This window comes from Enterobacter cloacae complex sp. P18RS (genome assembly GCF_014982105.1).
GTDB classification, from domain to species: Bacteria; Pseudomonadota; Gammaproteobacteria; order Enterobacterales; family Enterobacteriaceae; genus Enterobacter; species Enterobacter hormaechei_C.
On sequence record NZ_JADCKV010000008.1, the window covers coordinates 1 to 56,746 of the forward strand.

The 56,746-nt window shown below is 56.2% G+C and carries 58 protein-coding genes and 1 pseudogene; 18 read left to right on the top strand and 41 right to left on the bottom strand.

Annotated elements, in window-relative coordinates:
* From tuf to fkpA, 9 genes are all read right to left on the bottom strand, one after another.
* On the bottom strand, positions 1-1,178 hold a 1,178-nt coding region (gene tuf / locus INF61_RS05580; RefSeq protein ID WP_063928321.1), incomplete at its 3' end, for an elongation factor Tu.
* A 69-nt stretch (positions 1,179-1,247) separates the two neighbouring features.
* Positions 1,248-3,362 (bottom strand): elongation factor G, encoded by a 2,115-nt coding sequence (fusA, locus tag INF61_RS05585; protein WP_006812195.1) that lies wholly within the window; start codon positions 3,360-3,362, stop codon positions 1,248-1,250.
* A gap of 96 nt (positions 3,363-3,458) precedes the next feature.
* A complete protein-coding gene (gene rpsG, locus INF61_RS05590) occupies positions 3,459-3,929 on the bottom strand; it encodes a 30S ribosomal protein S7 (protein WP_003861706.1) in 471 nt (156 codons plus the stop codon).
* 96 nt (positions 3,930-4,025) lie between these two features.
* Positions 4,026-4,400 (bottom strand): 30S ribosomal protein S12, encoded by a 375-nt coding sequence (gene rpsL, locus INF61_RS05595; protein ID WP_000246815.1) that lies wholly within the window; start codon positions 4,398-4,400, stop codon positions 4,026-4,028.
* Positions 4,401-4,524: 124 nt separating this feature from the next.
* Complete coding sequence (gene tusB, locus INF61_RS05600) at positions 4,525-4,812, bottom strand: sulfurtransferase complex subunit TusB (protein WP_015571409.1); 288 nt, start codon at positions 4,810-4,812, stop codon at positions 4,525-4,527.
* A gap of 7 nt (positions 4,813-4,819) precedes the next feature.
* A complete protein-coding gene (gene tusC / locus INF61_RS05605; protein ID WP_032649699.1) occupies positions 4,820-5,179 on the bottom strand; it encodes a sulfurtransferase complex subunit TusC in 360 nt (119 codons plus the stop codon).
* Positions 5,179-5,565 (bottom strand): sulfurtransferase complex subunit TusD, encoded by a 387-nt coding sequence (gene tusD / locus INF61_RS05610; protein WP_193547606.1) that lies wholly within the window; start codon positions 5,563-5,565, stop codon positions 5,179-5,181. The genes tusC and tusD overlap by 1 nt, the downstream gene beginning before the upstream one ends.
* A complete protein-coding gene (locus INF61_RS05615; protein ID WP_003861697.1) occupies positions 5,565-6,287 on the bottom strand; it encodes a transcriptional regulator in 723 nt (240 codons plus the stop codon). Before INF61_RS05615 ends, tusD begins: the two co-directional genes overlap by 1 nt.
* Positions 6,288-6,454: 167 nt before the next feature.
* Positions 6,455-7,273, bottom strand: coding sequence for an FKBP-type peptidyl-prolyl cis-trans isomerase (fkpA, locus tag INF61_RS05620; RefSeq protein WP_193547607.1), 819 nt, complete (start codon positions 7,271-7,273; stop codon positions 6,455-6,457).
* Positions 7,274-7,511: 238 nt separating this feature from the next.
* On the opposite strand from fkpA, the gene INF61_RS05625 reads away from it, so the two are divergent.
* Positions 7,512-7,730 (top strand): protein SlyX, encoded by a 219-nt coding sequence (locus tag INF61_RS05625; protein ID WP_003861693.1) that lies wholly within the window; start codon positions 7,512-7,514, stop codon positions 7,728-7,730.
* 51 nt (positions 7,731-7,781) lie between these two features.
* Here INF61_RS05625 and slyD read toward each other — a convergent pair whose 3' ends face one another.
* The 4 genes from slyD to kefG all read right to left on the bottom strand — a co-directional run bounded on the left by slyD (position 7,782) and on the right by kefG (position 11,037).
* Positions 7,782-8,372 carry a peptidylprolyl isomerase gene (slyD, locus tag INF61_RS05630; RefSeq protein WP_003861691.1) on the bottom strand — a complete coding sequence of 197 codons (591 nt, stop codon included), beginning with the start codon at positions 8,370-8,372 and terminating at the stop codon, positions 7,782-7,784.
* Positions 8,373-8,466: 94 nt separating this feature from the next.
* Complete coding sequence (locus INF61_RS05635; RefSeq protein ID WP_003861689.1) at positions 8,467-8,667, bottom strand: YheV family putative zinc ribbon protein; 201 nt, start codon at positions 8,665-8,667, stop codon at positions 8,467-8,469.
* A 13-nt stretch (positions 8,668-8,680) separates the two neighbouring features.
* The gene (gene kefB / locus INF61_RS05640) at positions 8,681-10,486 is read right to left on the bottom strand and encodes a glutathione-regulated potassium-efflux system protein KefB (RefSeq protein WP_032103994.1); all 1,806 of its coding nucleotides are present in this window, start codon (positions 10,484-10,486) and stop codon (positions 8,681-8,683) included.
* Positions 10,486-11,037 (bottom strand): glutathione-regulated potassium-efflux system ancillary protein KefG, encoded by a 552-nt coding sequence (gene kefG / locus INF61_RS05645; protein WP_003861686.1) that lies wholly within the window; start codon positions 11,035-11,037, stop codon positions 10,486-10,488. The genes kefB and kefG overlap by 1 nt, the downstream gene beginning before the upstream one ends.
* 132 nt (positions 11,038-11,169) lie before the next feature.
* Here kefG and INF61_RS05650 point away from each other — a divergent pair, with 132 nt between their 5' ends.
* Both INF61_RS05650 and INF61_RS05655 read left to right on the top strand, forming a co-directional pair.
* Positions 11,170-13,074 (top strand): ABC transporter ATP-binding protein, encoded by a 1,905-nt coding sequence (locus INF61_RS05650; protein ID WP_017693878.1) that lies wholly within the window; start codon positions 11,170-11,172, stop codon positions 13,072-13,074.
* A gap of 15 nt (positions 13,075-13,089) precedes the next feature.
* Positions 13,090-14,022, top strand: a complete 933-nt coding sequence (locus INF61_RS05655; protein WP_033488045.1) for a LysR substrate-binding domain-containing protein — start codon at positions 13,090-13,092, stop codon at positions 14,020-14,022.
* An 85-nt stretch (positions 14,023-14,107) separates the two neighbouring features.
* Here INF61_RS05655 and mdcH read toward each other — a convergent pair whose 3' ends face one another.
* The 8 genes from mdcH to mdcA all read right to left on the bottom strand — a co-directional run bounded on the left by mdcH (position 14,108) and on the right by mdcA (position 21,154).
* Positions 14,108-15,004 carry a malonate decarboxylase subunit epsilon gene (gene mdcH / locus INF61_RS05660; protein WP_023295524.1) on the bottom strand — a complete coding sequence of 299 codons (897 nt, stop codon included), beginning with the start codon at positions 15,002-15,004 and terminating at the stop codon, positions 14,108-14,110.
* A complete protein-coding gene (locus INF61_RS05665) occupies positions 15,004-15,621 on the bottom strand; it encodes a malonate decarboxylase holo-ACP synthase (protein WP_193547608.1) in 618 nt (205 codons plus the stop codon). The genes mdcH and INF61_RS05665 overlap by 1 nt, the downstream gene beginning before the upstream one ends.
* A gap of 2 nt (positions 15,622-15,623) precedes the next feature.
* Positions 15,624-16,583, bottom strand: a complete 960-nt coding sequence (locus tag INF61_RS05670) for an AEC family transporter (RefSeq protein WP_047726234.1) — start codon at positions 16,581-16,583, stop codon at positions 15,624-15,626.
* A gap of 123 nt (positions 16,584-16,706) precedes the next feature.
* Positions 16,707-17,507 (bottom strand): biotin-independent malonate decarboxylase subunit gamma, encoded by an 801-nt coding sequence (gene mdcE, locus INF61_RS05675; RefSeq protein WP_003861675.1) that lies wholly within the window; start codon positions 17,505-17,507, stop codon positions 16,707-16,709.
* A complete protein-coding gene (locus INF61_RS05680; protein WP_017384167.1) occupies positions 17,507-18,340 on the bottom strand; it encodes a biotin-independent malonate decarboxylase subunit beta in 834 nt (277 codons plus the stop codon). Before INF61_RS05680 ends, mdcE begins: the two co-directional genes overlap by 1 nt.
* Positions 18,333-18,632, bottom strand: coding sequence for a malonate decarboxylase acyl carrier protein (mdcC, locus tag INF61_RS05685; protein ID WP_000411786.1), 300 nt, complete (start codon positions 18,630-18,632; stop codon positions 18,333-18,335). Before mdcC ends, INF61_RS05680 begins: the two co-directional genes overlap by 8 nt.
* A 9-nt stretch (positions 18,633-18,641) precedes the next feature.
* On the bottom strand, positions 18,642-19,499 hold the full coding sequence (locus tag INF61_RS05690) for a triphosphoribosyl-dephospho-CoA synthase (RefSeq protein WP_017384166.1): 858 nt from the start codon (positions 19,497-19,499) through the stop codon (positions 18,642-18,644).
* Positions 19,499-21,154: a malonate decarboxylase subunit alpha gene (gene mdcA, locus INF61_RS05695; protein ID WP_193547609.1), complete on the bottom strand. Its 1,656-nt coding sequence runs from the start codon at positions 21,152-21,154 to the stop codon at positions 19,499-19,501. The genes INF61_RS05690 and mdcA overlap by 1 nt, the downstream gene beginning before the upstream one ends.
* Positions 21,155-21,382: 228 nt before the next feature.
* On the opposite strand from mdcA, the gene INF61_RS05700 reads away from it, so the two are divergent.
* The 3 genes from INF61_RS05700 to INF61_RS05710 are packed head-to-tail and all read left to right on the top strand — an operon-like array spanning position 21,383 to position 23,520.
* Positions 21,383-22,402, top strand: a complete 1,020-nt coding sequence (locus INF61_RS05700; protein ID WP_017693875.1) for a hydrolase — start codon at positions 21,383-21,385, stop codon at positions 22,400-22,402.
* Positions 22,402-22,620 (top strand): YheU family protein, encoded by a 219-nt coding sequence (locus INF61_RS05705; RefSeq protein ID WP_014171926.1) that lies wholly within the window; start codon positions 22,402-22,404, stop codon positions 22,618-22,620. The genes INF61_RS05700 and INF61_RS05705 overlap by 1 nt, the downstream gene beginning before the upstream one ends.
* A gap of 30 nt (positions 22,621-22,650) precedes the next feature.
* Entirely contained in the window at positions 22,651-23,520 is an 870-nt protein-coding gene (locus INF61_RS05710; RefSeq protein WP_003861663.1) for a phosphoribulokinase, read from the top strand.
* A gap of 94 nt (positions 23,521-23,614) precedes the next feature.
* On the opposite strand, the gene INF61_RS05715 is transcribed toward INF61_RS05710, so the two are convergent.
* Complete coding sequence (locus INF61_RS05715; RefSeq protein WP_015571423.1) at positions 23,615-24,019, bottom strand: OsmC family protein; 405 nt, start codon at positions 24,017-24,019, stop codon at positions 23,615-23,617.
* 310 nt (positions 24,020-24,329) lie between these two features.
* Here INF61_RS05715 and crp point away from each other — a divergent pair, with 310 nt between their 5' ends.
* Both crp and INF61_RS05725 read left to right on the top strand, forming a co-directional pair.
* A complete protein-coding gene (crp, locus tag INF61_RS05720; RefSeq protein WP_000242758.1) occupies positions 24,330-24,962 on the top strand; it encodes a cAMP-activated global transcriptional regulator CRP in 633 nt (210 codons plus the stop codon).
* 57 nt (positions 24,963-25,019) lie between these two features.
* Positions 25,020-27,107, top strand: a complete 2,088-nt coding sequence (locus tag INF61_RS05725) for a YccS/YhfK family putative transporter (RefSeq protein WP_033488049.1) — start codon at positions 25,020-25,022, stop codon at positions 27,105-27,107.
* Here the strand turns inward: INF61_RS05725 and INF61_RS05730 are convergent.
* From INF61_RS05730 to ppiA, 4 genes are all read right to left on the bottom strand, one after another.
* Positions 27,104-28,324 (bottom strand): aspartate aminotransferase family protein, encoded by a 1,221-nt coding sequence (locus INF61_RS05730; protein ID WP_023295528.1) that lies wholly within the window; start codon positions 28,322-28,324, stop codon positions 27,104-27,106. The two genes, INF61_RS05725 and INF61_RS05730, sit on opposite strands and share 4 nt — an antisense overlap.
* Positions 28,325-28,411: 87 nt before the next feature.
* On the bottom strand, positions 28,412-28,975 hold the full coding sequence (gene pabA, locus INF61_RS05735; RefSeq protein WP_017384162.1) for an aminodeoxychorismate synthase component 2: 564 nt from the start codon (positions 28,973-28,975) through the stop codon (positions 28,412-28,414).
* A 30-nt stretch (positions 28,976-29,005) separates the two neighbouring features.
* Positions 29,006-29,590 (bottom strand): putative adenosine monophosphate-protein transferase Fic, encoded by a 585-nt coding sequence (locus tag INF61_RS05740; RefSeq protein WP_026080671.1) that lies wholly within the window; start codon positions 29,588-29,590, stop codon positions 29,006-29,008.
* Between the two features lie 105 nt (positions 29,591-29,695).
* Positions 29,696-30,268: a peptidylprolyl isomerase A gene (gene ppiA / locus INF61_RS05745; protein ID WP_193547610.1), complete on the bottom strand. Its 573-nt coding sequence runs from the start codon at positions 30,266-30,268 to the stop codon at positions 29,696-29,698.
* Between the two features lie 278 nt (positions 30,269-30,546).
* On the opposite strand from ppiA, the gene tsgA reads away from it, so the two are divergent.
* From tsgA to INF61_RS05770, 5 genes are all read left to right on the top strand, one after another.
* Positions 30,547-31,731 (top strand): MFS transporter TsgA, encoded by a 1,185-nt coding sequence (gene tsgA, locus INF61_RS05750; protein ID WP_049017651.1) that lies wholly within the window; start codon positions 30,547-30,549, stop codon positions 31,729-31,731.
* Positions 31,732-31,991: 260 nt separating this feature from the next.
* Complete coding sequence (nirB, locus tag INF61_RS05755) at positions 31,992-34,535, top strand: nitrite reductase large subunit NirB (RefSeq protein ID WP_017384160.1); 2,544 nt, start codon at positions 31,992-31,994, stop codon at positions 34,533-34,535.
* Positions 34,532-34,858, top strand: coding sequence for a nitrite reductase small subunit NirD (gene nirD, locus INF61_RS05760; protein ID WP_015571429.1), 327 nt, complete (start codon positions 34,532-34,534; stop codon positions 34,856-34,858). The genes nirB and nirD overlap by 4 nt, the downstream gene beginning before the upstream one ends.
* A 134-nt stretch (positions 34,859-34,992) precedes the next feature.
* Positions 34,993-36,366: a siroheme synthase CysG gene (gene cysG, locus INF61_RS05765; RefSeq protein WP_023298772.1), complete on the top strand. Its 1,374-nt coding sequence runs from the start codon at positions 34,993-34,995 to the stop codon at positions 36,364-36,366.
* Between the two features lie 142 nt (positions 36,367-36,508).
* Positions 36,509-36,679: a YhfL family protein gene (locus tag INF61_RS05770; protein WP_008503029.1), complete on the top strand. Its 171-nt coding sequence runs from the start codon at positions 36,509-36,511 to the stop codon at positions 36,677-36,679.
* A gap of 137 nt (positions 36,680-36,816) precedes the next feature.
* Here INF61_RS05770 and trpS read toward each other — a convergent pair whose 3' ends face one another.
* The 12 genes from trpS to pilM all read right to left on the bottom strand — a co-directional run bounded on the left by trpS (position 36,817) and on the right by pilM (position 46,780).
* Positions 36,817-37,821 (bottom strand): tryptophan--tRNA ligase, encoded by a 1,005-nt coding sequence (gene trpS, locus INF61_RS05775; protein ID WP_015571430.1) that lies wholly within the window; start codon positions 37,819-37,821, stop codon positions 36,817-36,819.
* Positions 37,814-38,575, bottom strand: a complete 762-nt coding sequence (gph, locus tag INF61_RS05780) for a phosphoglycolate phosphatase (protein WP_015571431.1) — start codon at positions 38,573-38,575, stop codon at positions 37,814-37,816. Before gph ends, trpS begins: the two co-directional genes overlap by 8 nt.
* Positions 38,568-39,245, bottom strand: coding sequence for a ribulose-phosphate 3-epimerase (gene rpe, locus INF61_RS05785; protein ID WP_003861634.1), 678 nt, complete (start codon positions 39,243-39,245; stop codon positions 38,568-38,570). Before rpe ends, gph begins: the two co-directional genes overlap by 8 nt.
* Positions 39,246-39,284: 39 nt before the next feature.
* Positions 39,285-40,097: an adenine-specific DNA-methyltransferase gene (dam, locus tag INF61_RS05790; RefSeq protein WP_033488054.1), complete on the bottom strand. Its 813-nt coding sequence runs from the start codon at positions 40,095-40,097 to the stop codon at positions 39,285-39,287.
* Between the two features lie 67 nt (positions 40,098-40,164).
* Positions 40,165-41,469 (bottom strand): cell division protein DamX, encoded by a 1,305-nt coding sequence (gene damX / locus INF61_RS05795; protein WP_017693869.1) that lies wholly within the window; start codon positions 41,467-41,469, stop codon positions 40,165-40,167.
* Between the two features lie 92 nt (positions 41,470-41,561).
* Positions 41,562-42,650 (bottom strand): 3-dehydroquinate synthase, encoded by a 1,089-nt coding sequence (gene aroB, locus INF61_RS05800; protein ID WP_017693868.1) that lies wholly within the window; start codon positions 42,648-42,650, stop codon positions 41,562-41,564.
* A 57-nt stretch (positions 42,651-42,707) separates the two neighbouring features.
* On the bottom strand, positions 42,708-43,229 hold the full coding sequence (aroK, locus tag INF61_RS05805; RefSeq protein ID WP_003861630.1) for a shikimate kinase AroK: 522 nt from the start codon (positions 43,227-43,229) through the stop codon (positions 42,708-42,710).
* Between the two features lie 286 nt (positions 43,230-43,515).
* On the bottom strand, positions 43,516-44,754 hold the full coding sequence (gene hofQ / locus INF61_RS05810) for a DNA uptake porin HofQ (RefSeq protein WP_032104286.1): 1,239 nt from the start codon (positions 44,752-44,754) through the stop codon (positions 43,516-43,518).
* Positions 44,666-45,070, bottom strand: a complete 405-nt coding sequence (locus INF61_RS05815; RefSeq protein WP_193547611.1) for a HofP DNA utilization family protein — start codon at positions 45,068-45,070, stop codon at positions 44,666-44,668. The genes hofQ and INF61_RS05815 overlap by 89 nt, the downstream gene beginning before the upstream one ends.
* On the bottom strand, positions 45,060-45,428 hold the full coding sequence (locus INF61_RS05820; RefSeq protein WP_227413453.1) for a DNA utilization protein HofO: 369 nt from the start codon (positions 45,426-45,428) through the stop codon (positions 45,060-45,062). Before INF61_RS05820 ends, INF61_RS05815 begins: the two co-directional genes overlap by 11 nt.
* A gap of 87 nt (positions 45,429-45,515) precedes the next feature.
* Positions 45,516-46,007, bottom strand: a complete 492-nt coding sequence (locus INF61_RS05825; RefSeq protein ID WP_193547613.1) for a PilN domain-containing protein — start codon at positions 46,005-46,007, stop codon at positions 45,516-45,518.
* Positions 46,007-46,780 (bottom strand): pilus assembly protein PilM, encoded by a 774-nt coding sequence (gene pilM, locus INF61_RS05830; protein ID WP_017384153.1) that lies wholly within the window; start codon positions 46,778-46,780, stop codon positions 46,007-46,009. The genes INF61_RS05825 and pilM overlap by 1 nt, the downstream gene beginning before the upstream one ends.
* A 120-nt stretch (positions 46,781-46,900) precedes the next feature.
* Here pilM and mrcA point away from each other — a divergent pair, with 120 nt between their 5' ends.
* Complete coding sequence (mrcA, locus tag INF61_RS05835) at positions 46,901-49,453, top strand: peptidoglycan glycosyltransferase/peptidoglycan DD-transpeptidase MrcA (RefSeq protein WP_017693864.1); 2,553 nt, start codon at positions 46,901-46,903, stop codon at positions 49,451-49,453.
* A gap of 94 nt (positions 49,454-49,547) precedes the next feature.
* Here mrcA and nudE read toward each other — a convergent pair whose 3' ends face one another.
* Positions 49,548-50,108 carry an ADP compounds hydrolase NudE gene (gene nudE / locus INF61_RS05840; protein WP_003861622.1) on the bottom strand — a complete coding sequence of 187 codons (561 nt, stop codon included), beginning with the start codon at positions 50,106-50,108 and terminating at the stop codon, positions 49,548-49,550.
* Between the two features lie 327 nt (positions 50,109-50,435).
* Here nudE and INF61_RS05845 point away from each other — a divergent pair, with 327 nt between their 5' ends.
* The 4 genes from INF61_RS05845 (at position 50,436) to hslO (ending at position 54,623) form a co-directional block, all read left to right on the top strand.
* The gene (locus tag INF61_RS05845) at positions 50,436-52,574 is read left to right on the top strand and encodes an intracellular growth attenuator family protein (protein ID WP_017384151.1); all 2,139 of its coding nucleotides are present in this window, start codon (positions 50,436-50,438) and stop codon (positions 52,572-52,574) included.
* A gap of 64 nt (positions 52,575-52,638) precedes the next feature.
* Positions 52,639-53,322 (top strand): GMP/IMP nucleotidase, encoded by a 684-nt coding sequence (gene yrfG / locus INF61_RS05850; protein ID WP_000550486.1) that lies wholly within the window; start codon positions 52,639-52,641, stop codon positions 53,320-53,322.
* A complete protein-coding gene (gene hslR / locus INF61_RS05855) occupies positions 53,319-53,720 on the top strand; it encodes a ribosome-associated heat shock protein Hsp15 (RefSeq protein WP_003861618.1) in 402 nt (133 codons plus the stop codon). Before yrfG ends, hslR begins: the two co-directional genes overlap by 4 nt.
* Positions 53,721-53,744: 24 nt before the next feature.
* Positions 53,745-54,623, top strand: a complete 879-nt coding sequence (gene hslO / locus INF61_RS05860; RefSeq protein WP_023304550.1) for an Hsp33 family molecular chaperone HslO — start codon at positions 53,745-53,747, stop codon at positions 54,621-54,623.
* 122 nt (positions 54,624-54,745) lie between these two features.
* Here hslO and INF61_RS05865 read toward each other — a convergent pair.
* Positions 54,746-56,065 (bottom strand): annotated as a pseudogene (locus tag INF61_RS05865) (DUF4153 domain-containing protein); the annotation flags it as partial.
* Between the two features lie 66 nt (positions 56,066-56,131).
* The gene (locus INF61_RS22850) at positions 56,132-56,503 is read right to left on the bottom strand and encodes a hypothetical protein (protein ID WP_227413454.1); all 372 of its coding nucleotides are present in this window, start codon (positions 56,501-56,503) and stop codon (positions 56,132-56,134) included.
* Positions 56,504-56,746: the final 243 nt, after the last annotated feature.

Genomic DNA, 56,746 nt, shown 5'->3' on the forward strand with positions numbered 1-56,746 from the left:
AGAACTTTAGCAACAACGCCCGCGCCAACGGTACGGCCGCCTTCACGGATTGCGAAACGCAGACCGTCGTCCATCGCGATTGGGTGGATCAGCGTCACAACCATCTTGATGTTGTCGCCTGGCATTACCATCTCTACGCCTTCTGGCAGTTCGATGGTACCGGTCACGTCAGTTGTACGGAAGTAGAACTGTGGACGGTAGCCTTTGAAGAACGGAGTATGACGGCCGCCTTCGTCTTTGGACAGAATGTACACTTCAGATTCGAACTTGGTGTGTGGCTTGATTGAGCCTGGCTTCGCCAGAACCTGACCACGTTCGATTTCTTCACGTTTGATACCACGCAGCAGAACACCAACGTTCTCACCAGCACGGCCTTCGTCCAGCAGTTTGCGGAACATTTCAACGCCAGTACAGGTAGACTTCGCAGTCTCTTTGATACCAACGATTTCAACTTCTTCACCAACTTTGATGATACCGCGCTCTACACGACCGGTAACAACGGTACCACGACCGGAGATGGAGAATACGTCTTCGATTGGCAGCAGGAATGGCTTGTCAATCGCACGCTCTGGTTCTGGGATGTAAGAATCCAGGTAGCCAGCCAGTTCGATGATTTTCGCTTCCCACTCTGCGTCACCTTCCAGCGCTTTCAGCGCGGAACCACGAACGATTGGAGTGTCGTCGCCTGGGAAATCGTACTGAGACAGCAGTTCACGAACTTCCATCTCTACCAGTTCCAGCAGCTCTTCGTCATCAACCATGTCACATTTGTTCAGGAACACGATGATGAAAGGAACGCCTACCTGACGACCCAGCAGGATGTGCTCACGAGTCTGAGGCATAGGGCCGTCAGTCGCAGCAACAACCAGGATCGCGCCGTCCATCTGCGCAGCACCGGTGATCATGTTTTTAACATAGTCGGCGTGGCCTGGGCAGTCTACGTGTGCGTAGTGGCGAGTCGGGGTGTCATACTCAACGTGAGAGGTGTTGATGGTGATACCACGAGCTTTTTCTTCTGGTGCGTTATCGATCTGGTCGAAAGCACGAGCAGCACCGCCGTAGGTTTTAGCCAGTACGGTGGTGATTGCAGCAGTCAGGGTAGTTTTACCATGGTCAACGTGGCCGATAGTACCAACGTTGACGTGCGGTTTTGTACGTTCAAATTTTTCTTTAGACACGGCTATATTCCTTACTATAGTGCTCTCCCCTTCGGAGAGAGCACGGGACTTAGGTTTTAATCCTGTGGATTACTTACCACGGGCTTCGATAACGGCCTGAGCAACGTTGTTCGGCGCATCATCATACTTCAGGAATTCCATAGTGTATGATGCACGACCTTTGGTCAGAGAACGCAGCTGAGTCGCATATCCGAACATTTCAGACAGCGGAACTTCAGCGTGGATCTTAACGCCAGTTACTTCGGATTCCTGACCACGCAGCATACCGCGACGACGGCTCAAGTCACCGATAACGTCACCGGTGTTCTCTTCAGGAGTTTCTACTTCAACCTTCATGATCGGCTCAAGCAGAACTGGTTTTGCTTTCTTAAAGCCTTCTTTAAAGGCAATAGACGCAGCCAGTTTAAACGCCAGTTCAGAGGAGTCAACGTCGTGGTAAGAACCGAAGTGCAGACGAACACCCATGTCTACAACCGGGTAACCAGCCAGAGGACCAGCTTTCAGCTGCTCCTGGATGCCTTTATCAACGGCAGGGATGTATTCGCCAGGAATTACACCACCTTTGATGTCGTTGATGAACTCGTAACCTTTAGGGTTAGAGCCCGGCTCCAGTGGGTACATGTCGATCACAACGTGACCGTACTGACCGCGACCACCAGACTGCTTAGCGTGTTTACCTTCAACGTCGGTAACTTTCGCGCGAATCGCTTCGCGGTAAGCAACCTGAGGTTTACCCACGTTCGCTTCAACGTTGAATTCACGCTTCATACGGTCAACGATGATGTCCAGGTGCAGTTCACCCATACCAGCGATGATGGTCTGGTTAGATTCTTCATCAGTCCATACGCGGAATGATGGGTCTTCTTTCGCCAGACGGCCCAGAGCCAGACCCATTTTTTCCTGGTCAGCTTTGGTTTTTGGTTCAACTGCGATGGAGATTACCGGCTCAGGGAATTCCATACGCTCCAGAATGATCGGGTGATCCGGGTCACACAGGGTGTCACCAGTGGTCACGTCTTTCAGACCGATAGCAGCAGCGATGTCGCCCGCACGAACTTCTTTGATCTCTTCACGTTTGTTAGCGTGCATCTGTACGATACGGCCAAAACGTTCACGCGCCGCTTTCACGGAGTTCAGGATGGTGTCACCGGAGTTAACCACACCAGAGTAAACGCGGAAGAAGGTCAGGTTACCCACGAATGGGTCGGTAGCAATTTTGAACGCCAGTGCAGAGAACGGCTCGTCATCACTTGCGTGACGCTCAGCCGGAGTATCTTTACCGTCGTCCAGGATGCCGTTGATCGCAGGAACGTCAACCGGGGATGGCAGGTAGTCAACTACCGCATCCAGCATCGCCTGAACACCTTTGTTCTTGAACGCAGAACCACAGGTTACCAGGATGATTTCGTTGTTCAGAACGCGCTGACGCAGAGCAGATTTGATCTCTTGCTCAGACAGTTCTTCACCACCCAGGTATTTCTCCATCAGCTCTTCAGAAGCTTCTGCTGCGGATTCGATCAGGTTCTGGTGCCATTCGTCAGCCAGGTCCTGCATCTCTGCCGGGATATCTTCGTATTCGAAGGTAACGCCCGCATCTGCTTCGTTCCAGTTGATGGCTTTCATTTTCACCAGGTCGATAACGCCGGTGAAACCTTCTTCAGCACCAATTGCCAGCTGAAGCGGAACAGGGTTCGCGCCCAGACGGGTTTTGATCTGGCCAACAACTTTCAGGAAGTTAGCACCCATACGGTCCATTTTGTTAACGAACGCGATGCGTGGAACTTTATATTTGTTTGCCTGACGCCATACGGTTTCAGACTGTGGCTGAACACCACCAACTGCGCAATAAACCATTACCGCGCCGTCAAGAACACGCATGGAACGTTCTACTTCGATGGTGAAGTCAACGTGCCCTGGGGTGTCGATGATGTTTACGCGATGCGGTTCGTACTGCTTAGCCATACCTGACCAGAATGCAGTAGTCGCTGCGGAGGTGATAGTAATACCACGCTCCTGCTCCTGTTCCATCCAGTCCATGGTGGCTGCGCCGTCATGAACTTCACCGATTTTATGGTTTACACCGGTGTAGAACAGAATACGTTCGGTAGTAGTGGTTTTACCGGCGTCGATGTGCGCACTGATACCGATGTTACGGTAGCGTGCGATGGGTGTTGTACGAGCCATTTGATTCCTCGTTTATATCTTTAGGCGTTCAGTTAAGTTACCCAGAGCGGGCGGCTTCTCTGAAGCGCCCGCCTGGTGACTACGACTCCGAAGGGATTACCAACGGTAGTGTGCGAACGCCTTGTTGGCTTCTGCCATACGGTGAACGTCTTCACGTTTCTTAACTGCGGTACCTTTGTTTTCCGCAGCATCAGAAAGTTCGTTCGCCAGACGCAGAGCCATGGATTTATCACCGCGTTTACGAGCAGCTTCAACGATCCAACGCATTGCCAGAGCATTACGACGAACCGGACGAACTTCAACTGGAACCTGATAAGTAGAACCACCAACGCGGCGAGACTTAACTTCTACAGTCGGGCGCACGTTGTCGAGAGCGACTTCGAAGGCTTCCAGTTCATTTTTACCAGAACGCTGAGCCAGGGTCTCCAGCGCGCTGTATACGATTGCTTCTGCGGTAGATTTTTTACCATCTACCATCAGGATATTTACAAATTTTGCCAGCAGTTCTGATCCGAATTTCGGATCTGGAAGAATTTTACGCTGACCAATGACGCGACGACGTGGCATGGGATTACTCCGTTGTTAATTCAGGATTGTCCAAAACTCTACGAGTTTAGTTTGACATTAAGATAAATCAGTTTGGCCTTACTTAACGGAGAACCATTAAGCCTTAGGACGCTTCACGCCGTACTTGGAGCGAGCCTGCTTACGGTCTTTAACACCTGAGCAGTCCAGCGCACCACGAACGGTGTGGTAACGAACACCCGGAAGGTCTTTAACACGACCGCCACGGATCAGGATCACGGAGTGCTCCTGAAGGTTGTGACCTTCACCACCGATGTAGGAAGTCACTTCGAAACCGTTAGTCAAACGCACACGGCATACTTTACGCAGTGCGGAGTTTGGTTTTTTAGGAGTGGTGGTATATACACGAGTACATACGCCACGTTTCTGCGGGCAGGCTTCCAGCGCAGGCACGTTGCTTTTTGCAACTTTGCGTGCACGTGGTTTGCGTACCAGCTGGTTAACTGTTGCCATTAAATAGCTCCTGGTTTTAGCTTTTGCTTCGTAAACACGTAATAAAACGACCTCATACAATATGAGGACGCGAAATTTTAGGGCTACGTCGAAAAGGTGTCAAGAAATATACAGCGATCTCAAATCACCAGTTCATTTGACTGGCGTGCGTCACAGTAAGATTGACGAAATCAGTATAGCCAACCACGTCAATTTTGGCTGAAATTTGACCAGAAAGACCCCGCGCATCCAGATCCTCTTTCAGTGCAGAGACTGTTATGGGGGCATTAGCGAGGATTTCAACAAAACGGCTGCCTTCAAGCGCCGCAAGCACGCCATCCTGAATCAGCAGCAGATCATCACCTTCGCGCAGCATGCTCAGTAACGTGTCGATATCGCATTGCCACGGTGAACGGCTCAGGGTATGGAGCATGACAGCCTCAGAAAGTCAGAACGGTATTGTAGTGAGAGAGTTGTTCGCGCAGCGCAGCAGATGTCAGGATCGTCACGTCCAGCACGAACGGTGTTTTCTCGTTTAACCCACGCGCGGCCAGCGAGTCGGCGCACACATAGAAGGTTTCAATGTCATAGAGCGGCAGAACTTTAAAGGTCGCAATGTAGTCGCGCGCAAGAATGGCCTGCGGTTGTTGGCCTGCCAGAAGCTGGAATACGCCATCGCCTAAAAAGAAGACGCCGATATCTTCGGTTAAAGCCGATGTCGCGAGCAATGCATCCAGCCCTTCCCGGCCTGAAGCGCTGCCATGCGGCGCAGAAGTAAAAACAAACGCTACGCGCTTCATCAAAATTGCACCACTCTGTCGCTGGTCAACGCCGCCTGTGCCAGGGCACCCAGTCCGCTGAGCGAAAAGCCCGGTTGCAGGTTAGCCCCCGCCAGACCAAGGCGTTCGGCTTCGGTCACATCCGTCACGCCGCGACGCAGTGCCGCCGCGACGCAGATATGCAGGTCAACGCCCTGCGTTTCGTTTAATTTTTGCCAGGCGCGCACGAGGTCAAACTCATCGCTCGCCGGAGACGTAAACTGGTTCGCGTTATATACGCCTTCGCGATAAAAGAAGACGCTTGCCAGTTCATGACCGGCATCAAGCAGCGCATGGGCAAACTGTAGCGCGCTGCTGGCCTGCTGGGTACCGTACGCCGGGCCCGTCACCATTAACGCAAAACGCATTACTTGTCTTGTCCCAGGAAGTCGCCGCTTTTGAACTGGCGAATATAGAGGTAAACTGTGTGTTTGGAGATATTCAGGCGATCGGCCACCTGGTTGATGGCATCTTTGATATCAAAAATCCCTTTCTCATAGAGGTTCAGGACGATCTGACGATTCTTGGCGTTGTTGGATACGTTGCGATCGGCATTCACCTCTTCAATGGTGAACTCCAGCGTCTGGGTCACGAGATCCTCAACCGAAGAAGCAAAGTTCACCGATGAGCCCACGTCCGGCGTTTCGGGCGGGATGAAGGTGCTCATGATTTGCGAGAATGGCACATCAAGGTTCATGTTGATGCACAGCAAACCGATTACCCGGTGTTCGCGATTTCGAATCGCGATCGTTTCTGATTTCATCAGCACGCCACTTTTGGCGCGGGTGAAATAGCATTTTGAGACGCTGCTGTCCGCGCCGGTCATGTCATGCAACATACGCAATGCAAGGTCGGTTATTGGCGAACCAATTTTACGGCCAGTGTGCTCACCATTCGCAATGCGGATAGCGGAACACTTAAGATCTTGCAGGGAATGCAATACGATTTCGCAGTGGGAACCAATGAGCATCGCTAACCCGTCCACTACCGCTTCGTAGGATTTCAGAATATCGAAGTCGGTCTGGTCAAATGGACGTTGATCCAGCAAATCAAGTTCACTGGTTTCGTTGGTTAAAAGCGACCTGGACATGAAAAAAACACTCCTTTTCAGGAGCCTGTCGTTAGGTTTTCAGGGCAGGCTCATTATCTACACGGACAACTAAATTAATACAGCGTGTATAACGCTTTCCAGTGTTAATTATATCTGCCCCGCAATAAAAAAACCGCCGCCTGTAAAGGCGGCGGTTTTTTTCAGGATTACTTCTTAGCTGCTGCGGCTTTGTCGTCAGCCGGTGCGTCTGTTTTCGCATCCGCTTTCGGCGCCGGTTTGATGTCCAGCAGTTCTACATCAAATACCAGCGTGGAGTTAGCCGGGATACCCGGAACGCCGGTTTTGCCGTAAGCCAGAACCGGTGGGATGACCAGCTTGATTTTACCGCCTTTCTTGATGTTCTTCAGGCCTTCGGTCCAGCCCGGGATCACACCATCCAGACGGAAGGAGAGAGGCTCACCGCGGGTATAAGAGTTATCGAACTCTTTACCGTCGATCAGCGTACCTTTGTAGTTCACCACAACGGTGTCGCTGTCTTTAGGCGCGTCGCCGGTACCTTCTTTCTCAACTTTATAGATCAGGCCAGTAGAAGACGTTTTAACGCCTTTCTCTTTAGCGAACTTGTCGCGGTAGGCTTTGCCTTTCGCTTCGTTATCTTTAGCGTCTGCTTCCATCTTGGTCTGAGCGGCGCCTTTCACGCGCGCTTCAAACGCTTGCAGAGTCTGCTCGATTTCCTGGTCAGACAGTTTGCTCTTGTCTGCGAACGCATCCTGAACCCCTGCGATCAGCTGGTTTTTGTCCAGTTTGATGCCCAGTTTCTCTTGTTCTTTCAGAGAGTTTTCCATGTAACGACCCAGAGACGCGCCAAGTGCGTAGGCGGATTTCTGGTCGTCATTTTTGAATGCCGCTTTGCTGTCTGTAGTCGCAGCAGGCTTCGCAGCAGTATCAGCAGCGAAAGACAGCGGCGCATTGAGCGCTACAGCCATAGTGGTCGCCAGCAGCGTAACTTTAAACAGTGATTTCATCCATATCTCCAGGACCTGAGGTCTCTCACCCCAGTGTTAAACGTAAATGAGTGACGTACTATAAAACGTTGTGGAAGAAATCTACAGACAGACTCCCCCGAATGTCGCTTCTTTTCAGACTATTTTTGTTTAAATAAGTTTCTTGTCAGGGAGATGGATACTGTACTTAAGGAAAAAGTCAGCTAAACTTCGCCGCCGCTGGTCCATTATGGCGAATGAGAGATAAACGAGGTGAATGATGAAGGATACAACGATCGAAGCGAGACTGGCTGAGCTGGAAAGCCGCCTGGCTTTTCAGGACATCACCATCGAAGAACTGAACCAGACCGTGACGGCCCATGAGCTTGAAATGGCAAAACTGCGCGATCACATGCGCCTGCTGACGGAAAAGCTGAAGGCCACGCAGCCGTCAAACATTGCCTCTCAGTCAGAAGAGACGCCACCACCTCATTATTGAGGCGTAAAAAAAGCGGGATTATCCCGCTTTTTTATTTTCCGGAGTACGGAATCAGTGGCAACCGCAGCCGCCGTTACCGCAACCACCTTTACCGTGGCCGTGGTCATGACCATGGTCGTGGCCGTGACCACCGCAGCAGCCGTCGTGGCCGTGATCGTGGTCATGGTCGTGACCGTGCGCACCGTGAACGTGGCCATGAGCCAGCTCTTCTTCGGTCGCTTCACGGATCGCAACAACTTCTACGTTGAACTTCAGGTTCTGACCCGCCAGCATGTGGTTGCCGTCAACCACAACGTGGTCGTCTTCAACTTCAGTGATTTCAACCGGAACCGGACCCTGGTCAGTTTCCGCCAGGAAGCGCATGCCAACCTGCAACTCGTCAACGCCCATGAATACGTCTTTAGGAACGCGCTGAACCAGGTTGTCATCATACTGACCGTAAGCGTCGTTCGCGCCTACAGCAACGTCGAATTTGTCGCCAACTTCATGGCCTTCCAGCGCCGTTTCCAGGCCGGAAATCAGGGAACCGTGACCATGCAGGTAGTCCAGCGGCGCACTCACCGGAGACTCATCAACCAACACACCGTCTTCTGTACGTACCTGATAGGCCAGGCTGACCACCAGGTCTTTTGCTACTTTCATGATATCTCCTGAGCGTGGGAAAATTGCTGGCGCAGATTGTAGCGGAAATCTGCACCCGTGTACCCTTAAGCTTAAAAAAACTCAGAGCATATCGCTAGTCTGGATGAAAAATGCCGATCACTTGCTCTTCTTTGCGAACGTGATCGCGGGCTTCTTTATCGGCCTCACGCATCTGGTGACCGCACTTAACACATTCAACGATATCGATATTATTTTCACGCCACATGGCCAGCGTATCTTGCGCCTGGCAGGATGGGCATTTTGCGCCCGCGATAAAGCGTTTACGTACAGCCATCTTTCGTTACCCTTTATTCAAATTCATCCCAGCCGTCGAGCTGGCGTCGTTCCTGTTGCATCTCACGCTGGAAGATCTCCTCCAGTTCGCGACGCGCTTCCCGCACGCGGGAGATCTGCGCCGTGTCGCTGTGCACGGGCATCAGTTCACGCAGCATTCGCATATCCAGCCGGCGGAAATGCATCTGGGCGCGTTGCGCCTGGTGAGGATGCATACCCAGCGAAACCAGCGCCTTGCGTCCCAGCTCCAGCGCGCTGGAGAAGGTTTCGCGGGAGAAGTGTTTCACACCCGCCTGCAAAAGTTCGTGAGCCTCCACACGTCCACGCGCACGCGCCAGAATATGCAGATGCGGGAAATGCTGCTGGCACAGCTCCACCAGCTTCATCGTGTCTTCCGGATCGTTGCAGGTGATGACGATGGACTCCGCAGCCTCTGCCCCCGCCGAGCGCAACAGCTCAAGCTGCGTCGCATCGCCGTAGTACACCTTATAACCATATTTGCGCATCAGGTTGACGGCGCTGATATCGCGCTCCAGCACCGTAATGCGCATTTTATTCGCCATCAACAGGCGACCAATCACCTGTCCGAAGCGACCAAAGCCCACGACGATCACCTGCGGTTTATCATCTTCCACCCACGGCGCTTCGTCTTCATCGTCTGCGGGATTCAGGCGGCGCGACAGCAGTTTGTCCACCAGCTTCATCAGCAGTGGCGTGGTCATCATCGACAGCGTAACCGTCACCAGCAGCAGCGCCATCTGGTCATCTTTGAACAGCTTCTGAGACGACGCCGTGGAAAACAGCACAAACGCAAATTCTCCACCCTGGCTTAACACGCTGGAAAACTGCATTCTTTCCGAGCTGCGCAGCCCGTAAATCCTCGCGAGGAGATACAGCACCAGCGTTTTGACCGCCACCAGCACGGCGACACTCGCAATAACCCACAGCAGATGGGTATAGAGCACGCCAAGATTAAGCGCCATACCCACCGAGATAAAGAACAACCCTAACAGCAGCCCCTTAAACGGATCGATGGCGGTCTCCAGCTCGTGGCGGTACTCGCTTTCCGCAAGCAGCACCCCGGCGATAAACGTCCCAAGCGCCATCGACAGCCCCAGCGCATCCATAAACAGCGCTGAGCCAAGCACCAGCAGCAGCGTTGCGGCGGTGAATACCTCGCGCACGCCGGATGCGGCAATAAACCGGAATACCGGACGCAGTAAAAACCGTCCGCCGATCAGCATCCCCGCGAAGGCCAGCACCTTCATGGAGATCTTCATCCAGTCGAAATGATCGTCTCCGGAGCCCGCCAGTAGCGGCACCAGCGCCAGCGCCGGGATCACCGCTAAATCCTGGAACAGCAGCACCGAAAAACCCAACTGCCCCGCCTCGTTGCGGTTCATCCCTTTGTCGCGCATCAGCTGAAGCGCCATCGCCGTCGACGACATCGCAAGACCGATCCCGCCAATCACCGCGGCCTGCCAGGAAAACTGCGTCAACATCAGCAGTCCCGCGAGAATGGCCGCGCTGAGTAACACCTGCGCCGCCCCGACGCCAAAAATAGATTGCCGCAGTTGCCACAGCTTGGCGGGGTTCAGCTCCAGCCCGATGATAAACATCAGGAAGACCACGCCCAGCTCGGAGAAGTGGAGAATTTCATCCACATCGCTGATAAATCCAAGCCCCCAGGGGCCAATGGCGATCCCTGCCAGCAAATAGCCCAGCACCGCGCCAATGCCGAGACGCGCAGCAAGCGGGACCGCGACGACGGCGGCAAACAGAAACAGCACCCCGGCAAGGAGTAAATTCGAACCGTCCATTAGCGTCCTCCCGCCGGAATCGGTGACGCCAGCCATTCGCCATAGGCCCTGGCATGGCTCGCCAGTGCTTTCGGATCCTGTCGCCGTGCCCAGTAGATAATAATCGGGCTCATCCAGTGCATACGGCACATCGCCGCCGTCAGCTCAAACGGCCGCAGAATGTCGCTCATGGGGTAACGGTTCAGCCCGTCGTGACGGTAAGCGCTTTCCGGCTCACCGGTGGTAATGACACTCCGCCAGTACTTTCCCGCCAGCTGGTTGCCCCCCACCCCGCTGGAGAAGCCCCGGCTCAGCACGCGGTCCAGCCACTCTTTCAGCAACGCCGGACAGCTGTAGGTATAAAGCGGATGCTGGAACACAATCACGTCGTGCTGACGCAGCAGTTCCTGCTCGTAAGGAATATCGATAAAAAAATCAGGATAGTGCGCGTAGAGATCGTGCACCGTTACGTTACTGAGCTGTGTGGCCGGCTTAAGCAGCACCCGGTTCGCCACCGAGTCCTGTGATTCCGGATGGGCATACAGCAGCAGCACTTTCGCTGTCTGAGACATCACTCCCCTCCCGGTTCTGTTTTTGTGTATTGTTGTCGTTTTGGGCTACCATGGCGGCCCGGTGGGGAAAATGGCCCACACCTTACATTATCATAATGACAAATTAACATAGTCGGAACATACGGCGCTTCTATGATTGTTTTCTCCTCGTTACAAATTCGTCGCGGCGTGCGCGTCCTGCTGGATAACGCGACTGCTACCATCAACCCGGGCCAGAAAGTGGGGCTGGTCGGCAAAAACGGCTGCGGTAAATCCACCCTGCTGGCGCTGCTGAAAAACGAGATAAGCGCGGATGGCGGTAACTTTACCTTCCCGGGCAACTGGCAGCTCGCCTGGGTGAACCAGGAGACGCCCGCGCTGAGCGAACCCGCGCTCGACTATGTTATCGACGGCGATCGTGAATACCGCAAGCTCGAAGCGGAGCTCAACGCCGCCAACGAACGTAACGACGGCCACGCCATCGCCACCGTCCACGGCAAGCTGGACGCCATCGATGCCTGGACCATTCGCTCCCGAGCCTCCAGCCTGCTGCACGGTCTGGGTTTCAGCAACGAACAGCTTGAACGCCCGGTGAGCGATTTCTCGGGCGGCTGGCGCATGCGCCTTAACCTGGCCCAGGCGCTGATCTGCCGCTCCGACCTTTTGCTGCTCGATGAACCAACCAACCACCTCGATCTTGATGCGGTTATTTGGCTGGAGAAGTGGCTCAAGAGCTATCAGGGCACTCTGATTCTGATCTCTCACGACCGCGACTTCCTCGATCCGGTAGTGGATAAAATCATTCATATCGAACAGCAAAGCATGTTCGAATACACCGGCAACTACAGCTCTTTCGAGCGCCAGCGCGCGACGCGCCTTGCCCAGCAGCAGGCGATGTATGAAAGCCAGCAGCAGCGCGTGGCGCACCTGCAAAGCTTTGTGGATCGCTTCAAGGCCAAGGCGTCAAAAGCCAAGCAGGCGCAGAGCCGCATCAAGATGCTGGAACGCATGGAGATGATCGCTCCCGCGCACGTGGATAACCCATTCCACTTCAGCTTCCGCGAGCCGGAGAGCCTGCCGAACCCGCTGCTGAAAATGGAAAAAGTGAGCGCGGGCTATGGCGATCGCATTATCCTCGACTCTATCAAGCTCAACCTGGTGCCAGGTTCACGCATTGGTCTGCTGGGACGTAACGGCGCCGGTAAATCGACGCTGATCAAGCTGCTGGCGGGCGAGCTTAACCCGGTCAGCGGCGAAATCGGCCTGGCGAAAGGCATCAAGCTTGGCTACTTCGCCCAGCATCAGCTGGAATTTTTACGCGCGGATGAATCGCCGATCCAGCACCTGGCGCGCCTTGCGCCGCAGGAGATGGAGCAGAAGCTGCGCGACTACCTCGGCGGCTTTGGCTTCCAGGGCGATAAGGTGACTGAAAACACCGAGCGCTTCTCCGGCGGCGAAAAGGCCCGTCTGGTGCTGGCGCTGATCGTCTGGCAGCGTCCAAACCTGCTGCTGCTTGATGAACCGACCAACCACCTCGATCTCGACATGCGTCAGGCGCTGACCGAAGCGCTGATAGAGTTCGAAGGGGCGCTGGTTGTCGTATCGCACGACCGCCACCTGATCCGCTCCACCACCGACGATCTCTACCTGGTGCACGGTGGCAAAGTGGAGCCGTTCGACGGCGATCTGGAAGATTACCAGCAGTGGCTGACGGACGTGCAGAAGCAGGAAAACCAGCCGGAAGAGTCAGCGAAAGACAACGCCAACAGCGCCCAGGCGCGTAAAGACCAGAAGCGCCGTGAAGCGGAACTGCGCACCCAGACGCAGCCGCTGCGTAAAGAGATTGCCCGTCTCGAAAAAGAGATGGAAAAGCTCAACGCCACGCTTGCTGCCGTCGAAGAGAAGCTGGGCGACAGCGAACTGTACGATCAGAGCCGCAAAGCGGAGCTGACGGACTGTCTGCAAACTCAGGCGAAAACCAAATCCAGCCTCGAAGAGTGCGAAATGGCATGGCTGGACGCGCAGGAACAGCTGGAAGCGATGCTGCAAGCCGACTAACACGCCGGGAGGGTTATGGGCTTCGATACCACGAGCGAGATTACATTCCGTAAGCTCAGCATCTTCATGACGTTCATGGAGAAGGGCAATATCGCACGTACCGCCGAAACGCTCGGCCTGAGCGGTGTCAGCGTGCACCGCGCGCTGCATACCCTCGAAGAGAACGTCCGCTGCCCGCTCTTTGCTCACAAAGGGCGTAACCTGATTGCCCTCCCCTCCGCGTGGACGCTGCTGGAGTATTGTCAGGAGGTGATGCAGGTGATGGAGCGCGGGCTGGAAGAGTCGCGCAAGATCGCCGGTATCGGCCAGGGACGGTTGCGCGTCGGCACGCTCTACTCGCTGACGCTGGAAACCGTGCCGCGCCTGATAATGGGCATGAAGCTGCGCCGTCCGGATCTGGAGATGGATCTGACGATGGGCTCGAACGAAACCCTGCTCCATATGCTGGATGAGGGATCGCTGGATGCGATTTTAATCTCTATTTCCGAAAGCGATATCGACCGTAACAGCCTCGAAGTGCTTCCTCTGTTCCATGACGATATTTTCCTTGCCGCACCGGCCTCTGCCACGCTGAATACCCACGGGCCAGCGGATCTCCGCGATTACAAAGATCAGAAATTTGTCGCGCTTGCAGAAGGCTTTGCGACCTACGCCGGGTTCCAGGAAGCGTTCCATATCGCCGGGTTTGAACCAGAGATTGTTACCCGGGTGAACGACATTTTCTCAATGCTCAGCCTGGTGCAGGCGGGCGTCGGCTTTACGCTGATGCCGGGCAGGATGAAGAAAGTGTATGAAAATTCGGTGCAGCTACTGAAGCTGGCGCAGCCGTACCAGATGCAGCAGCTGATTGCGATTGTCTTTGCCCGCAACCGCGAGCAGGATCCGAGCCTGCGCGCGCTGGCCGCCGAAGGGCGGATGTATGCCAGAAGTTTGCAGGATAGTGCCTGATGTTATTGCCCGGTGGCGGCTGCGCCTTACCGGGCCTACTCCCGAATTGTAGGCCCGGTAAGCGTAGCGCCACCGGGCTAAAAACTCATGCACGAAGCCGACCCGCCAGATGCACCGCCACGTCCACCCCGCTGCGCTCCAGCGAAATGGATTCACCTTCCCACGCCGCCTGCCGCGTCAGACAGGTCAGGATGCCCCCTGGCGGCATCTCAATCGCCAGCCGCGCTTCACGCTCGTTAGCGGAAATCACCGCCTCCTGCCAGCGCACGGTTCGCGCCATATTCATCGCCAGATCGTCGGCAATTTTCTCCGGCTGCCAGAGCACGCGTCCGGTACTGCCGCTCAGGTACGCACAGCCCGGACGTGAAAGCGTGACCGAATTAAATGCTGCCACCAGCTTCTGCGCCGGTTCCGCCAGCAGTTCACAGTGCGACGGTACGCTCACCGCCAGCCGCTTAGCCTTGCTCGCGCCTTTTGCCAGGGCGCGCTCCGCCACCTGCGCCATGCCGTCATCGGCTCCGGCAATCACGATCTGCGTTTCGGCGTTCAGGTTAGCAATATAGGTTCCTGTCCCCTCAAGCAGGTTTTCCACCTGGGGCAGGGTCAACCCCATAATCGCCGTCAGGCCGTAGCCGTGCGGGTATGCCTGCTCCATCAGATCGCCGCGCAACGCCACCAGCTTCAGCGCGTCCATAAAGTCCAGCGCACCGGCGATAACCGCCGCAGGATAAGCGCCAATGGACAGCCCGCTGACGATATCCGGCGACACGCCGCGACGTTCCAGCTCGCGCGCCCACGCCACGCCGGCAATCAACAGCGAAAGCTGAACCGCACGGGTGTGGGTTAACGAGCATGCGCTGTCCAGGGTATCGACTTCCGCCCCCAGCACAGCACGGGCCTGCTCCAGCTCCGTTCCCGGCAGGTTTTGCAGCATACCTTCATGCTGTGTGCCCTGCCCCGGAAAGGTAAACAGTATTTTCATTACTCCTCCCTGTGCCATGGATCCGCCACCAGGCGCGGTCCACATTGCGTTTTTAGCAGCGTTTTGCCGTCGCGTAACCATTCCGCCAGCGCGAATCCGCCCTCGGGCGTGTCCACCTGCGTATCCGCCCGGCACAACGCACGGCTGAGCTGAGCCTGCCAGCCAGTAAACGCCTCAGGGGAAACGGCACGCGGGGCGCGGATGAGCAGATCGAGATCGCTGTCGGCGTGGATCACCGGAATGCCGGTCGCCAGCGCGTAACCCGTACTGCCGGTTATCCCCCACGTCCACGGCCACGACTGCTGCGCAAGCTGAAGCGCCACCTGAACCGGCGGCTGAGTGATAAACGGCGAACGCAGCAGGTCGGCGGCAACGCTCAAATCTTCGGGCGACACCACGCGCAACACGTTCTCAGGCTTCACCCATCCGGCCGCCCGCTGGTCGCGGCGCAATCCGCGCACGCCAACGGGAATACGGCCTTCATTATCAACATCACGCCGCACCACTACCGGTAGCCCGGTATGCCAGGCCGCGTCCACCCAGGATTCAGTAATCCCTTCCAGGGCGTCGCGCGCGCTAAGCCAGATGAGGTCGTGTGGGCGTAATGTTGTGGTCATGATTACATTCCTGAAGTCAGCGAGATAAACAGCGGCAGCGACAGGATACACAGTACGGAGCTTAACAGCAGCACGGCTTCAGCATCCGGCGACTGCACGCCAAAGCGGTTACCGAACACCACGCCAAAGAAGCCCGCAGACAGCGCAATCATCAGGATGGCGGTGATCGCCACGGAACCGTGCAGACCGAAGATTAAAACGATACCCCAGGCGATCGCTGGCTGGATCAGCAGCTTGGCGAGAGTGGAAGTAATCACCATGGTGTTGATCTGAAGTTTACGCGCGGAGAGGATCACCCCGGTCAGGAACAGCGCCGCAGCGGTCGCAGACAGTCCCAGCGGTTTAATCGCCGCCAGCACCAGCTCCGGCATTTTGATGCCGATAGCGGACAGGATCACACCCAGCAGCGGGCCCATCACGATCGGTTTTTTAATGGAGCGCCACATCAGCACCGGCAGCATGGAAAGCGTTGAACCCGAGTTATTGCCTTCGGCGCGCGCTTTCTCACGCTCCAGAATCAGCAGGCAGAACGGGGTCATCAGCACTGAACCACAGGCGATGGAGACCGCCACGGACAATGAAGTTGAAGAGCCTTCGCCCAGCACACTGCCCAGAATCGGCAGGCCAAGCGCCGCGTAGTTTGGCAGGGCGACGGTAAGCGTCAGCACGGCCGCATCCTGCGGGGATTTTTTAAACACTTTTGTCGCGAGGAAGTAGATGACCGCATAGGTGATCCACATCGCCAGAGTGAGCACCAGGATCAGCGGCGACTGCGCCACGATGCCGGTCCACGGGGTTTGCACGGTGGCGCTGAACAGCGCGGCCGGGAGTGCAAAATCCATCACGAAGATATTCAGCAGGGAAACATTTTTGTTATCGACCATCTTTGCCTTACCGGCCCAGAATCCCAGCAGCATGATGACGAAAATCGGTGCAAGAGCATGAACAATTACGTAAGTCATAAATCACCTGTAGTAAAAAAGTTTAAGCACTGGCGCGATGTTTATTATTTTCAGGATGCAGGTTCCCGCGTGGACGCAACGGGTGCGCCCACGGGGTGATGCATCTGGCAGGTCTCTTTTTACTTACCAGCTGGCTCGCATACGTTCACGTACGAGAGCCGAGCTGCGGCGGTTGTCAGCACCCAGACGGTTTTTCAACGTGGTGTCCTGACGAGCGTCGCTGATGGCCTGTTGCAGGGTGGTTTTCACCCGCGTCAGATCGCTTTCGGAAGGGGCATCCGGATTGCTGATATCCAGCAGGTCGGAAAGCAGCCCCAGCGTGGCGTAGTTGCTGATGTCATACGCCATTGGCGGAATGGTTGCAGCCAGTTTTTCCAGCGCCTCAACGGTACGCAGCGTAATGCGCGCCGCAGACTCTTTGCCCATGGCATGGATCAGCACGCCTTTATCGTTGAAGGCAATCAGACGGTTAGCCTGGTAGCCGTGCGCCAGAAACGCGCCGGACATGGCCTTACCGACGATAAGACCAATCACCGGATGACCCGCCAGCCGCGCATTAGCGTAGGCGGCAGCGGCGCCGGCCAGCGCCTGGTGGATACCAAACGCCTCTTCGCGACGGCCATAGGCCTGGCTTGGGACGTCGATTACCGCCACAATCGGGCGCTTCACGGCTTTATCTGCGTCGGCGGCGACGGTTTCGCTGACCACTTTTGCCAGCGTCCATCCTTCCAGCAGGCCGACTTCACCCTGCGCCGCGCGCGGGAAGTGGTTGTTGGCGTCCGGCACCACGGCGACAAAACGCACCGTTTCACCGTTTAGCTCGCCGTCTGCGGCCTGCACGGACGGGCATAACCCCTCCAGACGTTTCGCGTTCGGGGCCAGAGTTTCCAGCCAGAGTTCGCCACGGCTAATTGAGTTAGTCATCATTTCACCTCCCGGGCAAAAAGCGCTTTAATCTGTTCGGCATCGGCCTGTTTGCGGGTGTCGAAATTCGTCAGACGGTTCAGGTAATCGTCGTAGTTATCGGTGCGATGTTTCGCCGGTACGCCTTTGGCGATGGCTTCGTTCATCGCGGCTTTCACCGCGTTCACGCCGTCGCCCACCAGCGCGTCCACCAGCCCGCTTTCAAAGCGTACTTCGCCGCCGGTCATGCTCCAGATAAACGGACGGTCGCGGGAGTCATACTCTTCAATGCCCGCTTCCTGCTCGATAACCTGCGGACCGTTGAGGCCGAGCCGCGCTTCGCGGGTCACAATCAGGTAGCTGCACAGCGCCGCGGCGATAGACATCCCACCGAAGCAGCCCACGGTCCCGGCGACAATCCCGACGACCGGGGTATAGCGACGCAGGTCAACGATCGCGGCGTGGATATCGGCAATCGCCGCCAGGCCGAGGTTGGCTTCCTGCAAACGTACGCCGCCGGTTTCGAGGCACAGCACCGCCTGAGTCGGAATGCCGTTGCGGTTATCTTCCGCCGCCAGCTCCAGCGCTGCCGCCATTTTGGCGCCGGACACTTCGCCCATGCTGCCGCCCTGGAAGGTGCCTTCAATCGCCACCACCACCGCAGGCTGGCCGTTGATGGTCCCTTTCGCGACCACCATGCCGTCATCGGCCTGAGGAACAATCCCCTGTGGCCCAAGCCACGGAGAGATAATGCCTTCAAACGGATCCAGCAGTTCGCGGTAGCTGCCGTCGTCGAGCAGCGCCTGCGCACGCTGGCGCGCTTTTAATTCGATAAAGCTGCTGTCATCACGCATGGTTCACCCCTTCAAAAACCTGTTCGATACGAATGCGTGCCACGCCCGGCGTCGCGCCGAAGTCGTGGATGGTCAGCTTACCGGCGGGCAGGCTGCTGACGGTTTGCAGGCGGTTGAACAATGCCTCCCAGCGCCCGCGGCTGTTGTCGACGGAGGTGGTGATATCAATGGTTAAGGTCTGGCCCGGTTCGGCGGTGAAAAGCACCTCCATATCCCCGGAACCGACGACCCCTGCCAGCGCCCTGCCGCTTACTTCGCGGCTGGCGGGCACGGTCAATGTGATTTTTTCCATAACATCCTCTTAATGCTTTGAATAGGGCGTTTCGGCGCGGTCAAGAAACAGCGTGGCGGCAAGCAGGTCTGCGGCTCCGCCCGGCGAGGCGTTAAGCGCCAGCATCTGACGGTCTAACCGCGCCAGCGCCTGCTGCCCGGCGAGGGTTGCGCATCCTCCGGCGTTCAGCACCGCACGGGCGCCGTTCTGCATGGCGTCCAGCCCCTCCATGCCGGCGCGCGACAGCACGCAGGTGTCGGTGAGCGAGGTCATGATCGCCATCAGCGCGTCGAGTCTGGCCTGCGTTTCGCTGCTGCCGTTGAGACGGCTGAGGCGAAGCTGCGGCAGCGCGCGCTGCATGATGTGCGGAAACGCCTGCTGAGCCTCTTCACGCGCGCCCGGCACACGGTAGCGGTGCGTAACGCGTAACCCCTTGCTGAACACTTTCGGCGCCGCGTCATCCGGCAGCTTCGCCAGCTGAGCGGCGGTGTTCGCGACGGTTTGCGCCCGGGCATCGCCGCCCAGCATCGCCACCGCGCTCACCAGCAATCCCAGCGCCCAGATCGCGCCACGGTGCGTGTTCACGCCGTCGGTAGCGGCCATCATCTGCCGTTCACCTTCGCGACCCAGGCGGCCAACGGTTTGCCTGAGGGCAATATCCGCCGGACGCTGCCAGCTCTGCTGCGCCAGCGCCTGAAACGTGGGGGTCAGGCTGTGAGCGGAGCGCTCCATCAGCGCAAGCGATAAATCGTGGTGCGCGCCGTTCCCCCGGCTGTCCACCAGACCGGGCTTCGGGCTTAAACGTGCTTCGTCAATCAGACACTGCGTGGCGGTTCGCGCCAGCCATTCGGCACCGCCTTCAACCTGGATCTGGGGCAGAAGTTTCATTACCAGCTCCGGAATTTCGCAGGTGGGTTGTAAAGACCGCCGGACCATTCCACCAGGTCCGCGACGCTACCGGCCGCCAGCAGCGAACGGGTGGCATCGGTGCGGCGAATGCCCATATCTTCCGGATACACAACCTTGCCGCTCTGGCGCAGTTCCGCCACGCGTTTGGCGTCAACGCTCAGACCGATATCGGTGATACCCGCCACGGCGGCGACCATGGCGCGACGCTCTTCCAGATCTTTCGCCCGGTAGAGGTAAGCAATCCCCTCTTCCGTCAGCACGTGGGTGACGTCATCGCCGTAAATCATGACCGGCGCCAGCGGCATACCAGAGGCTTTCGCGACCTCAACGGCGTCGAGTTTTTCCACGAAGGTTGGCTTCACGCCCGCCTGGAAGGTTTCCACCATCTGCACAACCAGCTTTTTACCGCGCTGCATCGGGTCAGGCTCGGTGATCATGTTCAGCCAGGCCGGTGTGGCGTGGCGACGACCGTGCGGATCGTGGCCCATGTTTGGCGCGCCGCCGAAGCCGGAAAGACGGCCGCGGGTCACGGTTGAGGAGTTAGCGTAACCATCAACCTGTAGCGTGGAGCCGATAAACATATCGACCGCGTACTGACCAGCCAGCTGGCAGAAGGCGCGGTTAGAACGCATGGAGCCATCGGCACCGGTAAAGAACACGTCCGGGCGGGCGCGGATGTACTCTTCCATTCCCAGCTCGCCGCCGAAGCAGTGGACGCTCTCCACCCAGCCGCTTTCGATGGCCGGGATCAGCGTTGGATGCGGGTTCAGGGTCCAGTGTTTACAGATTTTGCCTTTGAGTCCGAGCTGTTCGCCGTAGGTTGGCAGCAGCAGCTCGATCGCTGCGGTGTTAAAGCCAATCCCGTGGTTCAGGGACTGCACCTGGTGTTCAGCGTAGATGCCTTTAATCGCCATCATCGCCATCAGGATATGTTCCTGTTTGATCAGGCGCGGGTCGCGGGTGAAGAGCGGTTCGATAAAGAACGGCTTATCGGCAACCACCACAAAATCAATCCACGAGCCCGGAATATCCACACGCGGCAGGTCGCACTCGTCGTCCACCAGCTCGTTCACCTGCGCGATGACGATGCCGTCGTGGAACGCGGCGGCTTCCACCAGCGCCGGAGTATCTTCGGTACTCGCCCCGGTATAGAGGTTGCCTTTGCGGTCCGCTTTAAAACCGGCAATCAGCGCCACGTTTGGCGATAGGTCGACGTATAAACGTGAGTAGAGTTCGATGTAGGTGTGAATCGCCCCGATTTCGAGCTGACCATCCTCCAGCAGTTGGGAGATTCGCAGGCTTTGCGTACCGGAGAAGGAGAAGTCCAGCTTGCGGGCGATGCCTTTCTCAAAGATGTCCAGATGTTCGCTGCGGCCCACGCTCGGCATGATCATATGCAGATCGTGCACGATTTGCGGGTTCACTTCCGCCAGTGAACGGGAAAGGAAATCCGCCTGCTTCTGGTTGTTGCCTTCCAGAACGACTTTGTCGCCTGGTGCGATCAGTTTTTCCAGCATGGCGACAAGATCGCCGGTTGGCAGTACCTTGCCCTGCACCGGTACGGACGCCAGACGACGCGCTTTCTCACTGCGTCGGGTGTTCCATTGCCGGGTGGGTGTTTGCCCAGATAACATTATTAACCTCCTGATTCAGCACATCATTCTGATTTGCTTAACGTTGAGTAAAGTGTGCGCTCTGGTGAGAAAGGCATCAATTAAGCGTAGAGCCAAATCATTAGCCTGAGAGTAATAATCAAGGTAAATATTTGTGATCGGGATCAGTTCATGTTTCGGAAAAACGGGCTAAACGGGGTACAATTCGGAAGGTATAGTTAATTTCTGACAAGAATCAGCATCGCCCTTATGACCCAAATCATTCCCTCAGACTTCGACATTGCAGCCGAAGAGAGCGCAGAGTTCGTGCCCATGCGCGGTGTGGCTAACCCTCACCTGCAAACCATGCTGCCGCGCCTGATCCGCCGCAAGGTACAGTTCACCCCGCACTGGCAACGGCTGGATTTGCCGGACGGCGATTTTTTGGATCTCGCCTGGAGCGAAGATCCGGATCGGGCCAGACATAAACCCCGTCTGGTGGTGTTTCACGGTCTGGAAGGCAGCCTGCACAGCCCTTACGCACACGGTCTCATTGAGGCGGCGAAAGCCCGCGGCTGGCTTGGGGTAGTGATGCATTTTCGCGGATGCAGCGGCGAGCCTAATCGTCAGAAACGTATTTATCACTCGGGTGAAACCGAGGACGGTACCTGGTTCCTGCGCTGGCTAAGAGACAATTTCGGCGAGGCGCCAACGGCAGCGGTGGGGTATTCCCTGGGCGGCAATATGCTGGCCTGCCTGCTGGCGAAGGAGAGCGACGCCGTACCGCTGGATGCGGCGGTGATCGTCTCTGCGCCCTTTATGCTGGAGCAGTGCAGCTATCATATGGAAAAGGGGTTTTCGCGAGTGTACCAGCGCTACCTGCTCAACCTGCTGAAAGCCAACGCCGCGCGCAAGCTGAAGGCCTATCCGGATACGCTGCCTGTGACGCTGCAACAGCTCAAACGCGTGAAGCGCCTGCGCGAGTTTGATGATTTGATCACCTCGAAAATTCACGGCTTTGCCGATGCGATTGACTATTACCGTCAGTGCAGCGCCATGCCTTTACTGAACCAAATCACGAAACCTACGCTGATTATCCACGCCAAAGATGATCCGTTTATGGATCACCACTCGATTCCGGCGCCCGATCATCTGCCGGCCAACGTGGAGTATCAGCTCACCCAATTCGGGGGACACGTCGGCTTTGTCGGCGGCACGCTGCGTCGGCCAAAAATGTGGCTTGAGACGCGTATTCCCGACTGGTTAACGGCTTATCTGGACGGTAAATAATGATTATTCCCTGGCAGGATCTCTCTCCCGACACGCTCGATAATCTGATTGAAAGCTTTGTCTTGCGCGAAGGCACCGATTATGGTGAACATGAACGTTCGCTTGAACAAAAGGTCAACGATGTTAAGCGCCAGCTTAAAAGCGGCGACGTGGTGCTGGTATGGTCCGAACTGCATGAGACGGTCAATATCATGCCACGCAACGCGTTTCACGGCTGATCTTTACACTTTTCCAGTCAGGGAGTTGCTATGTCTGCCAGACATCCGGTTATTGCCGTTACGGGTTCGAGTGGGGCGGGAACCACTACCACCAGCCTCGCCTTCCGCAAGATCTTCGCCCAGCTTAACTTACGGGCGGCAGAGGTAGAAGGCGACAGCTTTCACCGCTACACGCGCCCGGAGATGGATATGGCCATCCGCAAGGCGCGCGATCTGGGTAAACACATCAGCTACTTCGGCCCGGAGGCGAATGACTTCGGCCTGCTGGAGCAAACCTTCCGTGAATACGGGCAAAGCGGTACCGGGCAGTCCCGCAAGTATCTCCACACCTACGATGAAGCCGTGCCCTGGAACCAGGTCCCCGGCACGTTCACGCCCTGGCAGCCGCTGCCGGAACCGACTGACGTGCTGTTTTACGAAGGATTGCACGGCGGCGTGGTGACGCCTCAGCACGATGTGGCGCGCCACGTGGATTTGCTGGTGGGGGTGGTGCCGATTGTTAACCTTGAGTGGATCCAGAAGCTGACGCGTGACATGAGCGAGCGCGGCCATTCGCGAGAGGCGGTCATGGACTCGGTGGTGCGCTCCATGGAAGATTACATCAACTTCCTGACGCCGCAGTTCTCCCGAACCCACATTAACTTCCAGCGCGTCCCCACCGTGGACACCTCCAACCCGTTCGCTGCAAAAAGCATCCCTTCCCTGGACGAGAGCTTTGTGGTGATCCACTTCCGCAACCTGGAAGGCATTGATTACCCCTGGCTGCTGGCGATGCTACAGGGTTCGTTTATTTCGCACATGAATACGTTAGTGGTGCCCGGGGGAAAAATGGGGTTGGCAATGGAGCTGATCATGACACCGCTGGTGCAGCGACTGATGGAAGGAAAGCAGATCGCGTGACGCCTGTTGCCGGATGGCGCTTCGCTTATCCGGCCTACGTTCGTGCAGTTGTAGCTTTGGTAGGGCGGGTCAGCGAAGCGCCACCCGCCAAAAATTAAGCCGCGATCACTTCGTACGAATGGGTGATTTTTACCGCTTTCTCCAGCATTAACGCCACAGAGCAGTATTTTTCCGCAGACAGGTCAACCGCACGCGAGACCGCCGCGTCCTTCAGTTCTTTGCCGGTGACGATAAAGTGCAGATTAATATGCGTAAACAGGCGTGGCGCCTCTTCGCGACGTTCTGACGTCAGCTTCACTTCACAATCGGTCACGTCATGACGGCCTTTTTGCAGGATCGACACCACGTCGATCGCGCTGCATCCGCCCGCCGCCATCAGCACCATTTCCATCGGGCTTGGCGCTTTATCGCCGGAGTTGCCATCCATCAAAACCTGGTGCCCGGAAGCAGACTCGCCCAGGAACGTTAACCCTTCAACCCATTTCACACGCGCTTGCATATTCACTCACTCCAACGTTGCATTTTTTATGACAGATTACGTGTACGTTACATTTCTCGCAACGGAAGGCGACCTGCGTCATGCTGAAGCGAGACACCAGGAGACACGCGGCGAAAGCTATGCTAAAACACTCTGGATGCTACAGTAATACATTGACGTTACACATGTATGCAGAGGACATCAAACTTTACTGGCTGCGAAACGTTACGACAGCCGACTTCCCAGGTATGGGTAAGAATTCGATTGCAACCCCAGAGTCCGGATGCATCTTATGACTCTGGTGACAGCTTATAACAGAGGATAACAGCGCATGGTGCTTGGCAAACCGCAAACAGACCCGACTCTCGAATGGTTCTTGTCTCATTGCCACATTCATAAGTACCCATCAAAGAGCACGCTGATTCACCAGGGTGAAAAAGCGGAAACGTTGTATTACATCGTTAAAGGCTCGGTGGCCGTGCTGATCAAAGATGAAGAAGGGAAAGAGATGATCCTTTCTTATCTGAACCAGGGCGATTTTATCGGTGAACTGGGCCTGTTTGAAGAAGGCCAGGAACGTAGCGCCTGGGTTCGTGCAAAAACAGCATGTGAAGTGGCTGAAATTTCTTACAAGAAATTCCGTCAGCTGATTCAGGTCAACCCTGACATCCTGATGCGTCTTTCTTCCCAGATGGCACGCCGTCTGCAAGTGACCTCTGAGAAGGTGGGTAACCTCGCCTTCCTGGACGTGACCGGTCGTATCGCGCAGACGCTGTTGAACCTGGCGAAACAGCCAGACGCCATGACCCACCCTGACGGTATGCAAATTAAAATTACCCGTCAGGAAATCGGTCAGATCGTCGGCTGCTCCCGTGAAACAGTGGGCCGTATCCTGAAGATGCTGGAAGACCAGAACCTGATCTCTGCCCACGGTAAAACTATCGTGGTCTACGGAACCCGTTAATTTCGGTCAAACGGCGTGCCGCCGCAGGGTGGCACGCCGTTTTTGTCTCTACTCCTCATGTGGCGCAGGCTGATCTATCACCCGGAAGTTAACTACGCACTACGACAAACGCTGGTGTTGTGTCTTCCCGTGGCCGTGGGCCTGATCCTCGGACATCTTCAGCAAGGCCTGCTGTTTTCCCTCGTGCCCGCCTGCTGCAACATTGCCGGTCTGGATACACCGCATAAACGCTTTTTTAAACGTCTGATTATTGGCGGCAGCCTGTTTGCCGGCTGTAGCCTTGCCGTACAACTCTTACTGGCCCGCGACATTCCTCTGCCGTTGATCCTGACCGTGCTGGCGATGACGCTCGGCGTCACCGCCGAAATCAGCTCGCTGCACGCCCGGCTGCTTCCCGCGTCGCTGATTGCCGCCATCTTCACCTTAAGCCTTGCGGGCAATATGCCGGTGTGGGAGCCATTGCTGATCTACGCCCTCGGCACGCTGTGGTACGGGCTGTTTAACTGGTTCTGGTTCTGGCTGTGGCGGGAACAGCCGCTGCGCGAATCCCTGAGCCTGCTCTACGTGCAGCTTGCTGAATACTGCGAAGCAAAATACACCCTGCTCACTCAACATACCGACCCGGAAAAATCCCTGCCGCCGCTGCTGGCGCGCCAGCAAAAAGTGGTGGATCTGATCAGCCAGTGCTATCAGCAGTTGCACATGCTTGCCGCCAACAAAAATCATGAATACAAGCGGCTGCTGCGAACCTTCCAGGTCGGGCTGGATTTGCAGGAGCATATCTCCGTCAGCCTTCATAATCCGGAAGAGGTGCAAAAGCTGGTGGAGCGCAGCCATGCGGAAGCGGTGATCCGCTGGAACGCGCAGACCGTCGCGGCCCGCCTACGGGTGCTGGCTGACGATATCCTCTATCACCGCTACCCGACGCGCTTTAACATGGACAAACAGCTCGGCGCGCTGGAAAAGATTGCGCGTCAGCACGCGGATAACCCGGTCGGGCAATTTGCTGCCTGGCATTTCAGCCGCATCGCCCGGGTGTTACGCACCCAGCGCCCGCTTTATGCCCGGGACCTGATGGCCGATAAGCAAAAACGGCTGCCGCTACTGCCCGCGCTCAAAAGTTATCTTTCACTGAAATCTTCCGCCCTGCGCAATGCCGCGCGGATCAGTGTGATGCTGAGCATCGCCAGCCTGATGGGAATGGCCCTGCACCTGCCGAAACCCTACTGGATCTTAATGACCGTGCTGTTTGTCACCCAGAACGGCTATGGCGCCACGCGGGTGCGCATTCTGCATCGGGCGGGCGGTACGATGGCGGGGCTGATTATCGCGGGCGTGACGCTGCACTTCCACGTGCCGGAAGGCTATACCCTGGCCGGTATGCTGGCAATCACGCTGGTGAGCTACCTGATCATCCGCAAAAACTACGGCTGGGCGATGGTGGGCTTTACGGTGACGGCGGTGTATACCCTGCAACTGCTCACGCTTAACGGGGAACAGTTTATTATTGCCCGGCTGGTCGATACGCTAATTGGCTGCCTGATCGCCTTTGGCGGCATGGTCTGGCTGTGGCCGCAGTGGCAAAGCGGGCTGCTCAGGCAGAACGCCCACGACGCGCTCGAAGCTGACCAGCAGGCCATTCGTCTTATTCTGAGCGATGACCCGCAGCCCTCTCCGCTGGCCTACGAGCGCATGAAGGTCAACCAGGCGCATAACGCCCTGTTCAACTCCCTTAACCAGGCCATGCAGGAGCCGGGCTTTAACGCGCACTATCTGGCTGACATGAAGCTGTGGGTCACGCACAGCCAGTTTATCGTCGAGCACATCAATGCCATGACGACGCTGGCGCGGGAGCACACGATGCTGACGACGGATCTGGCGCAGCGCTATTTGCAGTCGTGTGAAATTGCGTTGCAGCGCTGTCAGCAGCGTCTGGAGTATGACGCGCCGGGCGAGTCAGGGGATTCGAACATTCTGGAAGCGCCGGAGACGCTGACCCACGGGCCGATGAGCACCCTTGAGCAGCATTTACAGCGCGTTCTCGGGCACCTGAACACCATGCACACCATTTCGTCGGTGGCATGGCGTCAGCGCCCGCATCACGGGATTTGGTTAACGCGCCGGTTAAAACGAACGGCGTATTAGCCGCTGACGATCTTCGCGACCGCCGCGGCAAAACGGGTTAATCCGTCTTCGATGTCTTTGTCTTCCACCACCAGCGATGGCGCAAAGCGCATCACGTCCGGCCCGGCGTTGAGCACCATGACGCCTTCGTGCGCGGCGGCGTGCAGGAAATCGCGCGCGCGGCCTTTGTACTGCGGCTTCAGTTCGGCGCCGATCAGCAGCCCCATCCCGCGGATGTCGCTGAAGACATCAAACTGTTGGTCAATCTGCTGGAGATGTTTCACAAACAGGTCGCGTTTCGCATTCACGCCATTCAGGACGTCCGGCGTATTAATGATGTCGAACGCCGCACCCGCCACGGCGCACGCCAGCGGATTACCGCCGTAGGTGGAGCCGTGTGAGCCCACATGAAATGCGGAAGCGATATCCTGGGTGGTGAGCACCGCACTGACCGGGAAACCGCCGCCGAGCGCTTTCGCGCTGGTCAGAATATCCGGTGTTACGCCGTAGTGCATATAAGCAAACAGGTCTCCGGTACGCCCCATCCCACACTGCACTTCATCAAACACCAGCAGCGCCTGGTGCTCGTCGCACAGCTCGCGCAGCCCTTGCAGAAATTCCGGGGTGGCCGCCGTGACGCCGCCTTCCCCCTGAATGGGCTCGACCACCACGGCACAGGTGTGATCGTCCATCACCGCTTTAACGGCGTGGAGATCGTTAAACGGCACGTGGATGATATCCGCAGGTTTCGGACCAAAGCCGTCGGAATACTTCGGCTGGCCGCCAACGGAAACGGTAAAGAAGGAGCGTCCGTGAAAGGCGTTATGGAAGGCGATGATTTTGGTTTTGTACGGGCTATGACGCGTGGTTGCGTAGTAGCGCGCCAGCTTAAAGGCGGTTTCGTTGGCTTCGGTGCCGGAGTTCATAAACAGCACGCGTTCGGCGAAGGTGGCATCGATGATCTTACGCCCCAGACGCAGCGCCGGTTCGTTGGTGAACACGTTGCTGGTGTGCCACAGCGTTTCGCCCTGCGTTTTCAGCGCGTCCACCAGCGCAGGATGGCAATGGCCCAGCGCCGTCACCGCAATACCGCCTGCGAAATCAACATACTCGTTGCCCTGCTGATCCCAGACGCGGCTGCCTCTCCCTTTCACCGGGATAAACTCAGCCGGTGCATAAATCGGCAGGATCACTTCATCGAATGTCGCGCGGGTAATTGCTGGTTGTTCAGTTGCCATGTCATGACCATCCATTTTTATGTCACATTGATTGTGAAAATATAATCACAAAATATGCATAAAAAATCACAACAAGGCAACAGATATTCAGCGATTAAGGAAATTGGCCAGCAGCGCGTGCCCCTGTTCGCTGAGAATGCTTTCCGGGTGGAACTGCACGCCTTCCAGATCGTACTCACGGTGACGAATGCCCATGATCTCCTGCGTCTCGCTCCAGGCGGTGACCTCAAAGCAGGCCGGCAGGGTCGGCGGATCAATGATCAGAGAATGGTAGCGCGTCACGGTTAACGGATTGTTTAGCCCCAGAAATACGCCGGTACCGGTGTGCGTGACCGGAGAGGTTTTGCCGTGCATGACTTTCGCGGCACGGACAATGGTGGCGCCAAAGACCTGCGCAATGGCCTGATGACCCAGGCAGACGCCCAGAATCGGCAGTTTGCCCGCATAATGGCGGATCGCCTCCAGCGAGATACCGGACTCCGAAGGGGTACACGGCCCCGGCGAAATCACGATTTTCTGGGGTGCCAGCGCGTCAATGTCAGCCAGCGCGATCTCATCGTTACGGCGGACAACCACCTCTGCCCCCAGCTCACAAAAATACTGGTAAAGGTTCCAGGTAAAGGAATCGTAGTTATCAATCAGCAGAATCATGGCGGCTCCTGAAAAAATGGCCGCCCTATTTTACGCAGATTCCCGCGCTTCGCTCACAACTTTGGCAAAGATGGCGTTCAGGGCTGTCAAATCCCCCATTGCCCCGCTCTGATTGGCGGCTGCCCAGTCGTTCGGGTCGATCCCCTGCCAGTTCAGCACATAGCCCGCATGAATAGCCAGTTGTTCAAAGAAGATCCGCTGGGCCACGCCATTACCGCTCATAAACGGATGTAGCATGTTGATTTCACAGTAGTAATGACTGATTCTGTCTGTAAACTCTTCTTTCTGAAGGCCCACCAGATATTTATCACTTTCCAGCGAAGCCATCAGCTCATTACCCACTTTCTCGATGTACTCGAAATGGCAAAAAGGAATGTCGCCCTTAGAAATATCGGCGGTGCGCAGCTCGCCCGCGCCTTTCATTTCGTTGCGGAATAAATGGCGGTGAATAAGACACAGATGGGGTAAACCCGGTGCGGAAGGCCCCAGTTCCAGCGTCTCGATATCAGGTTCAGCGGGACCCTTACCTTTTTCAAGGAGGCAGCTGGCCTGAAAATTGACCTTACGTTGTTGCTCCCAGAGACGGGATTTTTGCTTGTCGGTGAGTTTTTTCACTACGCCTCCCTGAATAGTCCGTTTGCCACAAGTATAAGCAGCAAAACGCGCTTTCGCAGGGAGGGTGGAAAGACACGGGCAAGATGTGCCCGTGTGGGGGAACGATTATGGCAGCACTTTCGCGGAGAGAATGACGACTGGCTTAGACGGCACATTCTGGTATGGACCGACATCGTGAGTCTGAACCTGAGAGATCTTATCCGCAACGTCCATGCCTTTCACCACTTTGCCAAACACCGCGTAGCCAAAGTCGCGCTGACCGTGGTCCAGGAAGGCGTTATCAGCCACGTTGAGGAAGAACTGGCTGGTGGCGCTGTCTTTGTCCGCCGTACGCGCCATGGAGATGGTGCCGCGCTTGTTCAGCAGGCCGTTGTCTGCTTCATTTTTGATGGGCGGGTTGGGCTGTTTCTGCTGCATCTGCTCGTTAAAACCGCCACCCTGAATCATAAAGCCCGGGATCACGCGGTGGAACGTGGTGTTGTTATAAAAACCACTGTTCACGTAGTCGAGGAAGTTTTTCACCGAAACAGGGGCTTTCTGGCTATCCAGCTCCAGCTCAATATTCCCCGCAGAGGTAGTCAGCAGGACGTGGGGGTCTCCTTTGGCTGCCAGCGCAGCAGGGGAAACGACAGAAAGAGCAAACACAGCTGCGACAGCCGCCAGTGTTGATTTGAGCATGAGAATTCCTTAACAAAGCGCAGTATAAAAAGCGAATGGCTTGATTCTAAAGAGCAGTATGAACCCAGACCAGTCTTTTACCTAATTTTACCAAATTGAAACAATTATTACCGCGCAAACGATTGTTCAGCCCGCAACGCAATGTGATCTACATCACGTTAAAGCCTGCAATTGTGCTCAAAATTTTCTGAAAAGATTTAATTAGATCACTTTCGCGACTAAAATCTGCCCGCTCAAACGCAGTCATTGCGTTTTTCTTTACTTTTAACAGGCCAGACATGACTAACAGCAATCGCATCAAGCTCACATGGATCAGCTTCTTCTCTTACGCCCTGACCGGCGCGTTGGTGATCGTCACCGGGATGGTGATGGGAAATATCGCAGACTACTTCCAGCTGCCCGTTTCCAGTATGAGTAACACCTTCACCTTCCTGAACGCGGGGATCCTGATCTCTATTTTCCTTAATGCCTGGCTGATGGAAATCGTGCCGCTGAAAACGCAGCTGCGTTTCGGCTTCGCGCTGATGGTTGCCGCCGTGGCGGGCCTGATGCTGAGCCACAGCATCGCCCTCTTCTCTGCCGCCATGTTCGTGCTGGGCCTGGTGAGCGGGATCACCATGTCGATCGGTACGTTCCTGATTACGCACATGTATGAAGGCCGCCAGCGCGGCGCGCGTCTGCTGTTCACCGACTCCTTCTTCAGCATGGCCGGGATGATTTTCCCGATGGTCGCCGCGTATCTTCTGGCGCGCAGCATTGAGTGGTACTGGGTGTACGCCTGCATTGGTCTGGTTTATGTCGCGATCTTTGTTCTCACCTTCGGCTGCGAGTTCCCGGTGCTGGGCAAAAAAGCGCAGACTACGTCCGAGCCGGTTGCGAAAGAAAAATGGGGTATCGGCGTACTGTTCCTCTCCATCGCCGCGCTGTGTTACATCCTCGGCCAGCTGGGCTTTATCTCCTGGGTTCCTGAATACGCGAAAGGTCTGGGCATGAGCCTGAACGACGCGGGTAAACTGGTAAGCGATTTCTGGATGTCTTACATGTTCGGCATGTGGGCGTTTAGCTTTATCCTGCGCTTCTTCGACCTGCAACGGATCCTGACCGTTCTGGCGGGTCTGGCGACCGTGCTGATGTATCTGTTCATCAACGGTTCCCCGGAGCATATGCCGTGGTTCATCCTGACCCTGGGCTTCTTCTCCAGTGCGATTTACACCTCGATCATCACCCTTGGCTCTCTTCAGACCAAAGTGGCCTCGCCAAAGCTGGTGAACTTCGTGCTGACCTGCGGCACCATCGGCACCATGCTGACCTTCGTGGTCACGGGCCCGATTGTTGCGCACAGCGGCCCGCTGGCGGCGCTGCATACCGCTAACGGTCTGTACGCCGTGGTGTTCATCATGTGCTTCGTGCTGGGCTTTGTGACCCGTCACCGTCAACACAACCCGGCAACAGCTACCCACTAATCGCCGTAACCCCTTTGCGTACTGCAAAGGGGTTTTCCCCTGCTCACCCGCCCTGCCCGCCAATGGGTAAAAAACACCACTACATTTGTGCAAAAAATAAGCAAGCACAAAAATCAAACAATATCCGTCACTTATAAAAATCCTGACAAATCATAGATATACCCACTAAGGGGTAGGTGAAGGCGTATTTGATTTGCATCAATAAGTGCCCCTGCTGAATCGTTAAGGTAGGCAGTAATAGAAAAGAAATCGAGGCAAAAATGAGCAAAGTCAGACTCGCTATCATCGGTAACGGCATGGTCGGCCACCGCTTTATTGAGGATCTTCTCGATAAAGCCGATGCTGAGCAGTTCGATATTACCGTGTTCTGTGAAGAACCCCGCAAGGCGTACGACCGTGTGCACTTGTCTTCCTACTTCTCTCACCATACCGCCGAAGAGCTCTCTCTGGTGCGTGAAGGGTTCTACGAGAAGCATGGCGTAAAAGTGCTGGTGGGCGAACGCGCTATCACCATCAACCGTCAGGAGAAAGTGATCCACTCCAGCGCCGGACGTACGGTTTTTTACGATAAGCTGATCATGGCGACGGGCTCGTATCCGTGGATCCCGCCTATTAAAGGGTCGGAAACCCAGGATTGCTTCGTTTACCGTACCATTGAAGACCTCAACGCCATTGAATCCTGCGCACGTCGAAGCAAACGCGGCGCGGTTGTCGGCGGTGGTCTGCTGGGTCTGGAAGCGGCAGGCGCACTGAAAAACCTCGGCGTTGAAACCCACGTCATCGAATTTGCCCCGATGCTGATGGCAGAACAGCTGGACCATATGGGTGGCGACCAGCTACGCCGTAAAATCGAAAGCATGGGCGTGAAGGTTCACACCAGCAAGAACACCAAAGAGATCGTGCAGGAAGGCACCGAAGCGCGTAAAACCATGCGCTTTGCAGACGGCAGCGAGCTGGAAGTGGATTTCATCGTCTTCTCCACCGGTATTCGCCCGCGCGACAAGCTGGCCACCCAGTGCGGTCTGGCCGTTGCGCAGCGCGGCGGGATCATGATCAACGATACCTGCCAGACCTCCGATCCGGATATCTACGCCATCGGCGAATGCGCCAGCTGGAATAACCGCGTATACGGTCTGGTTGCACCAGGGTACAAAATGGCGCAGGTCGCCGTTGACCATATCCTCGGCAGCGAAAACGCCTTCACCGGCGCAGACATGAGCGCCAAGCTGAAACTGCTGGGCGTGGACGTGGGCGGTATTGGTGATGCGCATGGCCGCACCCCGAACTCCCGCAGCTATGTTTATCTGGACGAAAGCAAAGAAGTCTACAAACGTCTCATCGTCAGCCAGGACAACAAAACCCTGCTCGGGGCGGTGCTGGTGGGTGATACCAGCGACTTCGGTAACCTGCTCCAGCTGGTGCTGAACGCCATTGAGCTGCCGGAGAACCCGGACGCGCTAATCCTCCCGGCGCACGCCTCCAGCGGTAAGCCGTCCATCGGCGTGGATAAACTGCCGGACAGCGCGCAGATTTGCTCCTGCTTCGACGTGACCAAAGGCATGCTGATCTCCGCCATTAACAAAGGCTGCCACACCGTTGCGGCGCTGAAGGCGGAAACCAAAGCCGGGACCGGCTGCGGCGGCTGTATTCCTCTGGTCACTCAGGTGCTGAACGCCGAGCTGGCAAAACAGGGCATTGAAGTGAACAACAACCTGTGCGAGCACTTCGCTTACTCTCGCCAGGAGCTGTATCACCTAATCCGCGTGGAAGGCATTAAGTCCTTCGACGAACTGCTGGAGAAACACGGCCAGGGCTATGGCTGTGAAGTATGTAAGCCTACCGTCGGTTCCCTGCTGGCGTCATGCTGGAACGAATATGTGCTCAAACCAGAACACACTCCGCTTCAGGACACCAACGATAACTTCCTGGCCAATATTCAGAAAGACGGGACTTACTCGGTGATCCCGCGTTCTGCCGGAGGGGAGATTACCCCGGAAGGGCTGGTCGCCGTGGGCCGTATCGCCCGTGAGTTTAACCTGTACACCAAAATCACCGGCTCCCAGCGTATCGGCCTGTTCGGTGCGCAGAAAGACGACCTGCCGGAAATCTGGCGTCAGCTGATTGAAGCGGGCTTTGAAACCGGTCACGCGTACGCCAAGGCGCTGCGCATGGCGAAAACCTGCGTCGGCAGCACCTGGTGCCGCTACGGCGTGGGCGACAGCGTGGGCTTCGGCGTAGAGCTGGAAAACCGCTACAAAGGCATCCGTACGCCGCACAAAATGAAGTTCGGCGTGTCAGGATGTACCCGTGAATGTGCGGAAGCCCAGGGGAAAGACGTGGGTATCATCGCCACCGAGAAAGGCTGGAACCTGTACGTGTGCGGTAACGGCGGGATGAAACCTCGCCACGCGGATCTGCTGGCCGCCGATCTCGATCGCGATACGCTGATCAAATACCTCGACCGCTTCATGATGTTCTACATTCGTACCGCCGATAAGCTGACCCGTACCGCGTCCTGGCTGGATAATCTCGAAGGCGGCATCGACTACCTGAAATCGGTCATTATCGACGACAAGCTGGGTCTGAATGAACAGCTGGAATCCGAGATGACTCGCCTGCGCGAGGCGGTGATCTGCGAGTGGACCGAAACCGTGAACACGCCAGCGGCGCAGACGCGCTTCAAACACTTTATCAACAGCACCCAGCGCGACCCGAACGTGCAGGTGGTGCCGGAGCGCGAACAGCATCGTCCAGCGACCCCGTATGAACGTATTCCGGTGATGCTGGTGGAGGAAAACGCATGAGCCAGTGGGTTAACATCTGCAATATTAACGACATTCTGCCAGCAACCGGCGTCTGTGCCCTGCTGGGCAACGAGCAGGTGGCGATTTTCCGCCCTCGCCACGATGAACAGGTCTATGCCATCAGCAATATCGACCCGTTCTTCGAGGCCAGCGTGCTCTCCCGCGGTCTAATTGCGGAGCACCAGGGCGAGCTGTGGGTTGCCAGCCCGCTGAAAAAGCAGCGCTTCCGCTTAACCGACGGACTCTGCATGGAAGATGAAAGCTTCTCGGTCAAACACTACGACGTCCGCGTGAAGGACGGCGAGGTGCAGCTGAAAGCGTAACCTCTCGCCTTTTCAATAGGAAAGGCTTATGACCCCTTATGGGTAACGGCAGGAAAAACCGTATGTTCTGTACGATTCCTGCTGTTATCCTGACGTCAATTCTTCCCCCGCCATGAATGCTGTGAGGTAACGTCGTGGATCACCTGCCGATTTTTTGTCAATTACGCAACCGCGACTGCCTGCTCGTGGGCGGCGGCGATGTGGCTGAACGCAAGGCACGCCTGCTGTTAGAGGCGGGTGCCCGGCTGACCGTCAACGCCCTCACTTTTGCCCCACAGTTTGACGTCTGGGCGCAAGAAGGGATGCTCACCCAGGTGCAGGGCGAATTTGATGAATCCCTGCTGGATACCTGCTGGCTGACCATCGCCGCAACGGATAACGATGACGTTAACCAGCGCGTCAGCGACGCCTGCGAAGCGCGCCGCATCTTCTGTAACGTGGTGGATGCGCCGAAAGAGGCGAGCTTTATCATGCCGTCGATTATTGACCGTTCACCGCTGATGATTGCGGTGTCGTCCGGCGGGCGCTCGCCCGTTCTTGCCCGTCTGCTGCGGGAAAAACTGGAAGCCGTGCTGCCGCAGCATCTTGGTCAGATAGCCCATTACGCCGGGCAGTTGCGTTCCCGCGTGAAGCAAACCTTCGCAACCGTGGGCGAACGCCGTCGCTTCTGGGAGAAGTTCTTTGTCAACGACAGGCTGGCGCAGTCGCTGGCCAATCAGGACACCAAAGCCGTTGAAGAGACGACCGAGCAACTCCTCTCTGAACCGCTGGATCATCGCGGTGAAGTGGTGCTGGTGGGCGCTGGCCCCGGCGATGCGGGCCTGCTGACGCTGAAGGGTCTCCAGCAGATCCAGCAGGCGGACATCGTGGTGTATGACCGTCTGGTCTCTGATGACATCATGAATCTGGTGCGCCGGGATGCTGACCGCGTGTTCGTCGGCAAACGGGCAGGTTATCACTGCGTACCGCAGGAGGAGATCAACCAGATCCTGCTGCGGGAAGCGCAAAAAGGTAAGCGCGTGGTGCGCCTGAAAGGGGGCGATCCGTTTATCTTTGGTCGCGGCGGCGAGGAGCTGGAAACCCTGTGCAACGCGGGTATTCCGTTCTCCGTGGTGCCGGGCATTACGGCGGCGTCCGGCTGTTCTGCCTATTCCGGCATTCCGTTAACCCATCGCGACTATGCCCAGAGCGTGCGCCTGGTGACGGGCCACCTGAAAACCGGCAGCGAACTGGACTGGCATAATCTGGCCGCTGAAAAGCAGACGCTGGTGTTCTATATGGGGCTAAATCAGGCAGCCACGATTCAGGCGAAACTGCTGGAGCACGGCATGGAAGCAGATATGCCGGTCGCACTGGTGGAAAACGGCACCGCCATTACGCAGCGCGTGGTCGATGGCGTGCTGACGCAGCTGGGCGAGCTGGCGCAGCAGGTTGAAAGCCCGGCGCTGATCGTGGTGGGTCGCGTGGTAGCCCTGCGCGAAAAACTGAACTGGTTCTCCAGCCACTAACGCATAATCTCTCCCGGGAGTAGTCTTTAAGCGGACTACTCCCTTCTTACCTCAGTCGATAACATACCGCCCGCATAATGGAACTTTTCCATTTATTCCCTCGTGTTACATCCAATTTTCGATTTTTTGACAAGGAATGCGTATGTTCAAACTGGCAAAAGCTGCCGTACTGGTCGGCCTGTTATCAACTCTGACGGCCTGCACCGGTCACGTTCAAAATACTAAAAATAATTGCAGCTACGATTACCTGCTTCACCCGGCGATCTCCATTTCGAAGATCATCGGCGGTTGCGGCCCGGCGGCACAGCAGTAAGCGTTTTTCAGGCGTAAAAAAACCGGGGATGTCCCGGTTTTTTTGTTTCGTCAGTTTTGTCGGGTGGTGGCTCCGCCTTACCCGACCTGCAAAGTCCCGTAGGCCGGGTAAGCGTTAGCGCCACCCGGCAAAGCGGCTTAAGGTTTCGCCACAAACCCAATCGCGTCGTACACCGCTTTCAGGGTTTCGGAGGCGCGCGCGCTGGCTTTTTCCGCGCCCTCTTTCATCACTTTTTGCAGGAAAGCTTCGTCGTTACGGTAACGGTGATAGCGCTCCTGCAACTCGGTCAGCATGCCGGAAACGGCGTCTGCCACTTCGCCTTTCAGGTGGCCGTACATCTTGCCTTCAAAGTGCTTTTCCAGCTCAGGAATGCTCTGTCCGGTCACACCGGAGAGAATGTCCAGCAGGTTTGACACGCCCGCTTTGTTCTGCACGTCGTAGCGCACCACTGGCGGCTCGTCGGAGTCGGTCACCGCACGCTTGAGCTTTTTCACCACCGATTTCGGATCTTCCAGCAGGCCGATAACGTTGTTGCGGTTATCGTCAGACTTGGACATCTTTTTGGTCGGCTCCAGCAGGGACATCACGCGCGCGCCGGATTTCGGAATAAACGGCTCAGGCACTTTGAACACGTCACCGTAAAGCGCATTGAAGCGCTGGGCAATATCGCGGCTCAGCTCCAGGTGCTGCTTCTGGTCTTCACCCACCGGCACCTGGTTGGTCTGGTACAGCAGAATGTCGGCCGCCATCAGCACCGGATAGTCAAACAGACCGGCGTTGATGTTTTCAGAGTAGCGGGCAGACTTATCCTTGAACTGGGTCATGCGGCTCAGCTCGCCGAAATAGGTGTAGCAGTTCAGCGCCCAGCCCAGCTGCGCGTGCTCTGGCACGTGAGACTGAACGAAAATGGTGCTCTTCTCTGGATCGATACCGCACGCCAGGTACAGCGCCAGCGTATCAAGTGTTGCTTTGCGCAGCTTCTCGGGATCCTGACGCGCGGTGATAGCATGCAAATCCACGATGCAGTAAATGCAGTGGTAGTCATCCTGCATGCTCACCCACTGACGTAACGCACCCATGTAGTTACCAATGGTCAGTTCACCTGAAGGCTGTGCGCCACTAAAAACGATGGGCTTAGTCATTATTCAATTCCTGATGTTCACTGTGCGAGAGCCCGAGTGCGGGCAACAAATCTTTGAAGTGGTCGAACACAACGTCCGGCTCACTCAACGTAATGGCTTCACCGTAGTTGTAGCCGTAGGTCAACCCAACCGACGGGCAACCTGCCGCTCTGGCAGCCAGAATATCATTGCGGGAATCCCCGACAAAGAGCAGCTCCGCAGGCGCTAAGGATAATTTTCCTGCCACCAGCAATAGCGGTTCCGGATGCGGCTTTTTATTCTGCACGTCATCGCCGCCCACAATTACGGAGAAGTATTTCGCGATATCCAGCGCTTCCAGCAGAGGCGCAACGAACGGTGTCGGCTTGTTAGTCACCAGTCCCAGCGGGATGCCTTTGGCATGTAGCGCGCTCAGCGTTTCAGCGACATCCGGGAACAGGAAGCTACCCTCTTCGACGGTCTCTTCGTAGAAACGGTCGAACAGTTTGCGCAGAATACGCTGCTGCTCATCCTGGGGAATATCCGCGTGGTCAACACTCGGTTTACCTTGCGCGGAACGCTGAGAGGCACGCTCCTGACGAGCCCAGGACAGCGCGCGCTCCATCAGCACGTCTGCACCGTTACCAATCCACGTCACGACGCGCTCTTCGCCTGCAACGGGGAGTTCAAGGGCATATAGCGCCTGATCGACGGCGCGGGTTAATCCTGGCGCGCTGTCGACCAGCGTGCCGTCGAGGTCAAATGCTACACCCCGAATAGCCTGCAATTTATCCATGACTTACCTTCGCCAGTTCACGGCGCATTTCATCAATGACTTTTTTGTAATCCGGTTGATCGAAGATGGCGGAGCCTGCGACGAACATATCCGCCCCTGCCGCCGCAATCTCACCGATGTTATTGACCTTCACGCCGCCGTCCACTTCCAGACGAATATCATAGCCAGACTCATCGATACGGCGGCGCACTTCACGCAGTTTGTCGAGGGTCTGAGGGATAAATGACTGACCACCAAAACCCGGGTTGACGGACATCAGCAGGATCACGTCCAGCTTGTCCATCACGTAGTCGAGATAGCTCAGCGGGGTCGCCGGGTTAAAGACCAGTCCCGCCTTACAGCCGTTCTCTTTGATCAGCTGTAGCGTGCGGTCAACGTGTTCGGAGGCTTCCGGGTGGAAAGTGATGATGCTGGCACCCGCCGCGGCGAAATCAGGCACGATGCGGTCAACCGGTTTCACCATCAGATGCACGTCAATGGGCGCGGTGATCCCGTAGTTACGCAGTGCTTTAAGCACCATCGGACCGATGGTCAGGTTGGGAACGTAGTGGTTATCCATAACGTCGAAATGGACGACATCCGCGCCAGCCGCGAGAGCTTTGGCAGTGTCTTCACCCAGGCGGGCAAAATCGGCCGACAGAATTGAGGGGGCAATCAAAAACTGTTTCATCCGCATCTCCTTGAAATGTGTTTACCGGCGGGCAAAGGCTCAGGGTCGATAAAGCGCCAGAAGTTCGTCCACCTTTTTACGTGTGCCGCCGTTGCTGCTAATGCTACGCCGCACCTTGACCTGAAAATGCTTCGCGGCTTTGTACCATTCGCGCGTATCAGGGGTATCGTGATTCGAAATTAACACCGGAATTCTTTTGCTGACCAGCTTTTCCGCCATCTCCGCCAGACGCGCCTGCTCGGCAGGGCTGAAGCTGTTGGTGTGATAAGCGGTAAAATTCGCCGTCGCAGAGAGCGGGGCGTAAGGCGGGTCGCAGTAGACGACCGAGTTTACGCCAGCCAGCTCCATGCACTCCTCATAGGAGAGACAGTGGAATTCTGCATTCTGCGCTTTTTCAGCAAAGTGGTACAACTCATCCTGCGGGAAGTAAGGGCGCTTGTAGCGACCAAACGGCACGTTAAATTCACCGCGCAGATTATACCGGCACAGGCCGTTGTAGCCATGGCGATTGAGATAAAGAAACAACAGCGCGCGACGGAACGGATCCTGGCTTTGATTAAACTCAGCGCGGAACTGATAGTAGACGTCCGGGTTGTTGTTCTCTGGCGTAAACAGCTTCCGCGCCTCTTCCACATACTCATCGGTACGCAGTTTGACGATGTTATAGAGGCTGATAAGGTCGCTGTTGATATCCGCCAGGATATAACGAGAAAAATCGGTATTCAGGAACACCGATCCAGCACCCACGAAGGGCTCGATAAGACACTCGCCTTTCGGCAGGTGCTTTTTAATATCGTCGAGCAGGGGGTATTTCCCCCCTGCCCATTTCAGAAAAGCGCGATTTTTTTTCATGCTGACTAACTGATTACACCTTCTCCGGCTGTGGAGAAAGCTCCGACAGCATCCTGCGCTTTAAACATTACTTCAGATCGGCCTGCACCTGATGAATCGGCTTCGCCCACGGGTTTTTCGCCTGCACGTCGGCTGGCAGCGTGGAAACGGCACGTTTTGCTTCATCTTTGGAAGCATAAATACCACTCACCAGCACATACCACGGTTGACCGTTACGGGTCGTCTGATAAACCACGTAGTTTTTCAGATTCGATTTCTTCGCCCAGGCGTTGAGGTTGTCATAGTTAGACGAACTGCTCAGCTGAAGGGTGTAGTTGCTGGAAGAGGCCGACTGCAAAGAACCCACGTTGCCCGTCGTTTTACCTGATGCAGCGCCCGTTTTGGCTGCGGGAGCCGCAGGTGTTGTTGCAGAAGGTGTTGTTGCAGCAGGCGCGGTTGTGGTCGCCGTTGCTTTCGGTGCAGTGGTTGCCGCAGGCGTTGGCGCTTTAACCGGCTGGCTCACCGCAGGTTTTGTCTGCGCTGGCGCTTTCGTTTCTGGCGCTTTTGCCACGGTTTGCGGTTTCGTCTCACGCTTCGGCTCAATCACAGCCTGCTTACGCTCCTGGCGTGGCGCAGTCTGCGTCTGGCGCGGTTTGGTTTCCGTTGTCGCCGTTTGCTGCTGGGCATTGCTGCCATGAACTGGCGCAACGGTGGCTGGTTCAGTTGGCAGCGTGGAGTTCACCACGGCAGCGTTAACCTGCTCCTGATTCTGCGGCTGCATCAGCGCATTGTTCAGATCGCCCTGAACTTCAACACGCTGCTGACCTTCAGGCGTCGCAGGCGCCTGGCCCTGAGTCGGGGTCGCAGAGACAGGCGGCAGAGAGATATCCTGGCCAGCGCTGGTGTTACCTGCGGTCTGCTCTGCGGAAGTGGTGCCCGGCGCAGGCTGAGCGCCATTCGCCTGGTTGCTCGCATCGTTACCAGACAGGTCAATGCTCTTCTCGGCAGACGCCGTCTGCTCGGTAGAATTGGTAGAAGGTGCTTTTAGCGCGGACCCAATGCCGACAATCAGCAAGACCAGCACCAGAACGCCAAGGCCCATCATGATGTACTGACGGGAGGCCGGTTTTGCCGCTACCGCTTTTTTACGTTTGCGCGGACGACGTTCAACAGGCTGTTCATCCATTAACTCTTCTTCGGATTCATACTCCTCGTCTTCTCGCTCATTTCGCGCGTTACGGCTACGCGAAGGGCGACGATCGTCTGCATCCAGTTCGACATCGTCAAAATTGATCTGCGGCTCGTTATCACGTTCTGAAGATTGACGAGAACGACCAGTACGACGATCGCTGGGATCGGGTTTCAGCTCGTCTTCTGGTTTGAATTCATCCATTTAACACCCCACTCAAAGGCTTCTGCCAACGACTCTGCATTTACCTGAAGCTAAAACGACCACCTGTTACAGCGGTCTGACCTTTCTAGTTGTTACGCCTGCTGACAATCAGCAATAGCGCCAAGTACGACTTCGTGCGGCACTCCGCCGCGCACTTCACTTTTCCCTATTGCAAGCGGGAGTACCAGACGCATCTCACCTGCCAATACTTTTTTATCGCGCATCATGTGGGGAAGGTACGCCTGCGCAGACATTTCCTGCGGACCACTCACCGGCAAGCCAGCACGTTTAAGCAACGCGATGATACGTGCTGTCTCTTCCGGCCTGAACTGCCCCAGACGTTCAGAGGCTCGCGCCGCCATAACCATTCCGGCAGCGACAGCTTCACCGTGAAGCCAGTTACCGTAGCCCATTTCGGCTTCGATCGCATGACCAAACGTATGCCCCAGATTCAGTAAAGCACGTAAGCCGGTTTCACGCTCATCTGCGGCAACGACTTCTGCTTTCAGCTCACAACAACGGCGAATACAGTAGGCCATTGCCTGCCCGTCGAGGCGCAGCAGCGCATCCATATTCTCTTCCAGCCAGGTGAAGAATTCCCCGTCAAGAATAATGCCGTATTTGATCACTTCTGCAAGGCCGGACGCCAGTTCGCGCGCTGGCAAGGTTTTCAGACAGTCGAGATCCACCACCACCGAGGCAGGCTGGTAGAACGCGCCAATCATGTTTTTGCCGAGCGGATGGTTAACCGCCGTTTTACCGCCCACAGAAGAATCGACCTGTGAGAGCAACGTGGTTGGAATTTGAATAAAGCGCACGCCGCGCTGATAGCTGGCGGCTGCAAAACCGGTCAGATCGCCCACAACGCCGCCGCCCAGGGCAAGCAGTGTTGTATCACGACCGTGCGGTTTTTGCAGAAGTGCGGTAAAGACGGTATCCAGTACCGTCAGGCTTTTGTACTGCTCGCCATCGGGCAGAATCACACTGTCGACCTTCACGCCCGCCTGCTCAAGCAGCTGACGTACACGGTCGAGATAAAGCGGAGCCAGCGTCTCGTTGGTGACCAGCATCGCCTGATCACCCGCTTTCAGTGGTAAGAAGGAAGCTGGGTCGTTAAACAAACCAGCCGCGATGGTGATAGGGTAACTACGTTCCCCGAGAGTAACTGTAATCCTCTCCATGACGCGACATCCACCTTAAATGCTTTTACCCGCAGGCGAGTGTATATAAAGCCAGAATCAGTTGCTTTCCAGCATATGAATAATCTGGTTTGCAACCACTTTAGCGCTTTGATCGTCAGTACGAATGGTCACATCAGCAATCTCTTCGTACAGAGGATTGCGTTCATCGGCCAAAGCTTCCAGAACTTCACGTGGCGGTGTTTCAACCTGCAACAACGGGCGCTTTTTATCACGCTGCGTGCGTGCCAGCTGTTTTTCGATGGTCGTCTCAAGATAGACCACTACGCCACGGGCGGAGAGACGGTTGCGGGTTTCGCGAGATTTTACAGAGCCGCCGCCAGTTGCCAGCACAATGCCCTGTTTTTCCGTGAGTTCGTTGATCACTTTTTCTTCTCGGTCACGGAAACCTTCTTCGCCTTCTACGTCGAAGACCCAGCCCACATCCGCTCCGGTTCGTTTCTCAATCTCTTGATCAGAATCGTAAAATTCCATATTGAGTTGTTGAGCTAACTGACGCCCAATAGTGCTTTTGCCGGCACCCATAGGCCCAACCAGAAAGATATTGCGTTTCTCTGCCATTTTTTCGGTACTACTAAGACTATTCGTTAATGGTAATCCCCGCTGCGCAGACACCCGGCGTAGCAGGACATGAACTGAAACCTCATTTGCAATAGAGCGAGAGTCAGACGAAAAATTATCTCAATACTCCGGCTTGTTTGGCAACTGATTAAATCACCGTTCCCGGCGCATAAGGAAATAAGACGTAAGTCCAACTCAAATCGGTACTCCTTGTATGCTAATTCATGCCCCACGTCAAACATCTGCAACAAACTGAATGCAAAATCATTGCGGGGATCGTTACCCATTAATGAATACTGACCAGACGTGGCGTGATAAACACCACTAACTCGCGCCGTTCATTATCTTTTCCGTCATGGCGGAACAGCTGACCCAGCCACGGAATGTTGCCCAGCACGGGCACGCTGTCGCGTCCGGTTTTATTCTTTTGCGAAAAGATCCCGCCCAGCGCGAGCGTTTCCCCACTTTTTACCTCTACCTGCGTTTCGATCTCCTGCTTATCGATCGCCAGCGTTTCGCCGTCTGCCTGTTGCAGCACCTGGCCGGGCATATTTTCACTGATATGCAGTTTCAGGCGCACGCGACCGCCCGGCAGGACCACCGGCGTGACCTCCATGCCTAATACCGCCTCTTTAAATTCAACGGATGTCGCCCCGCTCTCGCCGCTGGAAACCTGATACGGAATTTCGCTGCCCTGCTTGATGCTGGCCGGCTGCATGTGCGATGCCAGCAGCCGCGGGCTGGCGATGATATCCACCTGCTGCTTTTGCTCAAGCGCCGACAACTCAAGATCCAGCATCCTGCCGTTGATGCGCCCGATGTTAAACCCTGCGTGGGTGGTTGCACTGGCCACCGACAGGTCCGCCCCCAGCGTCGTGACCTGACCCACCTTACCGGCCTCCGTTGCGTCAGCGAGATTCCATTTCACCCCCAGTTCACGCAGGCTTTTTTCACTGATGGTCACAATCTGCGCCGCCAGTTCCACCTGCTCGACGGGCAGATCCATCTGCACAGCCCAGCGCTGGAGCATATCCACCACCGTCTGGTTATCCCTGACCAGAAAACGGTTGGTGCGCTTGTCGACGGAGAGACTGCCTTTCGGGCTTAAGAGCTTTTCCGCCGCTTTTTGCAATTCGGCCGCATCCGCATAAGCAAACGGAATGCTGTGAGAGTGCAGCGGGGCGTCGAGCAGACGCTGGGCCCGCTCCTGCTCTTTACGCGTCTGTTGCTCCCGTTGCCAGGCCGCCGTATGCACATAAAAAATGCCACCCTCTTCCCGTAATACCAGCCCGGCGCTGTTCACTACTGTCTGAAGCGCCTGTCTCCAGGGCACCCGCGTTAAATTCAGCGAAAGCGAACCGCTGACATCCGGCGACACCACCAGATTGCGATCCTCCTGCGCCACCAGCGCCTGTAATATCTGCACCACCGGGACATCATCCACCAGCAGGGTGACCGGTTTTGGCGTCGCGGCCCACAGGGGCTGGCTGAGTGCCGCCAGTAACAGCCCTATCCTTATCTTCACTTTTTTTCGTTCCTTCTCGTTGCCATGTCCATCGCTTCGGCTCGCACATGTCGCCGACATCAACGGTCAGTTGTTGTTTATCTATCACACTCACCCGCCAGCCTGTCGGTAACAGCATCTGCGTTTTTACCCGGTGCCAGCGTTTCTGCTCGTCCTGCATAAGGCCGATATCCCTGCTGCCGCTAACTACCCCCTGATACCGCCACTGGCTGAGCTGCCCGGCTGCGCAACGCTCTTCCGGTACAGAGAAGGGATCCCGCATCCCGGTCAGAAAAAGCGGAGAAAGCAGGATCAGCAAACGGGCTTTACTGCGCATGACCGATCTCCAGTTGCAGGCTGAGGCGTAACTGTTTGCCCTGTGGGATGATGGAAAACGCACTCACCCGCACGTTCTCAAGCGCCAGCCGGGAAAAGAGCGCCGGAACCTCGTCCCATGAGGCATCCAGCGCCAGCTCTCCCCCACTCTGCTGCGGCTTCCAGTACACCAGCCTTGCGCCCTCACGCTGAAAAGCCAGGGGAGAAAAGGGCTGCGAGGGCGTCACTTGCCTAACCACTACTCGCCGTCCGGCCTCTGGCCACAGCGAGGCGTTGATTCGCTTCGCACTGATGGCCTGCGCCTGAATATCGGCGTAACGCAGAGCAGCGGGCCTGAGCAGCAGTCCCCAAATTGCCAACGCAACAAGCCCCGACGCAATCAACCAGCAAAGGACGCGCCGGGAGGGACGTGCATCAGTCCAGCGTTGATACCAGATACCCACGGGCTACCTCCGGCTGTGCAGTTGAAAAGAGAACATCCATCGTCCCTGGCTATCCTGTTGCAGTTCGTCTGCCGGTCCGGGGTTAAATCCCGTCACCCTTTTCAGCGCATCGGTCATGGCGGAGAGCGCTGGCAGTGAAGTGGTATAGCCGGTCAGGGTCAGCGAGGGTGGCTGATAACGCAGCGCCGTCAGCCACGCCTGCCGGGGCATTGCGCTGGCAAGGGACTCCAGCGCAGGTTGCCAGGCCGGATCGGACGGCGGCGAAGGGGTTTCCTGCCCCGCTGACTGCGGCTGACGGGCTTTCAATACCTTCTGCACCGCACGCGTCCCCGCCAGTTCGCTCTGCAACGCCTGTAACGCGAGAGTCTGCGTCGCCCGCAGGCTGATACCTCCCGCCAGCATCACCAGCAGTGAGCCGGCAAACAGCAGCCCCCAGAAACGCAGGCGCTGATTACGTTGCTGCCTACGCCAGGGTAAAAGATTGGGTATGCTCATTACGGCGCCTCGCTCATGGCCAGCGCCAGGGCGACGGTGTAATCAGCACCGCATTCCGGCAGCGGCGGCTGGCACAGCGTCACCGCTTCCCAGGGATCGCGGGCAGCATCAAACACGGCGATATCAGAAGGAGAAAGCGCAAGCAGCGCCGCCAGTTCATTCACCGTCGCCGCTTCTGTGGTGTAGCGCCGCCCCCACTGGTGACGCATCGCCCATAGCCACTGGTGTTGATCTCTCCAGGCGACGCACCGGGCGGGGGCAACAGCAGAGAGAAGATTAGCCAGCGCGCCGGCATCCGGGGCGATTGCTGCCAGACGCAAACGCAGCGCGTTCGCCAGCGTCAACAGGGTATCGACCTCTCTGTTTTGCGCTGCGGTAACCTGAAAAGTGTTGCTGAACGTATCCTGCGCGTAGTCAAAGCAGAGCGTATCGGCGGGCATCTCCAGCTCACGCGCTAATGCGGCGCCTACCCAGGTGAGCTGTTCGCTGTCACGCAAGGTAACGGATGGACGGGGCAACGCGCGTTGCAGAACGCGCGTCGCCGGAAATGAGAGAAATACCCGATGCGAGTGCGGCAATGTTTTCCGCCAGCCACGTAATGCGTTAACCAGCTGTTCTGGCTTAAGTATTTTGCCTTCCCCGATAACGCCGTCCGACAGCGGTACCGCCCACCAGCGCCGTAAACGCCAACCGGCCCGCTCTCTGGTCAGCGCTACCGCAACCACCTTATCCTGTTGAATATGAACGCCTGTTTGCCACGTTTTAAAAGCCATGCTTCACGATCTCCTTATCGCCCGTCGGAGTGACGGCTATATCAATGAATCAGGCTTGCCTTTATACTACCGCGCGATTGTTTAGAAACTGCCCAGGCTAAACCAAATGGGAAATCTCCGGTGAAGTTCGTAAAGTATTTATTGATCCTTGCAGTCTGTTGCATTCTGCTGGGAGCAGGCTCGATTATTGGTTTGTACAAATATGTCGAGCCACAACTCCCTGATGTCGCCACGCTTCGTGATGTGCGGCTTCAGATCCCTATGCAGGTCTATAGCGCCGATGGTGAACTGATGGCGCAATACGGCGAGAAACGTCGTATCCCTCTGACCTTAAATCAAATTCCACCCGTGATGGTGAAGGCTTTTATCGCCACCGAGGACAGCCGTTTTTACGAGCACCACGGTGTCGATCCGGTCGGTATTTTCCGTGCGGCAAGCGTGGCGCTGTTCTCCGGTCATGCCTCTCAGGGGGCAAGTACCATTACCCAGCAGCTGGCGCGTAACTTCTTCCTCAGCCCGGAAAAGACGCTGATGCGTAAGATCAAAGAGGTGTTCCTCGCGATCCGCATTGAGCAACTGCTGAGCAAAGACGAGATCCTTGAGCTTTACCTCAACAAGATCTATCTGGGCTACCGCGCCTATGGCGTAGGGGCTGCGGCTCAGGTCTATTTTGGTAAGCCGATCGATCAGCTCACGCTGAGCGAAATGGCGACCATTGCCGGCCTGCCAAAAGCGCCATCCACGTTTAACCCGCTCTACTCGCTGGACCGCGCCACCGCGCGCCGTAACGTGGTGCTGTCGCGTATGTTGAGCGAAGGCTATATCAGCCAGTCTGAGTACGATAAGGCGCGCAGCGACGTTATTGACGCCAATTACCATGCGCCGGAAATTGCTTTCTCTGCACCGTATCTCACTGAAATGGTTCGCCAGGAGATGGTGAGTCGCTACGGTGATAAAGCGTATGAAGATGGTTATCGCGTCTATACCACCGTGACCCGCAAGGTGCAGCAGGCTGCCCAGCAGGCGGTGCGTAATAACGTGATGGATTACGATATGCGTCACGGCTATCGCGGCCCGTCCAACGTGCTGTGGAAAGTGGGTGAAGGCGCATGGGACAGTAAAAAAATCACGGATTCCCTGAAAGCGCTGCCGACCTATGGCCCGCTGCGTCCGGCGGTCGTCACCCAGGCCGATCCACAGGAAGCAGTGGCGATGATGGCCGATGGCACATCCGTTTCGCTGCGCATGGAGGGTGTCCGCTGGGCGCGTCCATACCGTTCTGACACCCTTCAGGGGCCTACGCCACGTAAAGTGACCGATGTCGTACAAACCGGACAACAAATCTGGGTGCGTCAGGTCGGTGATGCCTGGTGGCTGGCGCAGGTGCCGGACGTAAACTCTGCGCTGGTCTCCATCAATCCGCAGAACGGCGCCGTGATGGCGCTGGTTGGCGGGTTCGATTTCAACCAGAGCAAATTTAACCGCGCGACCCAGGCGCTGCGTCAGGTTGGTTCGAACATCAAACCGTTCCTGTATACCGCGGCGATGGATAAGGGGCTGACTCTCGCCAGCATTCTCAACGACGTGCCAATTTCCCGCTGGGATGCCGGTGCGGGCTCTGACTGGCAGCCGAAGAACTCTCCGGCGCAATACGCTGGCCCTATCCGTCTGCGCCAGGGCCTTGGCCAGTCGAAGAACGTGGTCATGGTTCGCGCGATGCGTGCGATGGGCGTGGATTATGCGGCAGAGTATCTGCAACGCTTTGGCTTCCCGGCGCAAAACATCGTTCATACTGAATCTCTGGCGCTCGGCTCCGCGTCCTTTACGCCGCTCCAGGTTGCGCGAGGCTACTCGGTGATGGCGAACGGCGGCTTCCTGGTCGATCCGTATTTCATCAGCAAAATAGAGAACGATCAGGGCGGCGTACTGTTTGAAGCGAAACCGAAAATTGCCTGCCCTGAATGCGATATTCCGGTGATTTACGGCGACACGCCAAAATCCAATGTCCTGGAAAACAAGGATATGGAAGATGTGGCGATCTCTCAGGAACGTCAGAATCTGGCGGTGCCGCAGCCGCAGCTGGAACAGGCCAATCAGGCGCTGGTCGCCCAGAGTGGCGCGCAGGAGTATGCCCCGCACGTGATCAGCACGCCGCTGTCGTTCCTGATTAAGAGCGCACTGAACACCAACATCTTTGGTGAACCGGGCTGGCAAGGCACCGGCTGGCGAGCGGGCCGCGATTTGCAGCGCCACGACATCGGCGGAAAAACCGGGACAACCAACAGTTCAAAAGATGCCTGGTTCTCAGGTTATGGCCCGGGGGTTGTCACCTCCGTCTGGATTGGTTTTGACGATCACCGCCGCGATCTGGGGCGCACGACCGCCTCTGGCGCGATTAAAGATCAGATTTCCGGTTACGAAGGCGGCGCGAAGAGTGCGCAACCTGCCTGGGATGCATACATGAAGGCCGTTCTCGAGGGCGTACCAGAGCAGCCGCTAACACCTCCACCGGGCGTGGTGACGGTGAATATCGACCGCAGTACCGGACAGCTCGCGAATGGCGGTAACAGCCGTGCCGAGTATTTCATCGAGGGCACTCAGCCAACCACGCAGGCAGTGCATGAGGTGGGTACGGAATTGATTGATAACGGCGAAACGCACGAGCTGTTCTGACGCCAACAAAAAAGCCGGGTGGCGACTACGCCTGACCCGGCCTACAACGTCAATGCAAAACGGCAACCTTCGGTTGCCGTTTTTAATGTTGGCGCTACAAACGCCCCTGTCCCTTCAGCCACTCCCGCACCAGGAACAGTGCGCTCACGTTGCGCGCCTCGTTAAAGTCAGGATCTTCCAGCAAATCCATCAGATGAGCCAGCGGCCAGCGAACCTGCGGTAGCGGTTCCGGCTCGTCTCCTTCCAGCGATTCAGGATAGAGATCTTCCGCGACAACGATGTTCATTTTGCTGGAGAAATAGGACGGTGCCATGCTCAGCTTTTTCAGGAACGTCAGCTCTTTCGCGCCAAAACCGACCTCTTCTTTCAGCTCCCGGTTTGCCGCTTCAAACACCGTTTCGCCCGGGTCGATCAGTCCTTTGGAGAAGCCCAGCTCGTAGGATTCTGTGCCAACGGCGTATTCACGAATGAGGATCAGGTGCTCGTCGACGATGGGCACAATCATCACCGCTTCACGCGAGGAGGGGCGCATACGCTCATAAACACGACGCACACCGTTGCTGAACTCCAGATCCACGCTTTCGACATTAAACAGACGCGATTTCGCGACGGTTTCAACATTCAGAATGGTGGGCTTTTGTAAGGGTTTGGTCATCTTGACGGGTCTTTGCTGGGTGAACTGGCTTTATTGTGCGATACGCCGCACGGTTTCGGCAATGTCAATTGCTCTTTATTTACATTTATGCAACGTAACTGTAGGCGATTCTCATTTCAAAACAAATGTCAAGAGGTTGAAATGTTTCCAGGAATTTGCTGATATCGCGCCGGAACAGGCTTTGTTATCATTACCGGTCACTGGGATGCGCGTCAACATGCTCAAGTTAGACTCCATACTTGCCGATAGCCGACCACAGAATCTCATTCATTGTACAAAAGGTGCGACTGACAACACCTGTAAGAAGATAAGTAAGATGGGGAAAGCATGAGCACCATTTTGATTTTTCTCGCTGCTGTGCTGGCCTGCGCGTCGATTGCGGTGTGGGTATTCAGGCGCCGCGTACATCGCCGTTATCGGCTGCCCTTTTTGAACGCGTTTGCCGGGGCAAACACGCGCAAGCTTTCGCCAGAGGAACGCAGCACCGTTGAGCAGTATCTCGACACGCTGAATCGATCCCGGCTTTCGCCTGGCCCTACCGGCGCCAGCGCCGCCCCCGTATCGCTCAACCTGAACGCCCAAAGTGACACCGTTCTGTGCGTAACGCGCTCCATTACCCGCTACGGCATTACAACCGACGATCCCAACAAGTGGCGTTACTATCTCGACTCTGTTGAAGTGCACCTGCCTCCCTTCTGGGAGCAGTATATTAACGACGAAAACAGCGTCGAGCTCATCCATACCGATACGCTGCCGCTGGTTATCTCCCTCAATGGTCATACTCTGAGCGAATATGTTCAGGAAGCGCCACGCTTTGCGCTGGAACGCGCAAGCGGAACGCAGGCCTCTATTCGCGGTGAAGAGACTGAGCAGATCGAACTGCTGAACATCCGCCAGGAGACGCATGAAGAGTACGTCCTGAGCCGCCCGGATGGCATTCGCGAAGCGGTGTTGATTGTCGCCTCGTTCCTGCTCTTTTTCATCTGCCTGCTGACGCCGGACGTGTTTGTTCCGTGGCTCGCGGGTGGCGCAGTACTGCTTCTGGCCGCCGGGCTGTGGGGCATATTTGCTCCGCCGGCAAAAACGTCATTACGCGAAATTCACTGCCTGCGCGGAACCCCAAAACGCTGGGGACTGTTCGGTGAGAACGATCAGGAACATATCAACAATATCTCGCTCGGGATCATCGATCTTATCTATCCGCGCCACTGGCAGCCGTGGATTGCGCAGGACCTTGGCCACAAAACGGATATTGATATCTATCTCGACCGCCACGTTGTACGCCAGGGGCGCTACTTATCCCTGCACGACGAAGTGAAAAACTTCCCGCTTCAGCACTGGCTCCGCAGCGCGGTGATTGCCGGTGGTGCCGCGTTAATCTTCGTCATGCTGCTGCTCTTCGTGCCGCTGGATATGCCGATTAAATTTACCCTGTCGTGGATCAAAGGGGCGCAAACTGTGGAAGCCACCAGCGTACAGCAGCTCGAAGAAGCGGGTGTACGCGTGGGGGATACGTTGCGCCTCAAAGGCACCGGGATGTGTAATATCCACACGCCGGGCGCCTGGAACACGCGCCAGAACTCGCCGTTCGCGCCGTTCGACTGCTCTCAGATCATCTGGAATGACGCCTCTCCGCTGCCGCTGCCGGAATCGGATGTGGTCAACAAGGCCACTGCGCTCACCCAGACGATTAATCGCCAGCTCCATCCTAAACCGGATGATGATTCTCGCGTCAGCCCTGCCCTGCGTTCGGCTATTCAGAAGTCGGGCATGGTACTGCTGGATGACTTTGGCGAAATCGTCCTGAAAACAGAGGATCTCTGTTCCGCCCAGGATGACTGTATCCGGCTCAAGAACGCGCTGGTCAACCTCGGCAACAGCAAAGACTGGGACGCGCTGGTGAAACGCGCCGAAGCGGGACGCCTGGACGGTGTGAACGTGCTTCTGCGTCCGGTCAGCGCCGAGTCGCTGGATAACCTGGTGGCGACCTCTACCGCCCCCTTCGTGATGCGTGAAACCACCCGTGCCGCCCAGGCGCTTAACAGCCCGGCGCCCGGCGGTTTTGTGATTGCCAGCGATGAAGGCAGCGACCTGGTGGATCAACCTTATCCGCAGGTTTCGCTGTATGACTATCCTGCCCAGGAGCAGTGGAGCGAATTCCAGCGTCTGGCGCAGATGCTGATGCAGACGCCATTCAGCGCGGAAGGGATCGTCACCACCCTCTTTACCGACGCCAACGGCACGCGTCATATTGGCCTGCACCGTATGCCGGATAGCGCTGGCCTGTGGCGCTATATAGGGACATCCCTGCTGCTGATTGCAATGCTGGCGTGCATTGTCTGGAACGGTTATCAGGCCGTACGCCGCTATCAGCGTTCCCGCACGCGGCTGGCAGAAATCCAGGCCTACTACGAAAATTGCCTTAACCCGAAACTGATCTCCTCTTCCGAGAGCCTGATCGGATAACGTCCCTGCGCGACAAGTTGTGCTACCCTGTCGCGCACGTTTCTTCTGGCTGGAGTTCCCCCTTATGCATCTTAATATCGACTGGCAGGCGGTCGATACCGTCCTGCTTGATATGGACGGCACGCTGCTTGATCTCGCCTTTGATAACTATTTCTGGCAAAAGCTGGTCCCGGAAACATACGGTGAACAGCAGGGGATCTCCCCGGCGGAAGCGCAGGAATTCATTCGTTCGCAATATAGCGCGGTGCAGCATACGCTAAACTGGTACTGTCTTGACTACTGGAGCGAGCGACTCGGTTTGGATATTTGTGCCATGACCACCGCCCAGGGCGCACGCGCTGTACTGCGCGATGATACGGTCCCGTTCCTGGATGCGCTGAAAGCCTGCGGTAAGCGCCGCATTTTGCTGACGAATGCGCATCCCCATAACCTGGCCGTGAAGCTGGAACATACCGGTCTTGCTTCACACCTTGATTTATTGCTTTCCACCCACACATTTGGTTATCCGAAAGAGGATCAGCGGTTGTGGCATGCCGTGGTGGAAGAGACCGGTTTACAGCCGGAACGCACGCTGTTTATTGACGACAGCGAGCCGATTCTGGATTCTGCGGCCGCTTTTGGCATTCGCTATTGTCTGGGCGTGACTAATCCGGATTCCGGCCTGGCTGAAAAAAGCTATCTGCGACATCCGGGGCTGAACGACTATCGCCGGATGATCCCCTCACTCACCGTGAAGGAGACGCCATGAAAGAAAAACCCTCTGATGGGGTAAGACTGGATAAATGGCTGTGGGCCGCCCGTTTTTACAAAACGCGCGCCCTTGCCCGTGAAATGGTTGATGGCGGAAAGGTGCATTACAACGGTCAGCGCAGCAAACCGAGCAAGCTGGTTGAACTGAATGCCACGCTAACGCTTCGCCAGGGCAACGATGAGAAAACGGTGGTGGTGAAAGCCATTACCGAGCAGCGGCGGCCCGCAACCGAAGCCGTTTTGCTGTATGAAGAGACGGCCGAAAGCATAGAGAAGCGCGAGAAAACCGCGCTGGCGCGCAAGATGAATGCGCTGACCATGCCTCACCCGGACCGGCGACCGGATAAAAAAGAGCGCCGCGATCTGATGAAATTTAAACACGGTGAGAGCGAGTAACCCTCACCTGCACGAGAGATGAAAATGGCCCAACACGACCAATTACACCGCTATCTGTTTGAACAATTCGCCGTGCGCGGCGAGCTGGTCACCGTATCCGAAACCTGGAAACAGATTCTGGAAAACCACAACTACCCGCTGCCGGTGAAAACCCTGTTGGGCGAACTGCTGGTTGCCACCAGCCTGCTGACCGCCACGCTGAAGTTCGCTGGCGATATTACCGTTCAGTTGCAGGGTGATGGCCCGATGTCGCTGGCGGTGATCAACGGCAATAACCAGCAGCAGATGCGCGGCGTGGCGCGCGTTCAGGGCGATATCCCTGAAAATGCGGATCTGAAAACGCTGGTCGGAAATGGCTATCTGGTTATCACGATCTCGCCTGAAGAGGGTGAGCGCTATCAGGGCGTTGTCGGTCTGGAAGGCGACACGCTTGCCGCCTGCCTGGAAGATTACTTCATGCGTTCCGAACAGCTGCCAACCCGCCTGTTCATCCGCACCGGTGAAGTGGATGGTCAGCCTGCTGCCGGTGGTATGCTGCTTCAGGTTCTGCCTGCGCAGGATGCGCAGACCAATGATTTCGAGCATCTGGCAACGTTGACGGAAACCATCAAAGCGGAAGAGTTGTTCACCCTGTCGGCGACCGACGTGCTGTGGCGTCTGTACCACGAAGAAGAAGTGACGGTTTACGATCCGCAGGATGTGGAATTTAAGTGCACCTGCTCTCGCGAGCGTTGTGCTGGCGCCCTGAAAACGCTGCCGGATGAAGAGATCGACAGCATCATGGCGGAAGACGGTGAGATCGATATGCACTGTGATTACTGCGGTACGCACTACGTGTTCAATTCCATGGATATCGCGGAGATCCGCAATAACGCCTCTCCAGCGGACCCGCAGGTTCACTAAGCTCTGAGCCTGTTGCCCGGCGGCGCTATGCTTGCACGGGCCTACAATGAATTGTGCAATTTTTTAATATGATTGCTAATTGTAGGCCGGGTAAGCGTAGCGCCACCCGGCAAGAAAAAGCACTAACGCCACTGCGCATTATTGTAACTGTCGTAGCTCATATCGACACGCTCCCCAAAAATCTTAATATCCGCCCAGGGCTTCACGACAGATTTCACTTTCCTCTGCCTTAATGCGCGGTCAAGTTCTTCTCTGGTCAACGCCTCCGGCATTTTCCACGCGTCCCCGGCGATCCTCCAGCCCGTGTTGGTTTGTGTGTAAGCCACGATCCTGCGATCGGTAAATTGAAATAGCACGGCTTCCGGCTTGCCGTCGCTGTTAAGATCCAGCGGAATGAGTAAACAGTTTCTCTGGGCGCTATCGCAGCTCTCAAAGCGATACTGATTGCTGAGCATGGCTCGCCACAATGCCTTATCTGGACGGGCCATTCCCGGTGCGAGCTGGATCTGTTTTTCCAGCATCGCGGCGGTCATCTTACCTGCTCCGCCAGCGTTCCCGGAGAGAAGTCCATTTATTTCACGCTGGCGTTTTGGGTTTGAGATAAACTGTGGATCATTTTGCAGCATTTGCATCGCCTCTCGCCCCTTTCGTCCGGTATTGCTGAGCATATACAGGCTTACCTGGTCTGCGTTTATTCTGCCATCCTGATAACGCGCCATATGGCTTTCAACGCTGATACGCCAGGGATCAAGCACCGGTGTATAGACCAACACCAGGAAGATCAGCGCCAGTAATCCGGTAGCCGGAGTGATATGAGCCTGGAGCCTTTGTGGATCCCGACGGTAAAAAAGTACGCTAAGACAGAATCCTACCGTCCAGACCAGCGCCACTATCGTAATCAGCACACCGTACAGACGCTCCGGTGACCAGCCATACTGTGCGATGCGCAGCCAGAGCGCCCAGCCCGCCAGGACGGGATACGCAGGAGCGATAATCACGGCAAGATGAATCATTCCTCGCAGGGGAGAGAAGTAAGGCAGCTTTTGACGTTGTGGGTGCCATACGACAGTCACCAGCAATAACAGCAACAGCGCCAGCGTCGTCAGTAAGCCCGCAGCCGAGATCCGTGCTGAAACAGCCTCTAAGCCAACGAAGGGCAATATGCCTATAAAGAGCAGCGCCAGCGCAGCCATCAGTGGAAGCAAACCTGTCGCGATAAGCGTAAGGAGATTTTGCAATGCCAGAATCAGCCGAACCTGCATACGCGCAAGTACTGCCGCGCTGGCTGAAACCACGCCAATCGCCACTGAAATAAACCAGTCAGAATTAAAGAAAAGCCGATCAAAAAAAGAGATGCCAATGAGTTTAAAAAGCTCAGCCCAGAGGAAAAGCACCAGCCAGAACAGCCCATTCGAGACAAAAACAAGAAGAAATGTCAGCGCGTTATGCCAGTTTTTATCGTTGAAATCGCGGTAGAAAGCGTCCGTCGGTGCGGTCTCAAGGCGTCGCTAAAGCCATGGCAACAGGAGAAGCGTCATCAGGAGCAGATGAAAACCGAAAAGGAGCACCGCATTTCTGGTATCCCAGTTGTCCAGCCCCGCAACGCTCCACTTAAGCCAGCCGCCCATCCCCGCGACTGCCGCGCCAATTATCCCGAGTGACAGCCACAAAAATGGCTTTCTGAATGACGTCATGGCAAGCGACAACGTGGTTGTCATTACCACGGTGGCAGGTACTACACACATCAGCCACAGCGTATCCGATGGCAATTTTGCGTACTCGATATACCACGTGATTACATAGCAAATTACGCCCTGTAAAGCCCCCGCCAGCACGACGGCTACGCGCGTTGAAGGGGATAACGCCTCACGGTTTTCCATTTCTCATCCCTTGTTCATGAAAAATCTATTGTCTCATCAAAGGAAAACTCTGGCCCCCACCTCAAACTCTGAAAATAGCTGACCCAAGAGACCTGAATCGTTTTCCCAATGTAACCCTTACGTAATTTTCTTACATGTATGCGATTACATTCACATTCTTCTGGATAAATTCACCAGAGATTAACCTTTTAAGAACATTTTCCCCATCCAAAAAGCGATTCCTGCGATAATCTGCCCGCCCTG

Bases quoted from the DNA above. Each gene is read 5' to 3' on its own strand.
- fusA (WP_006812195.1), bottom strand. From the start codon at position 3,362: ATGGCTCGTACAACACCCATCGCACGCTACCGTAACATCGGTATCAGT.
- rpsG (WP_003861706.1), bottom strand. From the start codon at position 3,929: ATGCCACGTCGTCGCGTCATTGGTCAGCGTAAAATTCTTCCAGATCCG.
- rpsL (WP_000246815.1), bottom strand. From the start codon at position 4,400: ATGGCAACAGTTAACCAGCTGGTACGCAAACCACGTGCACGCAAAGTT.
- tusB (WP_015571409.1), bottom strand. From the start codon at position 4,812: ATGCTCCATACCCTGAGCCGTTCACCGTGGCAATGCGATATCGACACG.
- tusC (WP_032649699.1), bottom strand. From the start codon at position 5,179: ATGAAGCGCGTAGCGTTTGTTTTTACTTCTGCGCCGCATGGCAGCGCT.
- tusD (WP_193547606.1), bottom strand. From the start codon at position 5,565: ATGCGTTTTGCGTTAATGGTGACGGGCCCGGCGTACGGTACCCAGCAG.
- INF61_RS05615 (WP_003861697.1), bottom strand. From the start codon at position 6,287: ATGTCCAGGTCGCTTTTAACCAACGAAACCAGTGAACTTGATTTGCTG.
- fkpA (WP_193547607.1), bottom strand. From the start codon at position 7,273: ATGAAATCACTGTTTAAAGTTACGCTGCTGGCGACCACTATGGCTGTA.
- INF61_RS05625 (WP_003861693.1), top strand. From the start codon at position 7,512: ATGAAGGATACAACGATCGAAGCGAGACTGGCTGAGCTGGAAAGCCGC.
- slyD (WP_003861691.1), bottom strand. From the start codon at position 8,372: ATGAAAGTAGCAAAAGACCTGGTGGTCAGCCTGGCCTATCAGGTACGT.
- INF61_RS05635 (WP_003861689.1), bottom strand. From the start codon at position 8,667: ATGGCTGTACGTAAACGCTTTATCGCGGGCGCAAAATGCCCATCCTGC.
- kefB (WP_032103994.1), bottom strand. From the start codon at position 10,486: ATGGACGGTTCGAATTTACTCCTTGCCGGGGTGCTGTTTCTGTTTGCC.
- kefG (WP_003861686.1), bottom strand. From the start codon at position 11,037: ATGTCTCAGACAGCGAAAGTGCTGCTGCTGTATGCCCATCCGGAATCA.
- INF61_RS05650 (WP_017693878.1), top strand. From the start codon at position 11,170: ATGATTGTTTTCTCCTCGTTACAAATTCGTCGCGGCGTGCGCGTCCTG.
- INF61_RS05655 (WP_033488045.1), top strand. From the start codon at position 13,090: ATGGGCTTCGATACCACGAGCGAGATTACATTCCGTAAGCTCAGCATC.
- mdcH (WP_023295524.1), bottom strand. From the start codon at position 15,004: ATGAAAATACTGTTTACCTTTCCGGGGCAGGGCACACAGCATGAAGGT.
- INF61_RS05665 (WP_193547608.1), bottom strand. From the start codon at position 15,621: ATGACCACAACATTACGCCCACACGACCTCATCTGGCTTAGCGCGCGC.
- INF61_RS05670 (WP_047726234.1), bottom strand. From the start codon at position 16,583: ATGACTTACGTAATTGTTCATGCTCTTGCACCGATTTTCGTCATCATG.
- mdcE (WP_003861675.1), bottom strand. From the start codon at position 17,507: ATGACTAACTCAATTAGCCGTGGCGAACTCTGGCTGGAAACTCTGGCC.
- INF61_RS05680 (WP_017384167.1), bottom strand. From the start codon at position 18,340: ATGCGTGATGACAGCAGCTTTATCGAATTAAAAGCGCGCCAGCGTGCG.
- mdcC (WP_000411786.1), bottom strand. From the start codon at position 18,632: ATGGAAAAAATCACATTGACCGTGCCCGCCAGCCGCGAAGTAAGCGGC.
- INF61_RS05690 (WP_017384166.1), bottom strand. From the start codon at position 19,499: ATGAAACTTCTGCCCCAGATCCAGGTTGAAGGCGGTGCCGAATGGCTG.
- mdcA (WP_193547609.1), bottom strand. From the start codon at position 21,154: ATGTTATCTGGGCAAACACCCACCCGGCAATGGAACACCCGACGCAGT.
- INF61_RS05700 (WP_017693875.1), top strand. From the start codon at position 21,383: ATGACCCAAATCATTCCCTCAGACTTCGACATTGCAGCCGAAGAGAGC.
- INF61_RS05705 (WP_014171926.1), top strand. From the start codon at position 22,402: ATGATTATTCCCTGGCAGGATCTCTCTCCCGACACGCTCGATAATCTG.
- INF61_RS05710 (WP_003861663.1), top strand. From the start codon at position 22,651: ATGTCTGCCAGACATCCGGTTATTGCCGTTACGGGTTCGAGTGGGGCG.
- INF61_RS05715 (WP_015571423.1), bottom strand. From the start codon at position 24,019: ATGCAAGCGCGTGTGAAATGGGTTGAAGGGTTAACGTTCCTGGGCGAG.
- crp (WP_000242758.1), top strand. From the start codon at position 24,330: ATGGTGCTTGGCAAACCGCAAACAGACCCGACTCTCGAATGGTTCTTG.
- INF61_RS05725 (WP_033488049.1), top strand. From the start codon at position 25,020: ATGTGGCGCAGGCTGATCTATCACCCGGAAGTTAACTACGCACTACGA.
- INF61_RS05730 (WP_023295528.1), bottom strand. From the start codon at position 28,324: ATGGCAACTGAACAACCAGCAATTACCCGCGCGACATTCGATGAAGTG.
- pabA (WP_017384162.1), bottom strand. From the start codon at position 28,975: ATGATTCTGCTGATTGATAACTACGATTCCTTTACCTGGAACCTTTAC.
- ppiA (WP_193547610.1), bottom strand. From the start codon at position 30,268: ATGCTCAAATCAACACTGGCGGCTGTCGCAGCTGTGTTTGCTCTTTCT.
- tsgA (WP_049017651.1), top strand. From the start codon at position 30,547: ATGACTAACAGCAATCGCATCAAGCTCACATGGATCAGCTTCTTCTCT.
- nirB (WP_017384160.1), top strand. From the start codon at position 31,992: ATGAGCAAAGTCAGACTCGCTATCATCGGTAACGGCATGGTCGGCCAC.
- nirD (WP_015571429.1), top strand. From the start codon at position 34,532: ATGAGCCAGTGGGTTAACATCTGCAATATTAACGACATTCTGCCAGCA.
- INF61_RS05770 (WP_008503029.1), top strand. From the start codon at position 36,509: ATGTTCAAACTGGCAAAAGCTGCCGTACTGGTCGGCCTGTTATCAACT.
- trpS (WP_015571430.1), bottom strand. From the start codon at position 37,821: ATGACTAAGCCCATCGTTTTTAGTGGCGCACAGCCTTCAGGTGAACTG.
- gph (WP_015571431.1), bottom strand. From the start codon at position 38,575: ATGGATAAATTGCAGGCTATTCGGGGTGTAGCATTTGACCTCGACGGC.
- rpe (WP_003861634.1), bottom strand. From the start codon at position 39,245: ATGAAACAGTTTTTGATTGCCCCCTCAATTCTGTCGGCCGATTTTGCC.
- dam (WP_033488054.1), bottom strand. From the start codon at position 40,097: ATGAAAAAAAATCGCGCTTTTCTGAAATGGGCAGGGGGGAAATACCCC.
- damX (WP_017693869.1), bottom strand. From the start codon at position 41,469: ATGGATGAATTCAAACCAGAAGACGAGCTGAAACCCGATCCCAGCGAT.
- aroB (WP_017693868.1), bottom strand. From the start codon at position 42,650: ATGGAGAGGATTACAGTTACTCTCGGGGAACGTAGTTACCCTATCACC.
- aroK (WP_003861630.1), bottom strand. From the start codon at position 43,229: ATGGCAGAGAAACGCAATATCTTTCTGGTTGGGCCTATGGGTGCCGGC.
- INF61_RS05815 (WP_193547611.1), bottom strand. From the start codon at position 45,070: ATGCGCAGTAAAGCCCGTTTGCTGATCCTGCTTTCTCCGCTTTTTCTG.
- INF61_RS05825 (WP_193547613.1), bottom strand. From the start codon at position 46,007: ATGAGCATACCCAATCTTTTACCCTGGCGTAGGCAGCAACGTAATCAG.
- pilM (WP_017384153.1), bottom strand. From the start codon at position 46,780: ATGGCTTTTAAAACGTGGCAAACAGGCGTTCATATTCAACAGGATAAG.
- nudE (WP_003861622.1), bottom strand. From the start codon at position 50,108: ATGACCAAACCCTTACAAAAGCCCACCATTCTGAATGTTGAAACCGTC.
- INF61_RS05845 (WP_017384151.1), top strand. From the start codon at position 50,436: ATGAGCACCATTTTGATTTTTCTCGCTGCTGTGCTGGCCTGCGCGTCG.
- yrfG (WP_000550486.1), top strand. From the start codon at position 52,639: ATGCATCTTAATATCGACTGGCAGGCGGTCGATACCGTCCTGCTTGAT.
- hslR (WP_003861618.1), top strand. From the start codon at position 53,319: ATGAAAGAAAAACCCTCTGATGGGGTAAGACTGGATAAATGGCTGTGG.
- hslO (WP_023304550.1), top strand. From the start codon at position 53,745: ATGGCCCAACACGACCAATTACACCGCTATCTGTTTGAACAATTCGCC.
- INF61_RS22850 (WP_227413454.1), bottom strand. From the start codon at position 56,503: ATGGAAAACCGTGAGGCGTTATCCCCTTCAACGCGCGTAGCCGTCGTG.